Origin of the sequence: Shewanella sp. 10N.286.52.A9 (assembly GCF_041468985.1) — a bacterium.
Classification (GTDB): Bacteria; Pseudomonadota; Gammaproteobacteria; order Enterobacterales; family Shewanellaceae; genus Shewanella; species Shewanella japonica.
In genome coordinates this window covers 230,687-288,357 of sequence record NZ_JBFRJQ010000011.1, presented here as the reverse complement: position 1 = coordinate 288,357, position 57,671 = coordinate 230,687, and the positions used below count along the sequence as shown (strand labels likewise).

Genomic DNA, 57,671 nt, shown 5'->3' with positions numbered 1-57,671 from the left:
AGTGAATTCTTTACAGGGTTTGGTCAATTCATTTTGGATGAAAAACTATGGGGTTGCTTTAGGCTTTATCACTCCTGGATAGAACCGTTGGTGGTAAACCAGTGGGTTAAAGAAATGCAGCGTTTTAAGCTTAATCAAGACAGAAATATTTCTCTACAGTCATATCATGACTGTCTGGTGTGGATTGATTCATCTCGTGACACTCGAGACGTTCGCAAGCGTGTGGATGAGTTACAGGCTGAGGGAAAAGTTATCCATAGCGCCTGGAGTAATACGGTATTAAAGAGCCAGTACGATGTGGATCATTGCCTCCCCTTTGCTTACTGGCCAAATAATGACAAATGGAACTTATTACCTACAACATCAAACGAGAACCGAAGAAAAAGCGACCGAGTGCCTAAGGCGAAGCGATTGTTTGATTCTAAAGAACGTATCATAGAATGGTGGCAGATAGCATGGGGTAGTGATCCTTTGCATCAGCAAAGATTTTTCACTGAAGCGATATTCTCATTACCTAACGTGCCAGCTCAGTGCAATGATTTTGAAGAAGTATTTGAAGCTATGGGCTTGCAGATTAGGGGAGTCAGGAGCCGTTTGTTAGTTTCTGAATGGTAGGGATAAGTCGGATATCACTACCGAATTATCAAGAATACTAACAACAGGGTATCGTAGTTTTTCTGAAGTTCAGAAAAGTTGCATGGGATATTATTGCCTGTTCCGCCCACATCAATATAACGGTGTTTCGACACCAAGGAATAAGAGCTTTATTCAGGTGCAGTTGCCAATATAAGTTGGCAACTTAACTTGAGGAGTTTCATGGTGTCTTTACTGTTGGTGTATTCGATTGTTTCAGCCACAGAGTCGATAATTATCGTACCCATTAGTAATTCACTTCATTAATAAGCTGTATCACTTTATCACCTCGCCCCTTAAAAGAAGGGGAGCGGTGCTTGGTTGCATTGTGTGTTTTCATAAGCTGTAAAAACTGATTCATCTCAGGGCCATAGCTAATATGGAGAGGTGAGTTTTTACCATAGTAATACATTCTATCGAACTTGAGATTTTGGCTTATCCATTTAGCAACGACTTGCATATGAATTGATTTATCTTGAATAAAGAAGTCGCAGGCTGCGCCTAAACGATTGCAAATTATCTTATTGTTACAGTTTACTTCGTGTGAGCAATGCTGATCTAATGAGGGGGCAATATGCGGATTCTTATTCTTCGCAATAAGCCTTGCTAATTGTGGTGAGCAAAAGCCGTAAGTTAGCTGTAATTGACCAAACTGTTCGTATAATGGGTCGAGTAGCTTAATAGCAAGTTGGCTTAAAGCTCTCCATGAATCTGCCTGTTTAGGTAAATTATCAGTTTGTTTTTTTTCTATGGTTTCACCACACAAAATCAGCTGTTCAAAACTGAAATGCTTACTTGCTTGTGCTCTTAGATTAAATTCGGGCAATCTATTTTCCTTCATAAGATATTACTTCAACCATAGCGCTAAATAAAAATAATGAAAAGTAAGATATTGACATGAATCTATTTATTACCAATTGATTAATGTTATGTTATTTCTAGTTATCAGACGATTTACTCATATATCTGATTCAATTATCAAATTAAGGTGACGAAATGGACTTTGATTCCTTGAAAAAAAACAACGAGAAATTAGGCAAGGTTTCCCTGAAGGTTTGGCATTACGAGTTCATCGCTCATTGAGTTGGTTAGCAAAGTCTGAACAGTGTCATGATGACAAAGATAGTCAGTTTATTTTTTTATGGATAGCCTTTAATGCCGCTTATGCTCAAGATACTGAGGTGTTAAGGCATACAGAATCAGAAGCTTTTGCTAAGTTTATGTCAAAGCTTGTCGAGCTAGATAAAGGAAATCACCTTTACTCACTCGTTTGGTCTGAATTTTCTTCTTGTATTAGAGTGCTGTTAGACAATCAATACGTGTTTCAACCTTTTTGGGATTTTCAAAATGGAAAGCTTACAGAAGAAGAGTGGGTAATACGTTTTTCAAATGCGAAAGCCAGTGCAAACGTGGCACTTTCAACTAAAAGAACTGACCAGCTTAATACCATCATCCTACAGCGTTTATATACTCTTAGAAACCAATTAATCCATGGTGGGGCTACTTGGAATAGTTCTGCTAACCGTGATCAAATTCGTGATGGTGTCGCTTTTTTGTCAAAGCTAGTGCCTATTATTATCAACATCATGATGGATAGCTCTGATCAACTTTGGGGCGATGCAAATTACCCAGTTGTTAACCTTTAAGTTGATTTATTTGCCCTCCTGTATGTAGTTTGTTTATTCACAGAGTGTTTAATAAATGTATGTTTAATAGTCTATTTTTTAGATAGTTAGTATCTTTAAAGTGATTAAACCGTTTTTTAAATGCATTGAATAAAATTATCTATAAGTAAAGTTAATCTAGCTTGAAGAGGTTTGAGCAGCTTCACCGTTGTAACCTAAGTCTCATTTAAATTTCCATATATTACCTTTGATATTTTTTAACTCTTTATTGGCATATATAGTTATTATTTGGGGGCATGTACTCTGCACGATTAGCATTGCAATCCGCACTGTTTAGCTAGATGATGTAATGACTTTAAAGTCTTATCAATATCTAGAAAACTAAAGCTTATTTTATTGGGTAAACAGGGAGTTGGGCGATGCTGACTAACGTTAAGCAATTCATGAATCATTCGGTGCGTTCGCGACAGATCCTCACTGTGTTGGTAAAGTATGGTTTAGCTAATTGGGTTAAAGAAGGTAATCCTGAGTTTATTAAAAGTGTATTTGTGAATGAGAGCGGTCAGCAACTTGCGTCACTTTCTATTGCAGTTCGTTTACGCCTAGCATTCAGTGAGTTAGGCACTGCTTTTATTAAACTTGGTCAAATACTCAGTACCCGTGCTGATCTGGTTGGTCAAGAGATTGCTGATGAGCTAACTAAGCTTCAATCTGATACGCCTGCTGATAATAAACAACAGATCATTTCAACCATTGAAGCTGAGTTCGGTCGCTCATTCGATACTTTATTTCAATCCTTTAGTTTTGATGCATTAGCTTCTGCCTCGGTAGGTCAGGTGCATAAAGCAGTCACCGTGGATGGCCAAGACGTTGTCGTTAAAGTTCAGCACGCTGGTATTGAAGATAAAATTGTTGCAGACGTCGAAATTTTAAAAATGCTGGCGTCTTTGGTTGAGCAATACAATAAAGAACTCAGACTATATCAACCGACTAAGTTAATTATTGAGTTTACTAAATCACTAATGAATGAGCTCGACTACGTGAAAGAAGCTCGCAGTATGCAACGTGCTAGTGCTTACTTTAGTGATAATAGTAAAGTGCATATTCCACATGTTTATCGTGACATTTCAGGTAAACATGTTTTAGTCATGGAGTGCTTAAAGGGGTTTAGCGTTGCCGATGGTGACAAACTAAATGCTGCTGAGGTAGATACTAGAGCTTTAGCTGAAACCGGGATCAAGGTGTATCTTGATATGATTTTTGATTTAGGTTTTTTTCACGCCGATCCGCATCCTGGAAATATTTGGGTATTGGAGTCTGGACAGTTAGGTATATTGGATTGGGGGATGACAGCAAAATTAACCCAAGCCGTTCAATTACGCTTTCAGCACTTATTAGTTGCCCTTGCCGATAAAGATCCCGCAGAGTTAACTTACCATATAATCAAATTGTGTCAGGCACAGCCTAAGCTAGATAAAGTCTTACTTGAAAAAGATGTTAGCGATTTTGTACAAGACTTTTTGGAAGTGGATATTAATGAAGTCCCTCTAGTTGCCGTATTAAATGAATTTATTCGAATTATTCACCATCATAAGCTAGTTATTCCGACAGAAGTTTCGATGCTCCTGAGGGTTCTCATCATGCTTGAAGGAGCATCTAAGCAATTAGATAGCAGCATAAGCGTTGGTGACGCAATTCGTCCTTATGCGATTAAGATGAAACTTGCCCAGTTGTCGCCTCAATATATGTTCAAACAAACCATGGCGTCTTCTAATCGATGGCAACGTGTCATTAATACTTTGCCTGAACAAATCGAGTTATTAACTCAGCAAATTAATAATGGTCGGTTTGATATTAATTTGAATCATCGAAGTTTAGATACGATTATTAATCGCTTGGTTTATGGGGTATTAAGTGGCGCCATTTTTCTCGGTGGGTGTATGGTGTTAAGTAGTGGCGTACCGCCTTTGTATGAAGGCGTTTCTATTATAGGTTTGGGGATTACTGCCGCAGGCAGTTTACTGGTAGGGCGCTTATTACTTGCTATTAGCCGCTCGGGAAATTTATCAAAAAAGCGTTGAAAAGTACGTAGTAGAATTTAGTCAAATCATGACAATATCAACAATAAGGTCACTTAATATGCCAGCCAAAAATCAGTCGATTATTTACTTAATGGCAATTAATGTCTTTATTTTTATTGCGAGTACATGGTTAAAGTTTGAACCTTTGCAGTCCTTAGCGCTTTATTTTCCATTGAATGAAAAGTTTGCTCTATGGCAGTTAGTCACCCATATGTTCATGCACGGCAGTGTGGCGCATATTCTATTTAATATGTACGCACTGTGGTCATTTGGTACCCCACTTGAACAGACTTGGAAGACGCCAAGGTTTTTAGCTTTTTATTTTGTAACAGGGTTGGGGGCAGCATTGATTTATACTGCCGCTAATTACTATCAGTTTTCCGCTATCACCAATGACATTTTAACGTTAGGTTACAGCACAAATGATATTCAAACCATTTTGCAGCAAGGTATGGCTGATGGTCACTTAGTACAGGCCTTGGGTAAGGATAGGCTGGTTGAGTTTATGTCTATTTACCATGCGCCTGTTGTTGGGGCATCTGGTGCGATGTATGGCGTGTTAGTGGCCTTTGCGATGCGTTATCCGGATGCTAAGTTATCGCTGATTTTCTTACCTGTGCCGATTAGTGCTAAATGGTTTGTTCCACTCATTATTGCTGGTGACCTGTTCTTTGGATTAACTAAATATTCTGTTGGTAATATTGCTCATTTTGCCCATGTTGGCGGAGCCATTACCGCATTAGTGATAATGTTAGTGGTGCGGTATCGTCAAAAACAATGACATGCTTGATTAAGTCGAGTGTGTCAGTTCTTGGGCAATGTTATTTTTCGGGATAAAATGCTTTAGACATTTACGTTTAGGATTATTATGAAGTTAATCTCAATCAATAAGCAGGAATATCGGCAGCAGCTAAATAAATTACTGATCGGGTTGGTGAGTTGCTTAACCTTACTATCGTTAGGTTTTGGTGCAATTTTAATCGCTTTTTTTGGGCAAACGCCCGTCGCGGGAAGTGAGTCTACTGGTAATTTTCACTTAAATTTGATGGGGGTCATCTTAGCTGTCGTCTTTTGTAGCCTTATTATGAATATCATTAAAACTAAACCATTTATGCATGATATTTATTGGGTATGGCAAATGAAACAGCTACATAACCGAATCTATCGAAAGTTGACTAGAATTGTCGCTGCGGCTGATAAAAATGAACCTGATGCGATTACCATATTATTGTTTTACTACCACACTCAAAAGCAAGTGTACGAATTAGATAATAATACGTTGACCCTCGATGCTGTTAATCAAAATATTCAAAAAGTTGAATCACAAATTGCCCAATTAAATTTGTCGATTAGCCTCGATGACTTTGATATTGCTTTATTGGATAAGGTGTAAATTGTTGAGGACTTAAAGACTTGAACCATAGTTTTTACCAAGTCTTAAATTAAGTGTGCAATAAGTTATAGCTAACTTCTACGATCACTAGGCTATTTTCAAATGGTGAAAATAGCCTAGCTCAAAATGATAACTGACTTATTCAATTTACTCTACAACTAGCTCAACATTGATGTTACCGCGGGTAGCGTTAGAGTAAGGGCATACTTGATGTGCTTTTTCGACTAATGCTTCAGCTGCAGTTTTATCCATTTCAGGTAAACTAATGCGTAGTTTGACATCGATGGCAAATCCGACTCCAGCGGTATTAGCCCCAATGCCGACGGTAGCTTGAACTTTAAGATCTGGGCTAAGTCTTATCTTTTCTTGTCCTGCAACAAATTTCATTGCTCCAATAAAACATGCTGAATAGCCTGCTGCAAAAAGCTGTTCTGGGTTCGTGCCTTCACCGCCTGCGCCGCCTAGTTCTTTAGGTGTGCTAAGTTTTACCGATAGTTTATTGTCCGATGATGTTGATTGACCATCACGACCGCCAGTTGTTGTTGCTGATGCTGAATAAATGATATCCATGAAAACTCCTAATTGAAAAATAATGAACGTTAAATTAAGTGATTCAGTTGGATTAATCTTAGCTACTCACTCAATGAATTATACAATACTGTAAATGTAAGTTGTGCGCAATCTAATTGCGCAAAATTCTTTTTTGTTCATTTTGAATTGAATATATAGGGCCGGTTTTTACTTGCTTGAATTTATCTAAGACTTGAATTGGGATAACTGTTTTGAACTAAAGTTGCCGCTCATTCGTACCAAGTTTATGGGTTGCAATTGCCAAGTTGAACGATGTGAAACTCGTAAAGTGTGCACTGAAAAATTTGAGTGAAACTTTAAAGCGTATCCTTCATAAAACGTGTCGTTACACAGCTTGTTGAGCGATGTTGAATGCAGTAGAACCTATTATTTTTATTAGGATTTATGCCAAGAAAGTTGGCTATGAATTGTACGCTAAGATTTCACATGATAGAATTGTTACAAATTATAACAAATACAGTTTCAAGGAGTGATAATGGACAGCACCTTAACCAAAGAAGAGTTAGCTTGTTTTAGTGAGTTATTCGCTAAAACACCTTCTGCCGTTAAGAAAGTGCCAGAAGGCCCTAATGAAACCGTTTCTGTGACAACTGAAATACCTGCAACTTTAGCTAGTTTGCTAGGTAAGACTCAACTGACTTTATTGGCTGAAATTAGCCATTACCGATTATGGTTCCCTTTAAATATTGCCATGGATGAACTTGGACAGTTTGTCCCTAAGCTGGGGATACCTGAGGTGGTTGATACGCGAGGCGCTGACAGAAGCTGGCGAATGAACGAACTTGATAATGTCAGGATCATTGATTTTGATACTAATCTCGCCATCGATGTGTTGTCTCTTTCAAGCACCGGGCTGACGTTATATGCTCCAAATATAGATGATACTGAAGAGGCTCGTCAGGCTAAGTTAATTTTAACCAAAGACATTAGTTTTGACATTGAATATCAAGTTGTACGCTCTGAAAATGGCGTTATAGCAGCGACAATTGTTGTCAGTGATGAATCTAGAGAAACATTAAGGCAATTTCTATTCTCTATGCATAAAGCTCAGCACTCTAACTTATATGAGCGAGTGGTTGATTCGGATAAGACAGATATCGAAGGAGCTGAGAAGTCATTACTATCACTGAAAAGTGAAACCTAATTAGCCTAAGCTTTCTGAGCGGTTATCGCATGTCATGCTTGTATACTCGCTCACTCAGGCCAAAACCAATTTATTCTAGAGTTTACTTTACGCTAAACCCTGCCTTTAACGTTTCTTTCAACGCTCTCACATATTCGTTCTCTACATTGGCCTGAACCAATAGACTAAGCTCATCGCCCACAGGGGTGAAGCGATAGTAACTAAAGAGTGAATTATTATTTTTTGGACTAATTTTGAATTGCTGCTCGGTCATCGACAGTAAAATATCGGAATTTTTATCAAGCAGGCCGGTTTCGAATTCACTGTTATGCAGTATGCCAGCATCCATGAGAGTTAAAATACTTGAGTAAGGTAAACCGTATTTAGATAAGCCAATATTCACCTGTGATGTTTTCCTAAAATACTGCTGTAAACCACCACTGATGCGATAACCACTTAATAGCTTATATCGAGTTTCTGCATTCATTTTTACAGACATGCCTAATGCTTTTTCAAGTATTTGTGCTTCTCGTTGGGTCAAGTTCTTGAGAGTGGCAAGGGTTCTTAGGCTAAATTTTCCAGGTTTTACAATTTCGCTGGCTAAAATTCTGGCCCATAAATCTTGCATTCGTCGAGATTGAATTTGTTCTGCCATCTGGAAAAACTGGTAACTCCAGTCAGGATCTAAGTCCTCGCCTGTAACATCAGATGGAGTATAGTTGAGGGCTAAAGCAAAGATGGTTTCAAGGTTGAGCTGATGCTGAACTTGCTGTTTTTGTAATCTAAATTGGGCACGTTCTGTAATCGATGCCTGAGAAGGGCGATAATCATCTTCGCTGGCTAATCCGAGAATTTTTCCGAGCAATAATGCTTTTTTTCGTGCAGACACACTCGCTTTTTGGTCTTTGTTAGTTTGTTGGGGGTGACTTTCTGTCATAACGTTTTCTCATACTTCAACGGTGAATAAGCGGGTGATAATTATCTCTCACTCGTTGTAAGAGTAGTTGATTTACCCCAATTCGTTTCATTTCCAGCCTGGGGATGGGCTGGAATATTTAACGATAATATCAAGGAACACAGTGCGAATAATACGCCTATCATAAATACCCACTGTGGCGAGCTTAACCATAGTATGCCTAATAATGCAGGGATAATCACAGCTGCAATGTGATTGATGGTAAAGCTAACCGACATACTAGCCGCAATGTCTTTTGGATCGGCAATTTTTTGAAAATAGGTTTTCATTGCTATTGCCATTGCAAATAACAGGTGATCAATTACATACAGTGCTGCAGCCAATTGAGCTTGCTCAACGACAGCATAACTTGCGAAGACAATAATTAATCCAACATACTCAATAACTAACGCATTCCGTTCACCTATTTTGCCAATTAAGCGACCAATAGCAGGGGCGAAAACTAGGTTCACCACATAGTTAATTAAAAAGAGTGCCGTAATTTGCGAAACCGAATAGCCAAACTTTTCTACCATCATAAATCCAGCAAAAACCATAAAGATTTGACGACGGGCTCCAGACAAGAAGGTAAGGGCATAGTAAAGCCAGTAACGTTTGCGGAAAATGAGTTTTTTATGTTGTGGTTCGGCGATATCAAAACGAGGGTAATAGATACTCATTACCAGCACGGCAGTTAGCCCTAGTCCGCCAATAATGGCGTACATCCATACATAATCTAATTTCAGCCATGTCATCACAATCCAGATACTGCCATAACCTATTAAAGCGGCAGCAGAGCGCCATGCCAACGCCTTACCTAAAAAGCCGGCAGTATCTTTTTTATCCACCCATTGCAATGTAAGAGATTGGTTGATGGTTTCAAAGTAATGAAATCCCACCGACATTAACACCGTCGTTAAATATAAGCCTAAAACGCTCGGGAAAAAGCCGGTAATAGCAATGCCGATGGATAACACGGCTAATGAAACCAAGGCAAATGATTGCTCACGGATCAGCAACAAAACGAATATCGCTGTAAAAGCTAAAAAACCAGGCACCTCTCGCAAACTTTGTAGTATGCCGATTTCTGCGCCAGTGAATGCCGCCTTTTCAATGACAAAATTATTTAGCAGCGCCTGCCATACTGCAAAAACCATCGACATAACGAAAGTCATCCACAATAAAAGTTGTTGAGGATGCTTACTGGAGGCGACTGACATAGGGAGGTTTCCTGAACTTGATATCGTGCTTGTATGGTTACACAGATTACATTTTTACGCTAAGTGTAAATGCGTTGTAAATAAAGTTGCAAAGATAAATGTAAATTATAATGAAAATAATTCTCGTTTAATATATTGTGTCGCCACATTAACGAAGGTTGTGCAATATTGTGGGGAATGAGATGAGCAAAAAGTTAACGCTGTTGGCAGTATCAATAGCCAGTGTGATTGGTTTAGGCACTTCTGCAAGTACATATGCTGCGATATCAGCAGAAGATTTAGCTAAAGCGATTGCCAAGCAAGAAGCTGAAATCGCTCAGCTCAAGCAACAATTGCAAACCATAGCAAAGGAACAAGCCCAGCAAGCAGAATCTCAAAAGCAAATTGAAGTCACTCAGCATCAACAGCAAAAAGCAGTCTCTGATGTTGTTACGAACGTTGCCGCAGCAGAGGACCGTTTCAGTCAGTTTTCATTCAAATCTTATGGGTCAGCGAATTTCACGAGTGATGAGTATTTTGACAATGTACAAGATACCACGCCAGAAAGAAGAAACCGTTTCGACTTAGAGCGCATCGTTACTGAATTTGGTTATCAGTTTACTGAGCAATGGAGCATGGAAGTTGAAATTGAATATGAGCATGGCGGAACTGGCGCTGCGCTGGAATATGATGGTTTTGATGAATTTGGTGAATTTGAATCTGAAATAGAAGCAGGCGGCGAAGTTGTCGTTGAAAAAGCGGAAATTCGATATCGCCCTAGTGAAGCCTTTGGCGTTAAGTTCGGTAATATTCACTTGCCAATCGGCCTAACGAGCACCTTACACAAGCCAAACCAATACCTCACTGTACTCCGTCACAAAAGTGAAGCTGCCATGATCCCGGCCGTGTGGAACGAGAATGGTATTGGTGTTTACGGTGAAGTCTCTGATTTTCATTATCAAGCCCAGATTGTTAGCGGCTTAAACTCTGAATACTTTCGAACCTATGATTGGGTTGCATCAGGACATCAAACCCGGTTTGAACATGTCAACGCTGACGACTTAGCATTTGCTGGGCGTATCGATTACGGCAACTTTAAAACTGGTAGTGCTATTGGCGTGTCTTACTATTACGGCAATACCTCAGGCAATCGAAATAAAAGCAATAAGCTCAATGTTGACGGAACGCTGAGCATAGTGACAGCTGCTGCTGCATTTGTTGAGGGGCCTTGGGTGCTACGTGGTCAATACATGTACGGTACTTTAAGTGACTCTGATGCAATTACATTAGCGAATAAAACCACTCCAGGTTTACAGCCTGGTAACTTCGCGCAATTGGGCTCTAAATCGCAATCTTTCTTTATTGAAGCAGGCTTTAAGCTTGATGACTACTTAGCTATTCCTATGACTGTATTTGCCAATATAGATTATTCAAATCCACTAATGGAAGTGGAAAGTGGTACTGCGACTAAGCGTTATGAAAATACCTGGAGCAGTATCGGAGTTAACTACTTCCCAATTCCTGAAATTGTCATTAAAGCAGAAGGCGGCCTTCAGCAAGTGGCCGTAGCCAGTATTCCTGATACTAACTTTTTTGCACTTGGTGTGGGTTACCAGTTCTCGCTATAACCAGTGCATTAACATGTTTTTTTAAATGAAAGTGCTGAAATGAATCAGCCAAAATTATTGATTGAAATGGAGTTTTACATGAATTTTAAGTATACAGCGATTGCACTAACCTTAATGGGTACATTAACCGCTTGTGGTGGTTCTGGTTCTGATGATTCATCTACCCCAGATCCGGTAGTACCTGAAACTGGGTTTAGCTTTGCTGCAACTGAGATGGTCACAAACTTAACGAATGACGTCATTGTAGCGGGTTATGCTGATTTAGCGGCACAGGGTGATGCATTGTTATTGGCGACCCAAGCACTAGTAAATTCCACATCACAAGCAGATTTAACCGCTGCCCAAGAGGCGTGGAAAGCGGCACGTAAGCCGTGGGAACAAGGTGAATCTCACATCTTTGGTCCTGTTGATTCATTGAGTATCGATCCGCATTTGGATAGCTGGCCACTAAATACTACTGATTTACAGACTCAGCTAGATAACAATACAGGCTTTGACGCTGAAACAATTAAAAGCTGGAATGATGATGTACAGGGTTTCCATACCATGGAATACCTATTGTTTGGCGATGGTGTCGCTGATAACAATAAGTCTATCAGTGATTTAACGACGGCTGAACGTGAATATGTCATTGCACTTGCTGAAGTGTTTAGAGATTATGCAAAACAACTTGATGATGCTTGGCAGATTTCTCATAACCCGCAAGATGCGAACGCATTACCATATGCTGATTTATTAACTTCACCAGGCAGTGATAACAACACAGTTTACTCTTCTGAACTTGCTGTCATTGAAGAGTTGATCAACGGCATGATTGGTATTGTTGATGAAGTCGGTAACGGTAAAATTGCGGATCCTTTCGGTGATTCACTTGCAAACGCTGACACTTCAAAAGTTGAGTCTCAATACTCTTGGAATTCATTAACTGACTTTGCTGACAACATTCAAGGTGTGCGCAATGTATATCATGGCGAGTTTACAGGCTCTGCCGACAAGCAAGGGATTATTGATTTTGTTGCCGCAGCTGACAGCACGCTTTCAGCACGTATTTCTAGCGAAATTGATGATGCTATCTTGAAAATTCAAGCTATTGCAGGCAACGACGATATGCCTTTCCGTCAAGCTATTCTTGATGAAGCAGGTCGTACTCGTGTTGAAACAGCAGTAACAGCACTTACTACTTTACAAACCTCATTAGAGTCAGATGTTATCCCACTTTTATCTGAGTGGAACCCTCAGTAAGCCACATAACGGATAAGCAATCGCTTTGCTCTAAATTTGATAAGGGCAGAGCGATTTAAGCTTTTGACTAATAAGCCAGCCGTTAGAGCAAGGCAAGTCCCAAATTGTGTTGTTTAAGCCTTTTGCAGTGTTATTGATTTAAGAGTGTGCAAGATGAACAAGTTTCAAAAATTCCCCAATCAACATAACAACATTGTGCTGACATCCATGGTTAGCATCTTACTATTATCAGCATGTGGTGGCAGTGGTGATGAGCAGCCAACACCGACGCCAGAGCCACCTGTTGTCACCTATCCTGACTTTACCGATATTACCGCAAGTGGTGGCGATACAACGACCTATGATGCCGGTAATTCTGGGCATGGTTTTTCGACACCTGCACCTAATTTATCAGAGGGCGATTTAGCACTGCACCTTGAAGGTGATGCTAACTTTGAAATTTCATTTACCACAGCACCAAATATAGAGCATCCAGAATTAGATGGTCTAGGCCCTGTTTTCAATAATGCCGACTGTAACTCGTGTCATCAACGTGATGGACGTAACTCAACGCCTTTCCTGTCAGCAGATCAAACCCGGGTCAAGCTAGGGTCTGATGCGGGAATATTCTTGCGGATCAGTAAAGCTGCAGATGTTGAATGTACCCAAGGCAATGCTGCAAATAATTATTGTGCTCCAATCCCTGTGCCTGATTTTGGTGGCCAATTGTTCCATCGCGGCGTGCTAAAGGCGCGAGCAGATTGGCAAGAAAATGCCTTTGGTGGCCAAGCTGACGTTTACTTGTCATACGAGCGTACAACAGTGACTTATGACGATGGTACCAGTGTTGAACTTAAAAAGCCGATTTTTGAAGTCGAAAATCCATATGACGCACCTAGTGAGACAAAACAAAGCACCAACATTACCTCAAATTTACTTCAAGATGATGTGTTAATGGGTTGGCGTAATGGCATGCCAGTATTTGGTTTAGGCTTATTGGAAGCGATACCTGAAGCTGCCATTCTAGCACTAGCGGATGCCGATGATAGCAACGGCGATGGTATTTCAGGTCGTCCGAATTGGGTTTTTGATGCGATTAAAGATCGCAACGGAGATGACAACCCTGTCTCTCTAGGTCGTTTTGGTTGGAAAGCCAATACGCCAAGTGTAAGAGTGCAATCTTTAGGAGCATTACGTGGTGATATTGGCATTACTAACCCGTTATTTCCTGATGAAAGTGTGGCAGGTACTAGCCTTCACGACTCCTATTTAACCCGAACAGGTTTTGTTGATACCGGTGAAGATGAAAATGGTGAGCCTGAAGTTGACCAAGCGTTTAGTGATGCAGTGGTTTTTTATGCTGAAACCTTAGCTGTACCAGCCAGACGTAATGTTGATGACTCTGATGTACGTGAAGGTGCCCGTTTATTTGCATCAATTAACTGTAGTGGTTGCCATACTCCAAGTTTTACCACTAAAACTAGCGGTGATATTGGTGGCAGTGACATCATTGATTCATTAAAGGGCCAAGTGATTTATCCTTTCACAGATATGTTATTGCACGATATGGGTGATGACTTAGCTGATGGGCGCCCTGACTTTTTGGCTAATGGTAATGAATGGCGTACTCGCCCGTTATGGGGCTTAGGGTTAACTCAAACCGTTAATCCGCAAGCTGGATTTTTGCACGATGGCCGTGCAGCGACAGTTGAAGAAGCCATTTTATGGCATGGTGGTGAAGCACAAAACAGTCAAGAGGCATTCATGGCATTGAGCAAAACTGAGCGTGATCAGTTAGTGTCATTCTTAATGTCACTTTAGTCGGCAAGTTATTATTAAGATAAGCGTGATGTCGTATTTGTAAATTGCTGATTTTCAAAATGTATAAGTGGGCATATCGTCAGATATGGCCACTTTTTTGTGAGCGAGACAAAAAATCATCATTTAATTAGCTGCTATTGCTAATATGTCGTGATCTGATTCATGTAAATTTATTCGAGATTCAATTAAGCTAGTCTTTAAATGCAGTTAGTCTATTAAAAGACATTTTTGATTCTGTAACTAACGTATCGAACAGCAGGGGAAACGTGTTAATTCTATCCCCATCTTTAAACTCGTTCTTTGTTTATCTTAGAGGTTAACGTGAGCAATATTTTAATCGTTTATTCAACAGTCCACGGCCAGACCCGTAAGATATGTGATTATATGCAAGAAAAGCTTGAGGCTGCAGGTGAAACTGTGACTTTATCAGCACTGCAAGATAAACCTGATTTATCGGCTTTTGATAAAGTCTTTATTGGCGCAAGTATTCGCCATGGTAAGCACCGCCCTGAGCTCTATCAGTATGTTGCTGCAAATAAAGCATTACTTGATACCAAGCCCAATGGTTTCTTTTCAGTTAGCTTAGTGGCGAGAAAGCCAGGTAAAAATACGCCTGAAACCAATATGTATATGCAGGCATTTCTAAAACAAAGTGAATGGCAGCCTAAAGAACTAGAAGTGTTTGGTGGTAACCTTGACTATCAATACTATGGGCCGATGGATCGTAATATTATTCGCTTTATTATGTGGATCACCAAAGGGCCAACCGACCCGCACACAAAGGTGGAATACACAGATTGGGCTAAAGTCGACAATTATGTCGAAAGAATCCTGTCTGCTTAACATCATTTAAAGCCAACATATCGAATGTTGGCTTTATTTTTAGTCGCTAAAGCAATTTTATAGCAATAGATAATCCGTGCTTTTGGCTAAAGACATACTGAGGATAGTTATGAATCAAGTGAGTAGATGGTGCCGCACCATTGCAGATAAACTGCATGTTATCGTCGTGGCCTTGAGTATCTTTTTAGTGGTAACGAGCCCATGGATATTGATTGGCAGTCGTTTACGTGCGAAAGCCAGTATTTGGGATAGCTTACATGTATACCTTGGCTTGGTTGCTGCCATATTCGGATTATTGTTTTTATTGAAGAACCTGTTAAATGGGCATTGGCGACAGTTTTTTCCGTGGCTAACATTGGATTTTGGTCAACTCGTTCAAGAAATAAAGCAAATACCGCAGGAAAGGTTACCCAGTTCAGGCGGCAAAGGGATTTTTAGTATCGTTGAAGGAATAGGCTTAGTGTTGATGGCGCTGGTCAGTATTACAGGCATCGCATGGTTTGTTTATCAAGGGTCGAGCGATGCGTTAATGTGGCGAAAATATCACATCATGTTTGCTCAAGGTTTTGTTGGCTTTTTAGTTATCCATATCATTTTTGCAGCATTTCATATTATTGATATGGTAAGAAATTCTTGAGGGCGGTTTGACGTTATCTCAGTGTTATGGAAATCAAAACTGGCGGTAAGTAACGATTGATAAACTCATTTTAGATAGTAAAAAGCCCAATCAAATGATTGGGCTTTTTGTTGTCCGATTAACAGCAATTGAGTGAGTTGCGTTATCGATTGGCGATGGTGATTACTTCTTTTCTAATGCTAAGTAATTCATCACATCAATTAGGTCACCAAGGGTGCGCATTTCATTCATGTTGATAGCGTATTTATCATTGACGATGAAAGTTGGAACGCTTTGTACTTGGAACATCACTTGCTGTTGACGCCATAGTGATAACTTTTTATTGGTGGCATCACTGTCTGCGATTTTGTCGTAAGTTGCACCATCAATACCATGAGCGGCAAAAACTTTTTTGATGTCATCACGGTTATTAATTTCTGGCTCATCATGTGTGTGGCCTGGTGCGCTATGATCGTGATGACCACCTTCACCTTGAATCGCTTGGAACATGGCAGTATTAAGCACAGCTGCATTACCCACTTCATGGATAACAGCTAATGAGCGCATGACTTCTGTACCAATGTCGCTGTTCATAAAGTCAACGTGCTTAGTTTCGAAGCTGATGCCTTTATTCAAGTTGCTTTTAATTTCTGGCAGGTACTTACTTTCCATGTTGTAACAGTTATGGCAATAAAAAGAGAAGAACTCAGAAATTTTAGGCTCGCTTGAAGCTGGTGCATCAGAAATTTTAGTGTAATGCTGTCCTTCAACAAACTTAGATGGAATCTCAGCAACTTTTTCAGCCACTGCTTCAGTCGTGACTTCAACCGCTTTTTCATTCGTTACTTCAGCAGGTTTGCCACAGCCGGTTAAGGCGATTGTGAATGCCGCAAGTGCCATAGTAAATGCTATAGGTTTAATCTTAATCATTTCAGCCTCAATAAAAGTGTCACGTTACCCGCTGGTAGTCGTGAAAAATCTTAAAATAGTCTTAATTAAGCCAAAACTTAATTGCCTTAATCTTAACAAGAATTATGACCTAAACGATGATTTATTTCAGAGTTAAATATGTGATGTGGTACGGCTTTCTATAAAAATAAATAGGCGTAAAACGCGGTGTTATCCCGCTTTTGAGCGTAAAGTTTGCCATGCTTCACAAACTTGCCGAAACTGCTCAGCATCTCCATCTGGGCGATCAGGGTGGAGTTTTAAGGCTAACTTTCGCCACTGTTTACGAATATCTTTGTCGGTTGCGGTTTCGTTTAACTCAAAAATCCGTAAAGCATGAGAGTCGTGCATGAGCTGTTGATTAGCCCCAATATACTCATGGTAACTTGACCAAAAAGACTCGAGCATTTCTTTTACGACATTGGCACAAGTGTCGTAATGTTGCCAATCAAGGTAATAGTTTTTTAACGCTTCATCATGTTGTTGCTGGTGGACAATGTCATGGGGCAATACACGACATATTTTTATATCCATTGCTTGAACCTGAAGCCACTGCTTAGGTAACAGCATGCTTTGTAATTCAAACAATGCATTCATCAATAAAAAGTTGCGTTTGAATAAATCCTTCTCAGGCAAAGGATCAAGATCATGCATCAAGCCTTTGGCTTGTAACGCACTGGCAAGATGGTGCACCTTCCAGCTTTGATGTTGGCCTTGAAGTAAAGTGAGTAGAGGCCAAATTAATGGGTTATCACTTTTAAGAGATAATGACTCATGTGATGAAAATGACTCTGGCTTAGCATTGTGTTCAGCAAGCATAGGGGCTATTTCACTATGAATGGGCAGTTAATTTACTATGCCACAGATGCACAGTGAGTCAATGGTGAAAAAATATTCAAAATGAGCTTATGCTTGAGCCATGAAAATAGCGCCAATTTGGGTGGATTGGTTTAAATAATTGCTGAAATATGTCTAGTTTCAGTAACAAATATGACGTTTCGTCACATTGCTCAAAGACAAGCAGCTATCCTTGGTATAAAATTCGCCGCAATAAAAACGATAGGGGCCCAATCCAATGACAGATAAACATTACATCAGTGCGCAGCAGTTACTTGAAGACTCTTTTAAGCTTGCGGCGCAAGTATACGATAGTGGTTTTAGACCGCAATTTATTGTTGGTATTTGGCGTGGTGGTGCACCTATTGGTATTGCAGTACAAGAGTTTTACGATTTCAAAAATGTTGAAACTGACCACATCGCAGTACGAACGTCTTCTTATTATGGTATTGGAACTGATAAGCAAAGCAAAAAAATAAAAGTGCATGGCTTACATTACATTATTGAAAATGCCAATGCAGAAGACGGTTTATTGATTGTTGATGATGTTTTTGATTCAGGCCGTAGTGTGGATGCGTTAATTGATAAACTGCAAAAGTTTATGCGCAAGAATATCCCAACAGATATTCGAGTAGCTTGCCCTTACTACAAACCCAAAAATACCGCTGTTGACTTAAAACCTGATTATTTCATCCATGAGTCTGAAGAATGGTTGGTTTTCCCTCATGAAGTGTCTGGGTTAAATCCACAAGAAATCGCTGAAGGGAAAAGTGATTTTAAGAATATTCAGCATTTGTTTAAGTAAAAGCAACGAAACTGGTTATTTTTTGCTAAACTAGCAAACTGAACAGTGCGTCAATGATAGTGACATACACGTGGTTTTAGTCCGTGTTTAGCTACTATCTTGATGCATTTTTTATTACCTAGAAAAAGATAAACATCGATTATGAGTTCTGTAGAGATATTTTCGCCGACACCACCTGTAACTAAGTCTACTGAAAAGAAACAGTTAGAGTTACTCGCGCCTGCTAAAAACGCAGACTATGGTATTGAAGCCATTCGTCATGGTGCAGATGCAGTTTACATTGGTGGGCCAGCATTTGGCGCTCGTCATAATGCCGGTAACAGTGTTGAAGATATTGCTCGATTAGCTGATTTTGCTCATCGCTATCATGCGCAAGTATTTGTCGCATTAAATACGATTTTAATGGATGACGAAATTGAGCAAGCTCAAAGTTTAATTTGGGAATTATATGAAGCGGGTGTCGATGCACTGATTATCCAAGATATGGGATTATTGCAGTTAGATTTACCACCGATTGCAATGCATGCCAGTACCCAAATGGATAATCGCACCCCTGAAAAAGCAGTATTTTTAGAGCAGGTGGGATTCTCGCAAGTGGTATTAGCCCGCGAGTTAAACTTGCCGCAAATTAAGCAAATTGCTGACAACACCAAGCTTAAATTGGAATATTTTGTCCATGGCGCATTATGTGTAAGTTACAGCGGTTTATGTAACATCAGTCATGCGTTTTCAAATCGCAGTGCTAACCGCGGTGAGTGTTCGCAAATGTGCCGCCTTCCTTGTGACTTGTCGACCCGTGATGGTGAAGTATTAGCTGAAAATGAGCATTTATTATCACTTAAAGATAATAACCAGACAGAAAACCTCGAAGCATTAATTGATGCTGGGGTGACTTCATTTAAAATTGAAGGTCGTCTTAAAGATATTAGTTACCTTAAGAATGTTACGGCTCATTATCGTCAACAGTTAGATGCGATCATTGATCGTCGTAGTGATCTAGAGTCGATGTCCCATGGCCGCAGTGAATTTACGTTTACTCCTGATCCTGAAAAGAGCTTTAACCGTGGTAAAACGGATTACTTTATTAATCAGCGCACCGCGTTGATTGAACATTTTAGCTCGCCTAAATACATAGGTGAAAAGGTCGGCACAATTGTTGGTGTTGGCCGTGACTTTATTAAAGTTGATAGTGCTAAAGCGGGTAAAACCATCGAATTTAATAATGGTGACGGTTTATGTTTTTTCATCGACGGTTACCAAAAACAGCGTCTTTCTGATAACAAGACCAAAGGGCTGCGCGTTAATCGTGCTGATGGTAATACCCTGTTTTTAACTGATGTTAGTAAAGATTTGAAAGTGGGTGTTGAGTTATTTAGAAACTTTGATCATCAATTTGATGCGTTGTTATCTAAAGATTCAGCCACCAGAAAAATACGAGTGAATATGGTACTCAATGATACCGATAGCGGCATTGCATTGACCATTAACGATAACCACGGTCATTACGCTACTACCGAGCTTGAGTGGGCAAAAGAGCTAGCAAAAGACTATGCAAAAGCCGATGCCAGCCTTCGAACTCAATTAGGAAAGCTAGGTAATAGTGATTATGTATTAGGGCAGTTACAAGTGAACTGTGCCAACAGATGGTTTTTACCAGCATCGGTAATTAATGGACTACGTCGTGACGCTATTGCGGCTTTAGATGAGAAGCGTATTAATGGGTATCAACGACCTCTTCGAGGCGAGCACGACAAAGAAGCGCGCTTCCCACAGAAGTATTTGAGCTTTCTATCAAATGTCGCTAACGATAAATCTCGAGAGTTTTATCAGCAGCACGGTGTGATTCAAATTGAAGACACCTATGAAAAGAACCAAGTGTTAACCGATGCGCCATTAATGGTCACTAAGCACTGTTTACGATATAGCTTTAATTTATGCCCTAAGGAAGTCGAGGGTATTAAGGCTGATCCTATGGTGTTAGATATCGGAAAAGATAGATTAAAGCTGGTTTTCGACTGTCAGAAATGTGAAATGATGATTGTTGGTTCAAACCAGTTAGTGAAACAATAAACTACGTATTGGCAGCAATGCCAAGTTGAGCATATTCGCGTGTAACGCGACATATTTAAGCTGTAATCAGCTAGGAAAACCGAGTAATGAGCAAAAGTAAGAAGTACGATTTTCGTGTGTTAGCCGTTGGTGATACCTTTAAAGCAGAAATCACCCGTCGTATGAGTGCAACCAAGACTGTTGTATCTAAAAGTCATGATGGCTTTGCAACTGAAGAAGAAGCGACTGCATGGGGCCAAAAAGAACTGACAGGCTTTATGGCCACACAGGCTGAGCGCAACAAACGCAAAACAGAAAAGAAAATTAAAGCAAAATCAATTGCAGACGCGATTGCTGCAGAAGCACTTATTGACGATGAAAATGAATTGAATCTAATTGATTCAGAGGATTAGCTTGAAGATTAGTAGTTAAAATAATACAGTAATACAACATTTTGGTGACATAGTTTGCTGTATTTTATTAAAAATTAACTAAACTTCACCTTTCAGCACCAATACCAAGGATGATTTCGGTATGAAAGCTTGCGCTACCCTAATAATAATTGGGGGGCTGTTATCATTCAGCCCTTCATTTAATGTAATGGCCAAAGAGCCACAACCATTTCTTAATACTATTACTGCAAACCTCGATTCAGAGGGCAGTTCAACTAAGAAAGAACTGTCAATTTTTTCAAATAAAGTCTCTTTTGTGTTACCCACTGGCTGGAAAATGGCTTTCAATGCTGAGCGTGGCACCATGTATAAAGCGGAGTTTGTTCCTGCTGGAGAGTCTCTTAGTGATTGGTCTGACTTATTTTGTATTCAAGGTTTTGAAGGGTTAGCTGACAATATCGAAAGCGCCCAGTTTTTAGATAATTTTGCTGATACCTACCAACAAAGTTGCCAAGGAGAAGTGGTTTATAACCAGTTGGGGATGACTCAAATCGGCGGTAAAGAAGCATATCATGGCATTATTGGTTGCACGGCGATGAAAAACTTATATGGCGGCGCAACGTCACGTAAGCAGCAGGGTGAAATTGGTTATTACGCCGTGATTAAAGACACTGACGATTTATATTTAATGCATAAGTCAATGCGAGGAAGTGTATTTAGTCAGTCTAACCCGCCACTCAATGCCTCAAACCACCGTGACTTTATTTCGAATATGCTTACGGTAAAGTTCTCCCGTTAACGCGCCTCACCACAAATGCTTGTCGCAAACCTGTAAGCCGTTTCTCTAATCATATTATTCAACTTATTTCGCTAGCAGTTGAATAATATGATAGATCATCATTCTTTATATCAAAAAGTAACATTAACACGTTATAATGTAATCAGTTGTTATATGTAACTGATGAACAGTCGTGTAAACAATTCAAATTTATCGTCAATTTTTTGTGGTGCCCAGCCTCTATTTCATTCAATGAATAGAATCGGGATAATCGGGAAACCAGTGAAAACCTGGTACTGCCCCCGCAACGGTAATGGTGAGAACTGAGTGCGTTAAATAGGCTTGTTGGAGAACTGACAAGTCTATAACGTTTAAAATTCAGCTTCGTGAGTCACAATGGTGACTTTATCCTGAGTCCGGAGACCGGCCCAAAAAATGATTTTGAGATTTCGGTGGGCAGATCTCGAAATGTAGCCTTACTAGCCATGAGTGAATCATTGAGTGTCAATTGAACTTGATTTCATTCAAATTGCTAGCACCTATGCTGCGGCAAATATGCCCCATTTTTCCTTTTAGGAGTTAAAGGTAAATGGGTACAAATCCAACTAAAATCGCCACTGCACTGAGCCTGATATTAAGTGTTTCTGCTGCAAGTTTTGTTTCAACTGCTAATGCTGAAACGACTAATACACCATCAACTACTGAGCCTGCTGCTATCAATGCAGAAACAGAAACCATTGTGGTCATAGGTCGAAGTGAAGCTAACCCACTGAATATTGCTGCTAACGTGCACGTCATTGGTCCCGCAGACATTGAGATGAGCGGCGCTGTAAGCTTAACTGACTTACTACGCAGCCAAGCGGGTATTCAAGTGTCTGATAATAATTCAGGTACGACCTTTGCTATGCGTGGTTTTACTGCATCGCAAGCTGCCAGTAACACTCTTATTTTGATTGATGGTCGCCGTTTAAATAATATCGATATTTCAGCGCCTAGTTTGAATGCGGTAGCGTTAAACCAAGTTGAGCGTGTCGAAGTGCTATATGGTAGTGCTGGTGTCGTATACGGTGATCAAGCCGTGGGTGGTGTCATTAATATTATCACTAAAGCTCCTAGCGGAACAGGTGGTGGTCTTGAGCTAAGCGCTGGTAGTTTTGATACCTATGAAGCTAAAGGTGATATTTCTGGCCAAATCAATGATGCATGGCGTTATTACTTAGCGGGTAGCTACAACCAAAGCGATAACTATCGTGATAATAACGAGAGTGAAACGGGCTCTATTTTAGGACGTTTACAGTATCAGTCTGATAAACAGCAGTTTTTTGTAGAAGCCAGCTACTATGACGATAATCGTCAAGCACCAGGTGCTTTAACCTTAGCGCAATTTGAAGATGATCCTAGTCAAGCAGCACCATTCACAGATGATGACTACACCCATGAAATGACCACAGCACTGCGAAGTGGTTATGAGTATCAATTAACTAATGAGTGGGCTTTAGCCGCTGATATAAATTATTCAGATACCTTAACAACTAACTTTTTATGGGGGAGTGCTGGGCGAATCGAGCGTAACTTATTTAGCTTTTCACCTAAAGCGACGGGTAATTACCAGTTAGAGCAAGGTGATTTAGACATTGTCGCTGGTATTGATTTAAGCGTTGGTGAAGCTGATTTTGATCTGGCTTACACTCAAAGAAACAATGAACAAAAAATGGCAAGCGTTTACGTTCAAGCCTCGGTGCCATTAACAAGTACATTATCTTACGTCGTGGGTGGCCGCTATAGTGAAGTGACTGATGATTTAACCGATCAAACTTTATATCCAAACGGTGTCGAGCTTGATAATGACGCCCATGCATTTGAGTTAGGTTTAAATTATCGTCCAAGTATCGAACATCGCTTTTATATTCGTGCTAATGATAACTTTCGTTTTGCTAAAGTTGATGAGCAGGCTTACACACCAGTAACCACAATAGGGTTGGACCCACAAACTGGTCGTTCATATGAAGCAGGATGGGATTGGACAGAAAGCTTATACACCTTCAAATTAAACGCTTATGTACTCGATTTAGAAGATGAAATTGTTTATGACGCTGGGCGCACAGATGGCCCACAAGGTGGCGGTGCAAACGTTAATGCGGATGCATCTCGCCGTTTTGGGGTTAACACCAGCTTCGATGTTCAATTATCAGAAGATTGGTTATTAGGTGCATCATATGATTACATTGATGCTGAGTTCACTGAAGGTGAAAATGAAGGTAAGGCTTTGTCTTGGGTTGCTGAACATAATGCACGTGCTTATGTCAGTTATGACATTGCAAGTGAGTGGCAAGTGTTTGCTGAAGGCATTTACACCGGTGAGCGTTATATCGAAGGTGATAATGCCAATGTTGACCCTAAATTAGACAGCTATGTGTTAGCTAACCTTGCACTGAACTACACTCGTGATAATTGGTCTGCAAGTTTGCGTGCGGATAATTTATTTGATGAAGAGTACGTCAGCGCTGGCTATTACTCTGCATGGGGTAATGGTTATTATTCAGGGAATGGCCGCTCTGTACGTTTGACTGCTGGATACCGTTTTTAGAAGTGATTGTTTTTTAAACGGTGGAAAAAATCCAAACAGGATAAAACACTAGAAAAATTAAAGCCGACAACTCGCTTGTCGGCTTTTTGTTTGATTAAGGATTAATTACTTGACCTTTATGCTGCTTATGTGGATAAATCTCGTTAGAGAAATATAAAAATGTGAAAGGGAAGCAGTACAATATGACCTATCTTGAGCAACAAGTGTTAACTCAAGTCAAAGCTATTATCGGTAACGAAGAACAAGTGATTGGTCGTCGCGGTATTTTGATCCCTTTGAAGAAAGCCCTCATTAATGAAGCTGATATCCGTGTGTTAATTGATATCGTTTCTAGCGATCCTGCGTTAGCTGCACACTTATTATGGCGCAGTAATACGGCTCAAGCTGGTGGTATTATTTCGACTAAAAATCGCAGCATTAAAGATGCACTTATCCGTTTAGGTCAAGTGAATATTTATCGTTACGCGTTTTCATTTTATTTAAAAGAACGTCTTGATGAGCTTAAAGAACCATACAGTAAATTGGTCAAAGGCTATTGGGCGTTAACTGAAAGTATCGCCGTCGATGCGGTGCAGCATCTACGTGATATTGAAGAAAGCGATCAACCGATTGATATTGATGCTGATGAAGTACAAACCTTAGCCTTATTCAGCGTTTTTGGTCAGGTGATAACCTTGAGTGCATTTGCGTTTTTAAATGCCGCATCAGAAAAAGCTATCTCACTACAAGTGATTAAAACCCTCATTGATACTCAACAACAAAGTCTGTCTATAGAAGCATTTGAAGCATTAGGGCTTGATGATGATTTACGTAATGAGTTTATGATTGCTCATAATATCAAGCAGACAGATAACGCGAACTCTGCAGGCATGGTGTTAAGGCATGTTTTAGCGAAACGTAATGTTTTGATAAATCCACTATCTGATATCGATTCGTGATGTAACTCATTCATCCACTGGTTTTTAAATATCAAATATTAAATAACAAAAATGCCACTGAATCAGTGGCATTTTTTATGGTGTCTCTAACACTTTCTTGCTTTAGTGTTGTTGAGCTAACCTTTGCAACTTTAACCCTTCAGCAGCAACTAAGGTCAACCACTTTTGAATCAAGTTGGTGTTAGCGGCATTACGACGGTAAGCCGCAAATAATGGCCGTTTAAGGCCTTCTGCTCCCAGTCTCACAGAGGATAGGTTTAGCCCATGGCTTTCGTTAATTGACCAACTTGGTAATGCGGCAATACCGTCATTGCATGCAACTCGTTGTAACAGCATTGCGGTTAAATCACATTGTTTTTGCTCACCCGCTTCAACACCAGCAGGCTCCAAAAAGTGCTTATAAATATCTAAGCGTTGCAGCGGTACAGGGTATGAAATTAGGGTTTGTTTAGCCAGTTGTTCAGGTTTAATAAACGTTTCTTTTGCTAATGGATTATCGTTAGCAACAACCAATTTAACCTCAAAATCAAATAAGTGTTGGTACGCTAATGCATGTCCTGGCACAGGATCTGAGGTGAGCACAATATCGAGTTCGCCCAGCTCTAAAGCATTTAAAGAATCAAATAAGTGACGGCTCGACAAATCGATACGACCATCAGGTGCTAATTGCTTAAATGCTTCAGTGACAGGCATTAACCAACGAAAACAACTGTGGCATTCAATCCCCAATTTTAATGACTGAGATTCTGCATCTAAACCTTTTTTCAAATCAGATTCGGTGACCATCACTTTAGGTAAAATTTCTTCGGCAAGGTTCAGTAATCTTGCCCCTTCTTGGGTAAACGATAATGGCTTACTTTTACGGATAAAGATGGCTGAATTAATACGGGTTTCCAATTCTTTAATTTGGTGTGATAGCGCTGATTGGGTAACGAACCGTTTTTTGGCAGCACCAGCAAGGCTACCACTCTCTTTTAGTGCCATCAAAGTACGAAGATGTCTCAGCTCTATCATATTATCCTCACATGAATTTTGCTCAACTTACGGGTGAAATCAATTCGATTGCTTAATGACAGACTATCACAATAAACTTCTAGACGTCCAGACGCCTGTGTAATTAATTTACAGAAATGTGTGTTTTTTGTTAATTAAATGGCGTTTTTGATATGAGAATTACAAGATTAATGTTTATAAGTCCCTACAATGTTTAATAATTTGCCGTTTTGAGTAAGAGATGAGCACTGAATAACATTTGATATGAATTTCATCACCCAGATGGTTGAGCTTGTTGACGGTTGAATTGTATAGGGGGAGCAATTTGGACAGTTCTATGAAGCTAATGTCGTAGGTGACAAATGCTGATTAAGCTGAGTGAAGTAGCATTGATAATGCTGAAATTAAGCAGACTTTAATAGATTACCTATACTGAATAAATCTTCTTATTTAAGTAACGGAGTGATAATGAGCCATACATACAAACTGATTGAATTAACGGGATCTTCTCCCATTAGCTCAGATGATGCGATTAAAAATGCGATAGCTGCAGCGAATAAATCTATCAAGCATATGCGTTGGTTTCAGGTCGTAGAGACAAGAGGGCATTTAGAAGAAGGGTTAATTGCTCATTGGCAAGTGACAATTAAGGTGGGCTTTACCTTAGATCAAAGTTAATGGTTTTTATCTGTAATCAGCGCAAATGTGGATGGTAATCTTATACTCATTTGTCGCTGATTTTGTTTACTCATCTTTAATGAGGCTATGCATTTCAGTGATGATATTGCGCCATTATTAATGGTGACTATGCATCTCTTGGTAAGCCTTTTTCGATACTTCTCACCACTCGCTGTGTTTTACGGTTAACCGCGTTTTCATGGTTTTGTTGCTGCTCTTGAAGTGCCCATTCAATGTGTTCAATGACCATTTCATCAACTTCTTCAGACTGCTTTTTAGCATTAAGTGCGCGAATAATATTCTCACTAAAAGGTGCGTTGCCTATGGCAATAGCGATATTACGTAACCAATTTTTGTGGCCTATACGACGTATTGGGCTACCTTCAGTAAGTGATAAAAACTGCTTTTCGCTCCAAGAAAATAGAGTTAATAAATCCGGTTGTATTAATTGCTGGCGAATGTGAAAGTCGCTTTGTTCTGTCAGCGGTGCTCTTGCGTTAATAGGGCACACTAGTTGGCAGTCATCGCAGCCATAAATGCGATTGCCGATGGCCTTACGGAACTCAAGCGGAATAGCGCCTTGAAGCTCGATGGTTAAATAAGAGATACAGCGACTACCATCAACAACATTATTGTCCAAAATGGCATTGGTTGGACATGATTTAATACAGGCAACACAGGTATTGCAGCTTTGCTCTATTGGAATATCAATGGGTAATGGCACATTAGTGAGCACTTCACCTAAAAAAAACCAACTGCCCGCTTCAGGATGTAACAACAATGAATGCTTACCGGTCCAGCCTAAACCTGCTTTTTCTGCGAGTGGGCGCTCAAGGATAGGTGCTGAGTCGACAAAAGGTCGAAAGTCGACTCCTGTAACACCAAGTGTTTGGCAATGAGCGACAATTTTATCGCCAAGTTTTTTCAGCTGTTTTCGAATGAGTTTGTGATAGTCACGACCGCCAGCGTAGCGAGAAATATAACCTAGATTTGGGTTAGCAAGATTGGTTGCAAATCCGGCCTGTGGAGGAAGGTAATCCATTCTAGCACTCAATACTCGAACGGTACCTGGGTGCAATTCATGGGGCCTTGCCCGCATCATTCCGTGGTTGGCCATATAGCTCATTTCACCATGGTAACCTTGGTCTAGCCAGTGTTGTAGTTTAGGTTCTTGTTCTGCTAAATCTGTGTCTGTTATGCCTAATTGAGCAAACCCTAACTCGATAGCCCATGCTTTAATTAACCGCGCAAGGCTGGTTGATTCTTGTGTGGTGAGGGCACGGCTTAACACTGGCGGTATGCTGGTGGCTTGGGGATCTGGAACAGGCTGAGTGTTCGTAGCCGAAGGTAGATTAGACATATGACATAAACACGCTTTGCAACTGTGATGATATCGATATTATACGTGTTTATGCATTAGTCATCATCATGAAAGTAAACGATCTGGTTTCGACCTTGGTGTTTTGCTCTGTAAAGCGCCAAATCAGCTTTTTTGATTAACTGAGATAAGGTGGTTTCTCCGTGGCTAGTGCTGACGCCACCACTGATTGTGACCTCAAGGTTGTCACTAAAATTGGAGAATTGGTATAAATTAACGCTTGCTGAAATTTCCTGAGCTAAGCTAACAGCAGCTTGAGAACGGGCTTTGGGGAGCAAAATGATAAATTCTTCTCCTCCAACACGCCCTGCAATATCATCCTCTTTGATGTGTTTACGAATAATATTAGCAACAGCTTTTAATACTCTATCACCACATACATGACCGTGGTTATCATTAACCTTTTTAAAGTGGTCGATATCAATCGAAATAATAGAAAGAGGGGTTTTATCTTGAATATGCTTATCAAACGCACTATTGGCTCTACGATAAAAGCTCAATCTATTGGGGAGTTGAGTCAATAAGTCTGTTAGCGCTAAATACTTTAATTGCTTAGACTTTTTATTGAGAAATACGCTGAATAACACTAATGTGAGTACTGATGCTACTCCTAACATCAATGCCAAAACCTGTAAGCGTTCATTATCCTGTCTGATAACAAGTTGCTCATCTTTAAGTTGATGAAAGGCGACTAACTCTGCGTTTTCTGCTTCTAATTTTTGGCTGTCAAATCGAACGCGCATCTCTGTACTAGCTTGGTTTTTAAGGGCTTTATCTAGCAATACATGAATGTCGTATAAGGCTAACTGTGCTTCGTACGCTTGTTGCCACCATTCAAGTGATTCATAAATTTCAACTTGTAGTTTGAGTAACATCTCGTGGCCACGTTTATTGTTATTTTTATCAAATCCCGCAATGGCTTTTTCTAAATGGGGTAATGCTGCTTGTGTTTGACCGAGTCCATGTTTAGCTTGGGCTTGGTGTAGTTGCAAGAAACTATAATGGGTATCAACAGCTGGACTGACGATGTTTTCGTATTGATTTAAATAGTTGAGTGCTTGCTGATATTGACCTAGGTGTATAAGTGCCGATGACATATCAACAGCAACCCGGGCAACGAATGTGGGGTCGGTATGCACTTTTTGATAATAATTGTAAATTGATAAATAGTTGTCTGCTGCCTTTTGATATTGTTGCAAATCTTCATAGGCGTAAGCCATATCGTTTTTTACGATCATGACTAAGGCCGTTTGTCCTGTTGAACTAAATTGACGTTCAACTTCCTGGTAGTATTTAAGTGCTGTGTCAGTTTCACCTAATCTGCGGTAGGTAATCGCTAAATCAAGTAACCCTAAATGTTCTAGTGTTGGTAAGTTAAGCCCTTGGTAGATTTCATAAGACTGCAGCAAGTTTTCTAACGCAATAGCAAAGTCACCGGTATAAGAAGCAATTTGACCTAGCATGGAGTAAGCGTCAGCTATTAAGCGTAAGTGTTCGATTTGTTTAGCGTCAGCTAGCGCTTGTTTTATTAATTCATTTGCGTTGTTTATTTCACCACGGTAACGCAGGAGCGTTGCTTCACATAGTGATAATTCAATGCGAATGGCGTGTGGCATTTCTGGGTAATTTTCATAGGCATTGATAATGAAACTTGCTGCCTGCTCATTTTGTTCTGGCTCAAAAAAGTTAAAAGCTAAGCATTGTTTAGGTAACAGTTTATGGGTTCTAACCATGTCACCTTTAGTGATCATTTGCGTAAGTTGCTCTATGGTTTGTGGATAGCGTTCATCATTGATATCGCCATGATCAACGATGGTAAACAGCGCATCAAATTCAGGGTTACTGAATTCATTGGCTTCCATTGTATTGGCCAAAGATGTGATTGATAACAATAAGCTTAATAAACCCAAGCAACCTTTTAGCAACGCGGGCAGCCTTAAATAATGCTTCATTGCTGTTCCTCCCTTTCATGAGAGGAGCAATCTTGAAAATGAACCGTATTATCACGCCCGTTATTTTTCGCTTTATAAAGTGCAATATCGGCTTGCTTTAACTGAGCTGAAATTGTGGTTGATGACGTCACACTACTGATACCAATACTGGCGGTAAAAGGTTTATTCATTGCCAAGGAGGTCGTGTCTATTAATTTTACTTTTTGGTTAATGTTGGCAGCAAAACGAATGGCTTGCGTTTTATCGGTACTTGGCATGATGATTAAAAACTCTTCACCACCAATACGAGATAAGGTGTAATCTTTATTCAGTATGCTTAAACATTGCTTAGCAATGAGTTGAAGAGCACGATCTCCCGCATCATGACCGTATTGATCATTGACTGATTTAAAGTGGTCAACATCCAAAAGTAGAATCGAAAATTGGTTTTTTTGTGCCAATAACTTACTTAACACTTGATAAGCGAATAATCGATTGGGCAGCTCAGTGAGCGGATCTGTTAATGATAAGTTTTTGTATTGAATTGATTTTTTTATTAGCTTTATTAAAAACGTCACAAGAATAATAAAAAATACCGCAGTTAACATTAACGCTATGTATTGTAATCGCTGCTTTGTTTTTAGGGCTTCAAGTTGTTGTTCTTTCAATGCTTGAAACTGCAATAATTGGTCTTGTTGATCTTCGAGTTGTTTAGAGTCGAATCGTATTCTCATTTCAGAGTTATAGGTTTCTTGTGTTGCTTTATCCAGTTCAAGATGGATAGTCAGAAATTGATGATGCCAATGATTAGCCGTTTTGTAATCCTGTTGTTGGGCAAAGTATTCACTAATGAGTTGGTAAATAAGGGAAAGCCCTTTTTTATTATTGTATTTTTTAAAGCTTCTTTCAGCTTCTATAAAATGACGCAATGCTTGCTCATTGAGTGATTGCAAGAAACGTAATTCAAATAGATAAGCATGCATATAGCCATAATGAGAGAACATTTCTTCATCAATAATGGTTTGTGCATCAGTCAGAATCCTATCAGCTTCTTCTAATCGTGATAGTTTGATTAACGGTGCAGCCATATCGACTTTAATACGCGTTTGATACAGCTGGTTGTTCGATTTATTGGCGACGTTTAATACATCTTGAAAATATGCTAAAGCGGTTTGATATTCACCATTATCAAGTTTTATGTAAGCCAATGAATGCTGAACAATCGCCAGTAAAATGTGACTTTGGTTTTCAATGAGACGCTGCTCGGCAATGCCATAATAATATAGTGCTTTATCGTTATCGCCTAAGCGTCTGTAAGCACTCGCCAATTCGATAATATTCAAATTAGCCGAGTTTGTATGGCCGATTTTTTGGTGAAGCTCATAGGACTTGCTAATGCTTTCTATAGCATTAAAAAACTGGTTTTCAAATAGCGCCTGTTGACCAATAGAGTTATGAACACTCGCTAATACATTTTCATCGTTAAGCTCTGTCGCTGAAGCTAGCATTGCTAGGTTGATTGCTTTAGCTTGCTCATGCTTACCGAGGTAACGTAGTGCTTTAGAGCGGCAAAGGTTCAATAATATCGGGGTGCTTTTCGCATAATAATGACCGTTTGATATTGAGTCTGTTGATTTGATTAAGGCGTGCAACTTATCAGTTTCATGTGCACGAACTTGTTTACATGTAAACGTCTCAAGAGCTTGAAGGCGAGGTAAGTCATTAGGAGCAATAAGGGCTTTAAGCTCCAGCAATTTTTCATCGGTGAATAACGTGCCTGTCAGTTCATCATTATTGAACTGATTGAAAATATCGTCTGCAGCTTGGTTTTGTATAGGGTTAGCGAAAACGTGTTGGGTAAAACAACCTAATAAAATCAAACATAGACAAAAAGTGAGTTTAATAATTGGACTCGTAATCTTGTTTATAAAAGGCCAATAATGTCGTTGACACAGCAATGTGTTATACCGTTTTAACGCAGTTTCTTCCTGCAGATTTTGCTTGATAAAGTGCATTATCGACACGCAAAAGCATGTTTTCAAAATTATCGCCATTTTGATAATGCGTGACGCCTGCACTGACCGTTTGTTTAAGCTCTGGCGCGATAGTATCCCAATCAGCGTCAGCAATTCTCACAATAAACCTACTTGCGATATCATAAGCTTGTTGTTCATTTGCTCCAGGTAATAAAATCAGGAACTCTTCCCCTCCGACTCTACCAACAGTATCGGATTTACGCATCAACTCTTTTGCTATTTTAGCAAGTTTTATCAACACTTTGTCGCCAATGTCATGTCCTAGCGTATCGTTGACTTTCTTGAAATGATCCGCATCAAAAGAAATAACCGAAAATTGGCTATGCTCGGTTTTTGCTTGGTTAATATATGTTTTAGCTAACGCGTAGGTATGGCGTCGGTTAGCCAGTTTCGTGAGCTCATCAGTCAATGCAAGATCTTTGAATTTTTGTTTGCGCTTGACTTGTTTTACCGCATATATAGTCACGATGATTAAAATGATCGCGACCAATATAATGATAATGTTTTGCAATCGTTTGTTTTGCTCAAGCGCTGCTAATTCTTTTTCCTTTATGAGCTGTATTGAGAGTAAGTTTTGATTTTCAGCTTCAATTTTATCGGTGTTAAACCGTGCTCTCATTTCACTATTTCGACTCGTTAGACTGAGTTGATCAAGCTTATGATGAACGTTGAGATAATCTGTTAGTGCTTGATGAGCAGATTGGTAATCTTTAATGGATAAATAGATTTGATTTCGTAGAGTGTATAGCTGGCTTAACCCACGATCGTTATTGCTAACATTAAACCCTGATTCAGCTTCTTCAGCATATTCCAGGGCTTTTTCGGGATGTTGTTTAATCAGTGCCGCTTGGGCACTGAATAATTTCATGAAACTAAAAAGGCCATCAAATTCAATTGTGACTGTATTTTCTGCTTGCTCTAAAATTTCAACAGCTTCATCTACTTGATTCAACTTGATTAATATTCCAGCCATATCTACAGCAGAAGCTGCAGCTGAAAGTGAATTCTTTTGTTGGTGCCAATATTGGTAACTTTTTTGATGTCGCTCTAAAGCCAATTGATTATCACCTAATGCCTCATAGGAGTAGGCTATTTGCGTATTGGTATCAAACGCTTCTACTAGCTGATTATTATCTAGGTATGCTTTTTCAAGTTTGAGTTGATATGTCAGTGCCATTTGCGGGTCGCCAAAACGGCGATAGCTATTGGCTATTTCACTTAAATTAACCCGTGCCCAGTAAGTTAGGTTGAGTTGTTCATACATGGATTGAGCAGGGATTAGGTCTTCAAGGGCACCAGTGTAATCACCTTCATAAGATAACATGGTGCCTCTCATGCTTCTGCCATCTGCTATTAAGCGCATATTTTCAATCAAATACGCTTCTTTAATTGCTGCGTCATAATCCAATTTCGCTTGTTCCGGTTTACCTGAATATTGGTAATGTGAACCGCGACATAATAATAAATCTGCATGCAGCTCTGAAGGATAGCTTTTTTGATGCGCCTCCATTAATACTTCGGCATGCTTGATGGCTTTTTGAAACTCCTCGGTCGTTTCAGAAGGATGGTACCAACATTGGAGTGGGATAAGCTTTTCACGTTGCTTTATATCGTCAGCTGGGATTAATTGATCAAGCTCTGCAAGATACTTGTTTAATAACTCAAGATCGCCTTCTTCTCCCAAAAAAAATATCTCAAATAACTGATCTATTCGTTGTTGAGGGGTGCTGCTGGCTGTTGCTACTTGAGTTAGCAAAGACACGCTAATAGCGAAAGCGAGTGCATATTTAAGCAGAGTGTTGATTAGGTTTTTCTCATATTGTTTATAAATATTATTCCATTATGGCATATAATTATAATTGTTCAATCAAGTGGCTAAAAGTAAATGCAGTGTATGTCGTTTGTGTTTAAAACTAATTAAATTAGTTGCTTAGTGTTACTTTAATAACATTTGTTTTGGTTATAATAGTTAAATTATTATAAACTAAAACAAATGTACTAGTCAGGTGTCTATTCACTTTGTTAACCTTCTCAAACATCATTTAAATAATTGTGAAAAAATACCAAAATAAAATAATGGTAGTAGATTTTTTTAGATGAATTTGGGGTGGCAAGATGAATTTTTACTCGGCAATACAATAAAAATCTTAACTTGAGAAATAATTAATGATTGAAAGAACTGCTGAATATCAAGCTACTGCAAAAGCGATTTCGTTTAATGTGGCAAATAAAGTTTTGCCTATGGATAAGTTGCCAGAAACTCTTTTAGAGGCTTATGAAGGCTTATTTAAAGAACTGATCCAAGACAATGCAGGCTTATTTGAAAAAAGTTGGCAGAGTTTGCCTGCAAGTGCGCAAAAATTGATGCCGCAAGCTGAGTTTCATGGGTTTTATATTGCCAATGCTTGGATGCAGTTGAGTCGTGTTGCTCAAGAAATTGCTGATGAAGCAGACTCAGACGAAGCGATCGATGAAAAAGAATATGATGGGGTGTTTGGCCGATTAGCCGAACAGTCACTCAAAGAAAGTATTAAGAAATTAAAGAAAGCAAGAACTGACCGTTCTTTATTAAATAGCTTTAAACAAGTGATGGCTATTTAAGACAAGTGATTACGCATTTTGGGAGTGTAAATGTCTTTATTATCAACTAAGCAGATCCAGTGGCCTTGTGAGTTAAGTGAAATCACTAAAGCTGAAATCATGGATCTGGCTATCGAAATTGATGGAATTGATCGTTATTCCACTTTGATCGACGGTGACCAACAACGCGGTATTTATTATTGTGTTCAAGGATTAGGAACATTTGCAACGACAAGTATTGATAACCGACCATTAGCGAGCTTTATTTTTGGTAAGCAAATGTGGGTGGGTGCTGTTGCTATTGAGATATACCCCAAAATCAATTTATACACCTGTGAGCTTGAGCCGCTCAAAAGTTTGTTTTTTCCAAAAAGTGAACTTAATGAGTTGGCTAAAAGAAACAATGAGGTTTATAAACTTTTGTACAGTATTATGCGTACAAATAGCCCCAAAATTGTTCAAGGTATGCATTTGTCTTTCTATGGAATTGAAGAGCGTATTGCGTTCTTTTTATTGGAATTAGTACGAAGTAAGAAGTCGACTAATCTTCCTAGAATCGAAATTAAAATTACCCAGCAACAACTTAGCGAAATCGCTAACGTTAGCCGACCAAGAGTCAATGAAGTATTGAATAAATTAGCTCAAGAAGGGTTAATTGAATTGGTTCGAGGTAAGCTGTATATCAATGACTATGCAGCCTTAGCTCAGTCTTTAGAAGACAGAGTGGTGATGTAAATTTACCATTGAAGATATAAAAAAGCCTAGCTAATTTAGCTAGGCTTTTTTGTGGCTGATTTGCAGCACTAGAAAGAAGTGCGTCGGTAGCGACGGTACTCAGGCTCCCAGAAATTACTATCAATTTTCTGCGTTAATAGCTCATCAGGGCAAGGTAATGCCAGTTCTTGTTCAATGGCTTTTTTAGCAACTGCAAAAGCAATGTATTTACTCACCTCTTGAATGTCTTCAAGGGCGGGGAGTAATGAACCTGTGCCGTTTTTACCTAGAGGAGAGCATTCAGAAAGCGCACGGCTTGATGCCATAAGCATTTCATCTGAAACCCGGGTTGCTCCGCTGGCTAATACACCCAAGCCAATGCCTGGGAAAATAAAGCTATTATTACATTGAGCAATCTCATAGGTTTCACCTTCGATGACAACAGGCTCAAACGGACTGCCTGTGGCAACGAGTGCTTGACCGGATGTCCAATGCAAAACGTCTTTCGGTGTTGCTTCAACACGACTTGTTGGATTAGATAATGGGAACACAATTGGGCGTTCGCAATGGCTATGCATTGCTCGAATGATTTCTTCAGTGAACAAACCTGGTGCGCCAGAAACCCCAATCAAGACAGTTGGTTTAGCGTTATTAACCACATCCAATAATGAAATATGATCGCTAAACCCATCCCATTGCTGAACATTCACCGTTTTTTGAGCCAGTTTTTTCTGGAAATCTAATAGAGTAGGCATGTTATCTAATAACAAGCCCCAACGGTCGACCATAAACACTTGTGAACGGGCTTGCTCGTCAGAAATACCTTCTGCCACCATTTGTGCCACGATGGCCTCGGCAATACCACAACCTGCGCTGCCAGCCCCTAAAAAGGCAACACGCTGTTGACATAATTGGGTTCCGGCTGCCTTACATGCTGCGAGAAGTGAGCCTACGGTAACTGCAGCGGTGCCTTGAATGTCATCATTAAAAGTACAGAATCTGTCTTTATAACGCTCAAGTAACGGCATTGCATTTTTCTGCGCAAAATCCTCAAATTGGATCAGTGCATCAGGCCAGCGACGATTCACCGCCTGCATAAATTCTTCAATAAAGTCGGCGTATTCTTCGCCACCAATACGAGGATGACGCGACCCCATGTACATAGGATCATCTAATAAATTAGGATTATCTGTGCCCACATCTAATGTGATTGCGAGACAATAAGCCGGACTAATACCGCCACAGCTGGTATACAGCGACAACTTACCGATAGGGATCCCCATACCGCCAATGCCTTGGTCACCCAAGCCTAAAATTCGCTCACCATCTGTTACCACAATGACTTTTACTTTATGGCGAGTCGAATTATTGAGAATGTCATCAATACGATCTTTGTTATCGTATGAGATAAATAATCCACGGTTACGACGATAGTTTTTTGAAAAACGCTCACAGGCGAGCCCCACAGTTGGGGTGTAGATGATAGGCATCATCTCACTGATATGGTTACGAACTAATCGGTAGAACAAGGTTTCGTTAGTGTCTTGGATGTTGCGCAAATAAATGTGCTTATCCAAATCATTACTAAAACTTTTATATTGCTCGTAAGCACGTGATGCTTGTTCTTCAATGGTTTCAATGACCCAAGGAATAAGCCCTTCGAGGTTAAAGTAAATGCGTTCTTCTTCACTAAAGGCTGTGCCTTTATTTAGCAAAGGAGACTCAAGAATGGCTGGACCTGCGAAAGGAAGATAGAGGGGGCGTTTATTATCGTCCATTGGAAACCTTATTGTCAGTGTCGAATGACTGTTATTTTTATCTATAAATAGCCAATTGTGACTGCCTAAAAATAGACTTTTTTAATTATCGATGAAGGTTAACACAACTAAGATTTTTTGTGGTCTGTTAAGTGAGCTATTTCACACTTTTTTTCAGCTAAATAGTGACGTCAGAGTCATCTTGGTGTTTGTTAAATGAAGCATAGGCATATTCAGCAGTATTAAGATTGCAAAATGTCGTAACATTTTTGGTTCTGACATTATGGTCGTTAAGTGCCATGCTGTGTATAGACATGATGGTAACTTTATGGGGTGAGAATGGCGCTTCCTCTTATTTGGCTCGGTACTGTCGCTATTGGTGCAATCATGCTGGCAGATGATCGTCAGCAGCGAAAAACAATTCAGCATGAACGTCGTATGGGGCGCGCGCCCAAAGTGCCTAATGGTAAGTCTGTGAGCCCGTTAACTCCTAGTATTTGGCATAAAGGCGACGCCAAAGTTGATGCCGCCCCTGGGGCTATTGTATGTTGTTTCGTCTTTGGTGTGATTGAGCATACAGGTATTTGGGTGGGGGATGACCATTTAGTTGAATTGCACGGAAGCGGTTTGATTCGAGTGATATCGGCTAAGCGATTTTTACAAGGACGAACCGGTAGTTGTATTTTTCAAGCGTGTAACCATTTACATCAGCCCCTTGTCGCGCCAAAAGCATTGGCTCGAGCAGAGCAAGCCATCTATCAATATCGGGACTATGATTTATTTACAAATAACTGTCATCGATTTGTTTGGTCATGTATTAGCGGTGAAGAAACAGAAGTGAGAAGTTTTGAGCAACTTAATACGCTATTAGCTCAAGCATTTAATCAAGTTGTTTATTGGGATGAAGTGGCATTAAGCAAGAGGTAAAAAAGCCACAAAAAAGCACAGCCAATGCTGTGCTTTCAAGGTAAATGTTTATCTAATTTGATTACACGCCACGGTGTTTAATTGATAAGCCATGTAAGAAATTACGCAGGATCTGATCGCCACATGTCTTATAGTTCTTGTGGTCAGGGTTACGGAATAACGCCCCTAATTCTGACTTGCCAATGACAAAGTCCGCTAAACCACAAATTTCAATAATATCATCTTCACGAAGCTCTAGTGCAATACGTAATTTTTTGAAAATTAAATTATTAGTGAGGTTTTTAACTGGTGCTGGGACTTCACTACCCGGGCGTAAACCACGCTTTTCGATAATTAGTCCGTCTAAGAACTGACACATAACCTTGTCATTACAGGCTTTGTAGCCTTCTTCCGCTTCTTTTTTTAATAAGCTAATTATTTCATCTGTGCTGACTTCAACATTGGCTTGAGCGAAAATCTTAATCATTTTGGCATTTGAATAATCAAATACAAAACGTAGACGGCGAATAATATCGTTGTTAATCATATAAGTCTCTGGGCGCGGCTGCGCAGTTTTTTAACGGCAAAGTTAGTTATTTCGCCGTTAAATAAAAATCGGACGCGGATTATACCTGAAAAAGGCCAAATAGTTCAGATTATCTGCAATGAGATTGACATCATTCATTATAGACAAAAATTTATTGTGGTCACGACGACTGGATGGCGAGTTTCCAATATATAAATAGGCACGAAAACCCAACGAGATAGACTAAGCCTAACCCAGCGAGTATTTTCATTTTTGTACCGTACCTGTGTTGCTCGGGAAGTGTCTCACTGGTCATCAATCTTAAATTTAACCAAGCAAAAATGACTGTGGTTAGAAATGCCAATGTCATGACAAATTCAAGTAAAGGCAATAGTGCCCCTTTGAAGAACCAAATCAATACTAGCCCCAATGAGGACACCAATAACATGACTCTGGTTAATCTTTTAGTACAATCCTGCTTGTTATTTAACAGCTGCCAACCAATATCTAAGGTGCGACTATAACCATCAATAACGGTCACTGTTGTACTGAAAATACATAAAAAAGCGACTAAACCAATTAAATATCGTGTTTCTTCGCCCATGACATCGCTATATAAATCCACTAACTGACTGGCAAATTTAGCACCTGAACTTGAAAATACTTCGCCGCTGCCATGCATGACTAACGCACCTAATGCGAGGAAAATAATCGCTAAAATTGCAGTGACAACAAAGCCTAAGTTGAAGTCAAATATAGCCTGTTTACTAGAAATAGTTTGGGTCTTTTTCTTTTCAAGTAACCAAAGGGAGTTCCACGCACTGACTTCAATTGGCGCAGGCATCCAACCCATCATTGCCACTAAAAAACCAACATAAGCCCATTGCCATGGGCTCACCGTTTGCTCTGTGACTATCGGGCCTTGATAGTGTTGCCACGCCAGTGCAACTGCCACTAAGGTCGTTAAAGTTAGTGCTAGCATAATGACTTTGGTCAATTTATCGAGGAGTTGATAATGGCCAAGGATTAATAATGCAAGGGAACTGATAAGAACTAAAAATGCCAGGATATCGATGGGTAAAGGAATAAATTGAGTCAACATGGCAGCGGTTAACATACACACCCCTGCAGTACTGGCAATAGCTGCAATGGTATTGAGGCAAGTGAACATCAATAAATAACCACGACCTTGTTTTAAATAGCCGTGTAGTAGGCTTTCGTTTGTCGCTGCGGTATAGCGGGCGCCAGCAGCAAAAAACGGGTATTTAAGCAGATTAACCAGTAAAACCACCCATGCCAATTGCCAGCCAAACTCTGCGCCAGCTCGAGTAGAAGAAACCAAGTGTGACGCGCCGATTGCTGCTGCCGCCATTAATATTCCAGGGCCTAAACTGGCTAATAATGTCGATGTAGAAAATTGGCTATCGGTTATGGTTTTATTTTTTTGCATGATTTTTCTTTTTAATTAATAGAAATAAAACGTTAATAAATATTAGCTTACGACTATGTCATATTTTCCTTAATTGGAAAAGTAACATTGTGTTTACAAATGGTTTTGAAACTCTTGCGCAACAAATGGAGAGGCGCGATTGGGTTTAGTATCTAGTGAAGTAATGCATCATAAAGCATAGTCTACTGGAAAGTTTAACTATAATTGCAAACAAACATGGGAGTGGTTTAGCTCAGTTTGGTTAAGGTCGAACAAGTCATTACAAACGTTATTTAGTGCAGCTGATTTCATGGGATACGAACAGGCGACTCATTCGGCCATTGGGGCTTTATGGTACGGTAAAGTGACGTATCAGTTTTAACGCATTTCAGTTTTAACTTAATGATCATATGCTAGCTTAAAACTAGAAAATAGTAAGACGAGCCACAGGCTCGTCTTTTACTTTAAGTGGACTATCTGGCACTGTTATTTTGTTTACTATTAATGAAAGCTGATTTTCAATCATTTGTTAAGCAGACCGACAACTCATCATAGGAAGATAAAACATGAACGTAGAAGTAAGCACTGGCATCATCTTATATGGCACGCCCCGAAGTAGAGCGCTGAGAGTATCATGGTTACTGGAAGAGTTAGGTGTTGAATGGGAGTTTAGATTCCTTAACTTTGCCAAAGGTGATAATCGGAGTGAAGCATTTTTAAGCCTTAATCCAAGTGGCAAAATGCCCGTTATTTCGGATGGTGATTTTGTTATGACTGAGTCCGCTGCGATTTTGCAATATCTTGCTGAAAAATATGGCAAGGGTAAATTTTTACCTGAATCCGGCAGTAAACAAGCTGGACTGCACCATCGGTGGGTGAGCTTTGTGATTTGTGAGTTAGAACAGCCGTTATGGAGTATGGGTAAACACCGTTTTGCATTGCCAGAAGAGCAGCGATTAGATGCGATGCTCCCCGTGGCAAAATTTGAATTTGATAAAGCCGCCAACATTGCCGAATTATGGGTGCCAGAGACTGGTTATGTTTGTGGGGATGAATTAACTATTGCGGATATTTTACTGACGCAAACTTTATTGTGGGCAACCGTATTTGAGCAAACGATTCCGCCAAAACTTGCCGCTTATCGCGATAGAGTGAAGCAGCGCCCCGCAATGACATCTGCATTAGAAAAGTCAGAAAAGATTGCTAAAGCTGCGCAAGAAGAGTAGCGATTAACATGAATAAATGACAACAAAAAAGGAAGCAATTGCTTCCTTTTTTACATGCCACAGACTGACTAAAGTTGCGTTGCAGCCCATTTAGCTCGACTTTCACGAGACTCGCTCATGCCGCTGTCAGCGCGGTAACTTTTATAAGCTTCAACCTCAAGCGGAACGAGGCTCACTTCTACTTCAAGTACAATTTGGCACTCTTTTTTGATGCGCCAAGCGGCAGTATTATAAAGCTCTGTGAAAGGCAGTGAGCTTAAAAACTCAGGATTATACTGAGTATAAATCGCTTGTGTTGGGTAGACCACAAACGCTAAACGGCGTTTAGGCTCAGTTTTAAATAAAGCTTCAATACCGTCAGTGGTATTAAGGACCTGCATTTCAATCGTATCTTCGATTTCCAGCAACTTCTTTTGCGCAACTTCAGGCGCATCGGCTTCACCCGCTTCCCATGCAGTGACAGCATCTGCTGTAGTTTTAGTTAGCTCAGCAATTTGTTCTACGTTCAAGCCCAATGATAAGCGTAAACACTTCATTTCAATTGCGTTTAGGGCGTTTGATTTAGCCATGGTATTTCCTATTTAATCTGTTTTGCAGTCTTAATTTGCAAGGGAAAAGTATTCACCAACAAGTCTCTATTTGCGTTTAAGCCAGATGTCTTGAATCCAATCCCATAACGATTCCCACATGATGTCTGCCATACGTCCGTTTTTGAAAAAACGAATATTGGCTTCTTGGTCGATACAGTAAAAGTTATCCCCTTGCTGGCAGATAGCAATGTATTCTCTTGGCATACCTACAGACCATGCGTAGCTCGTGACTTCTGGTAAGTAAGTGTGCGAGTAAGGGTCTGATGCTGTCACCATTTCAATGGCGCCATAAATCACATCACTGCCAAAAAGCAGGTATTCTTTTAAATCATTTGGTAGTGAAATTAATATCTGTTCTTCCACTTCAACCAGTTGCTCGAAAGTCGGTAATTCAAGTGGCACAGGAACCGTTTCACTTAACTCTTGAAGCATTTCGATGACGTCATTCATCAGTCTTTCCCGTTATCGGCAATAATGGCGGGAGTATAGCTTGATTAACGCTGTTAACCAATTATCTCACTGGCAAAAACGCAAAAAAATGCACCTTAAAGTAAGGTGCGAAAGGAAGGGGGCAAACGTTGAAACTGGAAAATAGTGGGCTTAAGCCGCTTGGGGTTGGTCTCCTATATGAGTTGGGTCAAATTGAGCAAGACTTTGGCGTTTATAGCTAAGCCATGCTTTGTGGTAAAGCTTGTGAGATGACTGACGTAAATGCACAATTTGCATCATTTCGAAGTCATTCAATGGACGGTGCTCGGCTTGAGCAATATCCTCAATTTGTTGAATTTGCTGATATACCTGATGTTCTGGACCACTTTTGATGTCTGCAATTTTAGCTAAGTGTAATTGCACTTCTACGATCATTTCAGACTCTGGCAGTTTAACCAGCAGGTTTACGTCGCGGTAACCAGACGCTTTTGGCTCAGCAAAGCGGTTTTTAACCTGAACAACTTCAGTGCTTTGGTTAAGGGCGTGATAACTGCGCATCAGGGTGCTGACATCATCTGCAACCAGTGTGGCTCTGGCAATATCGGTAATATAACTCGCATCACCCTCAAATTTACGTTGAATCTTTTGCTGCGCACGTTGATAGGTTTTTATCTCAGGGATTATCACTTGTGTATGGCAAGTTTGGCTGATGTCGTTTAATAAACGGCTAAGTTCATTTTGTGCTAGCGGAGCGCGTTCATACAGTTGGTCTAGGTTATCGGTATATTGTATGGGGGCTGCACCTGCTGTGCTGGCTAAATTAAATAGACTGTCTAAATCATTTACTAGAGCATGACTAACATCATAAATTGGTTTTTCTGCGCTAGTATCAACCGTTACAGCAATAGCATTACGGGTTGTTAGTAATAATAAAAAGATAAAAAAAGTTCGAAAAATTCTATTCATTTGCAATACCACAGACTCGATAACATTGAGTGCATTCAGTAAACGGAGTTAATCATCTAACCCTTTTGAGATATGGGAATACTTTAGCTGGTTGAAGCTGAATCAATGCTGAATATTTTGCTGAGTTTCGGATGGTTTACGCTTCTTTACAAAGTCAATGTAAATAGTGTGAAGGAGGATTTTCGTAGGGATCTAATTTCTATTTTCTAGAAAAAGAAAAGGACATCTATAAGATGTCCTTTAGATATTCTGCTATTCCTTTATGAATAACAATTGCTCTATAGCATTACCAAATTTTGACGCGTTTAGCAGGTTCGATATACATTTTATCGCCTTCTTTTACGTCATAAGTGCTGTAAAACTCAGGCATGTTTGACAGTGCACCTAATGCACGGAAATGACCTGGTGAATGGGGATCTGTCGCAACACGGTTACGTAATGCTTCTTCTTTCATTTTTACTCGCCAAATTTGAGTAAAGCCCATGAAGAAACGCTCATCACCTGTTAGGCCATCAATGACCGGTGCTTCTTTGCCATCTAGCGACATTTTGTAAGCTTTATAGGCAATAGTGACACCGGATAAATCCCCAATGTTTTCGCCTAAGGTGAGTTCACCGTTCACGTGTAAGTCATCAAATACTTGATAACCGTTGTATTGTGATACTAACGCTTTCCCTTTCGCAGTGAAGGCTTCTAAATCAGATTCTGTCCACCAATCACGCATGTTGCCTTCGCCATCAAACTTAGCACCTTGATCGTCAAAGCCATGACCCATTTCGTGACCAATTACCGCACCAATACCACCGTAGTTAACAGCATCATCAGCTTGCATATTGAAAAATGGCGGTTGTAAGATTGCCGCTGGGAATACAATTTCATTCATGGTTGGGTTGTAGTAAGCATTAACGGTTTGCGGCGTCATGTGCCACTCACCTTTATCAATTGGGCCGCCCAATTTTGCGATATCTTTATTGTGGCTTTCAACGCTTGCACGTTGTGCATTGCCAACTAAATCATCACCTTTGATGGTTAACTTACTGTAGTCTTTCCACTTATCAGGGTAGCCAATTTTAGGATTAAACTTGGCCAGTTTGTCTTTTGCTGCAACTTTTGTATCTGCACTCATCCAATCCAGTGAATCAATACTTGTGCCGTATGCGCCGCGAAGGTTTTCAACTAACTCACTCATGCGCTCTTTAGCTGCAGAGGTGAAGTGACGCTTAACATACACTTTACCAACGACTTCGCCTAAAGTGCCGCTCACGGTATTTACACCGCGCTTCCAACGAGGCTCTTGTTGCTCTTGACCATTTAAGGTTTTAGAGAAAAAGGCAAAGTTTTCGGCGTCAATTTCTTCAGATAAGTTACTTGCCGCATGGGTTAACACATTCCATGTCATGTAGGTTTTAAGTGTTGCTAAATCAGTTTCACCAATTACGTCACTTAGGCCACTAACATAGCTTGGTTGGTTGATAATGATATCTTTTTGCTCAGCAACGCCCATAGTGGCTAAGTATTGCTTCCAGTCAATGTTTGGTGCTATTCCAGCTAATTCAGACACCATCATTTTGTTGTATGTTTTGGTGCTGTCACGTGTTTCAACCACATCCCAATGCTTTTCTGCAATGGCTGTTTCAAGGGCTAAAATTGATTCAGCTGCCGCTTTACCATTTTCAAGACCTGCTAAATTGAACATTTTCTCAATATGGGCGACGAATTCATTACGGATATTAACGAAGCGCTCTTCGGTATTAAAGTAGTAGTCTTTTTCAGGCAGGCTTAAACCATATTGCCAAATATGTGTGGCGTAACGAGTTGAATCTTTTGCATCAACATTGATGTAAAACGCAAGCGGAGTGCCGTAACCATTGACTTGACTGTATGCAAAGTAGTTGGTTAAGTCAGCTTTAGAATCAATTGCTGCGATTTTATCGAACTCAGGTTGAATTGGTGTCACACCTAATTTATTGAGGGTTTCAACGTCCATAAAGGCACGGTAAAGATCAGCCACTTTTTGCTCATCTGTTCCCGCTTTAAGGGTTGGCATTGCTGCTACTTCTTCAATAATGGCTTTAACGTCTTCACGAGCATTCTCACGTAAATCGTAAAAGGCACCAATATTAGTACGATCACTTGGGATCTCAGCCGTTTTTAACCAGGTTCCGTTTACGTATTCATAAAAGTCATCTTGAGGACGAACTGACTTGTCGATATTTTGAAAATCAATCCCTGAAGTTAACGCCGCTTGAACAGCTTCTGCTGTCGCCGTTTTAGATGTATTTTCAACTTCATTTGTACATGCGCTGAGTCCAGCGATCAAAGAGGCGCAAAGCCCTCCAATAACAAGCTTTTTCATGTTGTTTCCTTTGCATTGTAATAATAAGCCCTTCATGGACTTTGAATGCTGACTTTTCATTTACCCTTTCTGTTTATTGGAGTTAAAACAAGAAAGTGCAAATAGAAAATCAGTCTTTATAGTTGTGAAGTCCATGTTAAGTGCTCAAAAGGGCAATTAACAAGTGGATTAGCCACTTTTGTTGATAAAATGTGAGCTTTTAGCAGGGAGATATGTAACTAAAAATTACCGCTCAACACAGGTTGTGGAAGATTTGATGTTCATTTATTCATTGAGCCCTCATAATAGTGACCCATTAGACTTGGTAATTGGTTGTAGTAATGCGTTTAGATAAATTTATCTGTGAAAGTACTGAGCTGACTCGCTCATTAGCAAAAAGAGTATTGAAGTCAGGTGAAGTGACCTGTGACGGCGTTGTGATTAAAGATGCCAGCTTTAAAGTGGGCACCGATACTGAGGTTTGCATTGAAGGACGCAAAATCGAGGTTATTGGCGAACGCTACATTATGATGAATAAGCCTGTCGATACGATTTGCTCAACTATTGATGAAGAGTACCAGTCTGTTTTGAGTTTAATGGATATCGAAAAAGTTGAGACGTTACACATTGCTGGGCGTTTGGATGTGGACACAACCGGCCTTGTATTAATTACCAGTGATGGCTTGTGGTCTCACAAGATTACCTCACCTAAAAAAGACTGTGGCAAACGCTACTATGTTGAAGTTGCTGAACCACTGGATGAAGCGTTAATTGAGACTTTTGCTGAAGGTGTCCAATTACGAAATGAAGATGGCCTAACTAAACCAGCGATACTTGACATTATTGATGCTACTCATGCCAGACTAACTATAAGTGAAGGTAAGTATCACCAAGTGAAACGTATGTTTGCAGCTGTGGGCAATAAGGTGATTAATCTGCATCGTGAAGCCATAGGTAAAATTGAAATGGAAGATGACCTGTTAGAAGGTGAGTGGCGTTACCTTACTGATGAAGAAGTGAAATCAGTTTAATCCACGTTGATTTGTTTGAACAGGTTCCGCTAATTTAATCGCGAACATAAAAAAGGGCCTTCTTTAAAGAAGGCCCAAACACTAGTTTTGGAACGCTATTTTAGTGTAGTTTACGGCGACGACTTGCGCCTAGTAAACCAAGTAAAATCAGACTAAAGATCCCCATGCTACCGCCTGAGTCAGATTTAGCTGGCGCTTCATCTGGCGCCACTTCTTCTGCTGGTGGAGTTGAATCAACACCATCAGAGTTTACAGTGAGCATAAAGCTAGTGCTGGCATGATCATGTTCGTTTGCTGCATCCATAACTGTTACAGTGATTTCAGTTTCACCATGCCAGTCAGTGTCTGGAGTGATAGTAAAGCTCATTCCATCTACTTCAATAGAAACATTCTCACCTGATGCCATCATTGCAACTGCCCGGCCTTCACTATGCATATATTCAACGGTTAACCCTTCCATAACGTTATTCTCATCCATTTCGTGGTTAGCGATATCAAAAACTGTGATATTGCTACCAACAGGTACAGGAATAATTCGTGTCACAGTATTGGCATTAGTCAGCTCAGAAGTTAAGGTGACTTCGTTATTACTTCCAACTGCAGCTGTATTGACCATTGCTGAGAAACGTGTAACAAGACGAGTACTTTCAGGACCTTGATAGTTAGCACATACCACCATGTCACTAGCTAACTTTTCAGGCTCATTAATAGCGTATTCATCAAAGTTGTAACCATTAACAGGGTAGTAGAAACCACGCACACCTTCGTAGCCTTTCATGCCTACAGTATGTTTACCTTTATCTTCATTCATTTCTTTGTACGCGAACATAATTTCATAAGTGTTTGGGGTAAAATCAATGTCTGCAGAGGCCAACATTGTAAACTCATAGTGGGTGTCATAATCTATTTCATTACCCCATGGTCCTGGAATAGAGCCATACATGCGTTTCCATTGGATAGCTAGGTACTGATTTTGATTAAGTGCTGCAGCATAAACGCCATATTCATATGGAGTAAAAGTTGCTAAGTCCATTCCTGATTCATTGATGGTAACTCCGTTTTTGAACCAGAAAGGAGCAATCAATAAGTCACGAGCACCGTCCCATACAAGAGACTCTCCAGGTAATGAGAATAGGGCATGGGCATCAAATCTCATTAAACCGTCACCTTGAATGGTGATGATGTTGTCGGTATCTTCCGCAGCTACACCATAAAGTGGGATGTGCGGGAAGTATTTGTCGTATCCAACAAAGTCTGGAATTTCAAAGCGCTGATCCCACTGATTACTAAAACCTGGTAGTTGGTCAACCCCAATAGCTTCCAAGTCTAGGAAGTGAGTTGCATCAGAAAAAGGTAGGCGACACATGTCATCTTCAAGACTCGTAGTGAATTCATAGCGACGTTCTGAATCTCGTGATGAAGCCTGCATTCCGCTAATGCTAACTTGGTTTGCATCAACATTACTTTCAAGGGTTTCAAAGAATTCATTACCACGCACCGAGTCAGCAATTAAGGTCATACCTTCTGGTAGCGTCACATTGAGGTTCACTTCACGTTCTAGGCCGTTAAGGTTAGCTTCGTGAACTATTTCAAAGTCGACAATATCACCAACTTGAGCGCCAGTATGACTGCTATTTAATACCACTTCATCTTCTGAACGGGTGAGACGCAATGGCAGCATACCAATATCATCCATGTTTGTAGAGTCCGTCCCTAATGCGATAACGCCATGATAAATATCGCCTTCAACAGCATCTGACATACTCCAATTTAATGATAAATTAACTGGGTCAAAACCATTGCTTTCAATACCATCAATAGTCACTTCAGAGCTTACTTCATCACTGACCATGACTAGGTTCGTCACAATGCGATTCGCTTTATTATATGGATCATACCAACCTTGGCCCCATTTCATGTTAGTCACGGTATACCAATATTGACCTGGTTCTGGGTTATTGATGGCGCAGTAATCTTGTAAGCGCCAATCTGAAATACAGATTGCCTCGTTGCTCCAGTGGATTTTTCCATCATTATTGACATCACGACCAAGATCTAGTCGAGACGCGTATCTGATTTCATTATCCTCATCGGTGATTTCTACCACGAGTCGCTTTGTCCCTTCAGGTACTGTAAACATACGGTAGCCTATTTGAGATTCTGCTGTAGGTAATGAATCTTCAATGTCCCATGGCCATAGTTCATTCATTTTTAAGTGGTATTCTTTTGACTCACCCATGCTCATACCATAGACGGTGGCGGCTACCGATGATGAAGCTGGTAACACCATATCCGGTGTCAACATTGTGCCTTGTTCACGAGCAAATTTTGCATGGATATTTACAGGTATATCAGCTTTCTTATAGGTAGTGATTACAGGAATACGTTGAACAGGCTTACTGCTATCACTTGGTGATAAAGTTAGTTTACCGTAAAAATTATAACCATCGCTGTTACCTGCGCCTAGTGGAGAGTCTGATTGAAAATCAAGATCAGGTAATTTAGCTGTCACCATAATACGCTGGGTTTCTCCTGCTTGCAGGGAGAAACTTGCTGGAGTGACAGTTAAATCTAGCATTGAAGCACCAATGTAACCCATTTCTTCTGCAGTCACATTCCAACTGCCATCTTCGGCTGCTGTAACTGTTCGGAACCAGCTGCAGCTTCCTTTACAGTCTCGGTTTACAATATATGGTGTGTTGAGCATTGACACATCACCACCGGCCATTGGGTTCGCGTTGGTGTAATTATCAATGGTTTCATCAAGCAGTAAGGTCGCGTTAACTGCTGCTGCCACATTAATGACTCCAGCGCCTCCTTGATCGTAACTAAAGTTAGCTTCTGATGCTGTGGTAGTGAGTGCTGATTGGATTTCCGCAGGAGTCCAATCTGGGTGAGCATTTTTAATTAATGCCATTGCACCAGCAACATGTGGTGATGCCATTGAAGTGCCACTAATTGCTGCCCAGTTCATGCCGTAACCATCAAGCGTAAATATACGATCGTTGGCATAAGCGGCAAATACATCTACACCTGGAGCTGCAACGGTTGGAGTCATCACATTTGGGTTAGTTGTGCTTGGGCCTCTTGATGAGAAGTCAGCTAGTAAGTCGCTTTCTCCCATTTCTGTATACAAAGAAGCATCACTTAAACTGGCACGATGACCAGTACCTGAAGCTAACCAGGTAACGAGTTTAGTACCGTCAGATGCACCGACGTGTGCAGTTGGTAATGAGTAGAAATCTTCTACTTTAATGGCTTCGTATACAGGGTACTCCCAATCTTGTTGGATATTATAAAGAATCAATCCACCTGCACCGCCAGCCAAAATGTTATCTGCTTTTGCTGCTCTAGGTTGGTCGCTACGTTGACATACAACAATTGGCATCTCTGTTAATGCACTGCCATCAGGGTAAGCAGTAAAGGTATTTACATCAAAAGGTGTATCACAGCTGGCATTATCGGCGTTGTAATCAGCCGCTAATACGACAGGTCCTGTATATGCACCAGTGATTGATGCAGCATTCATAGGTCCATAAGGGCTAGGGCTCTCTTCACCGCCTTCAAAACTATCAATGGTTTTAGGATTGGAGGTAATAACACGACCGTGTGTTGATGCGGCAACTGTGGTAACCCAAGGTGATACATGGTCCATCCAGTAATCTCCAGCATTGCCTGCTGAAGTCGCTACTGAAATACCCGCTTCACGGGCTGCTAAGAAAGCTAATTCGGTAGGTGCTTCCCATGGAAATTGCTCTGCACCACCGATAGAGTAGTTGATAACATCGACACCATCGGCAATCGCATCATCAATGGCTTTCAAAGTCGTCTCTTGAGGGCAACCAGCGTAAGGAGCATTGCCACCACCAGCCCAACATACTTGATATGAAATGATATTAGCGTGAGGTGCAACACCTGAAACCCGAGGAAAAACAAGATCAGTGTCTCGACCAGTTATTTCATCGCCATATCCAGCTTCTGAAACTTGGTAAGCGACATCAAATAATACGTTACCAGCAACCGTTGATGCGGTGTGTGATCCATGACCATTGTAGTCTTCACCGTTAGCTGGGCGCGCTCTATCCCAGCTCCCCCACCAACCTTCACCTTTAAATGCTGGGTCGCCATAAGTATCTGTAATCTCAGTGTAAGAGCGAATACCAATTAATTTGTCATTACACATGTTGGCAAATTCTTCGAGCTCACAATCACCAATATAGTTACCTGAACCCATTGGGTTTAAAATGGCGACACCATCGTCACCCATTGCGGTAAAAGACGGATGGTTAGAGTTTATACCAGTATCTAGAATACCGACTTTAATACCAGCACCTGTAAACTCAGTGCCCTCGGTGACATTACCATTCCAGATTTGGTCAGCACCGATATGTTGCGGACCGACATCAGTATGCAACTCTAAAATAACTGAACGGGTTACGGCTTTAACGCCGTTTAAGTTAGCAACTCTAGCTGCTTGAGCTTGAGTTAATTGCATGCTTATACCGTTGAATGCGTATTTGTATGACTGGCGAATATCGGCTGCAACGCCAATTTTACTGCTGATTTCAGATTGGATACTCGCTTGTTGGTTTTGCAGATAGTTTACATAACTGCGGCTTGCTGTTGATTGTGTATTCACTTTAGCTTTAGTTTGCTTACCAAACTGTTGTGCGGTGATGGCTGGTGCAGTAGCGGAGTAGCCAGCAATGCCTCCATTGTAGGTTGCAACAGGTTGGTCGGCTAATTGGATAATATATGTATGTTCACCTGGCGCTAAGTCCGTTTCTACATGAAAAGGCGTTTTTATATTGGCACTAATGGCTCTATGTTGGTTTGGCCCAGTTGTTAACCCTTCGCGGTTTAACAATTTACTCTGTATTTCTTGCATTTGTTGATATTCCTCATTTGAAATATCAACAGGCTTTACATCTATACCTTGAAGCAATAACGGTCCGTCTTGTTGAGGGGGGGTAGCAACGGCGCCAGCCCCAGCTGCATATATTGCAGCTATCGTCATTAGACTTATTTTTTTTAGTTTCATGGAACCTTCCCTATTATTGTTGTTTGAACAGGTCAAGCACAATCCTGCAGCTCCTTTTTAACGTTCAGCACAATTCACATCCAATGTCTTTGGGCTATGCATAAATGCTCAAAAGGAATGCATAAATGGAATAAGAGATACAAAATAACACCTGTTAATTGATTGTTAATGTTGTTATTTGGGGTTTAACATTATGTTTTTTAATGAGTTAGGAAGTTCCAATTTAAAAGGGTGCTCAGTTGTTACAAAGTTGTTGCGTTTATTGTTTTTGGCCTCAAAGTGTTCTTTGGGATACAAATGGTCACAGATTGAAGGGTGGTTTGTGATTGATTAGTTATTTGCTTTTGCTAAGGTCGTGTTACCCAAATAACAATAAAATTAATGTGTTTTGAACTTTGGAAATTAGAGCCGAATTTAATGATTTTTAGATGTTCAATATCGGGGAGGATAAGTAAATGGAGCTGAGGCATATTAAGCATTTTGTGTTGCTTGCTGAAGTAAAAAACTTTAATAAAGCGGCTGAAATACTCAATATTACTCAACCTTCTTTATCAAAAAGCATTAAGCGTTTAGAGCTTCTGATTGGTGGACAGTTACTTAACCGAGACTCCAAACCTGTATTTGTAACTGCATTAGGGCAAGTTTTACTCAAACATGGCCAGAAAATCTTAAAAGAATTCGAAGAAATGGAACAAGAGGTAACCTTGTTTCAAGGGGTTGATGATAAAGAATTACGAGTAGGTGCCAGTCCAATCCCCTCAAACAGCCTTGTTGGACCGATTGTCGGTGAATTTTTACGTCATTATGCAGATATGAGCGTTGAGTTAAAAGTCGCCCCTTGGGAAGATTTATATCAACAGTTGATATACGGTGACATTGATTTTTTTGTTGCTGAAACCAAAGTCACAGAGCTTGAGAAAAGTGAATTATTAACGATAACCGAATTACCGCCATTTAAAGTGATTTTTTGCTGTCGCCCCAATCACCCATTAACGCAACTACAACGGTTATTTTTACCTTCATTTAGAGATTATCCATTAGCTATCCCGCGTCATATGCCGCAATCTATTGCCGATGCGTTTGAGGACTTGTTTAAGCAACAACGAGAAGACTTTTCGGGTATGGTGCGTTTCGATCAATTTCATCCCATTAAAGAGTCCATCATTAATGGTGATTTAGTTGCGTTAACTCCTGAGATTTCGGTAAGAAGCCAGCTTGAAAAAGGCGTTCTGGTTGAATTGTCACCCTATGTCATGCCACTGATTTATGCACGATTTAGCGTGGTGTCGTTAAAAGAAAAATCTCACTCTAATGCCGCTGAGGGTTTTATTGATTTTCTGGTTAAGCGTGCAGAGGATGTTAAATTGGAGTCACCAATGCAAAATGAAAAGCAAGAAACTGTGTTGGCTTGATTTCATGCATTGTGTGACTGAGTTGCTTACAACAGATTATATAATGTGTTTGCATAACGAAAAAGGCCTTCAATTGAAGGCCTTCTGATTTTATCGATATCGCATTGACATATTATGTGAAGGTATTGAGCTTAATGACGTTTTTGACGACGTATGGTCGTAAACCCCAACATCAATAACAACCCCCATAAACCTAAGCTACCGCCTGAATCAGATTTGGGTGTTTCTGGCTCAATTGGTTTTTCTGCTGCTGGTGGCGTTGGCTCAATACCGTCAGAGTTTACCGTCAGCATGAAGGTTGTTGAGCTCATGTCGTTCGGAAAAACGTTGTCAGATACTGTAACTGTGACCATTGTTTCACCCCAAAAGTCAGCTGCAGGCGTAATGTCAAAGCTTGAACCTGAAGTATGACCGTTCACAACCGCGGTAATATTGTCACCCGTAACTGTAATGGTGTTGGCTGAAACGCCTCCATCATTGTCAGCATAGGTAACGGTAATACCTTCGAGTGTGGTGTTTTCATCCATCATTTTATCGCTAATATCAGATATAATGATATTTGAGGCGACATTAATCATTTGCTCCGCATTGGCATTAGCAATACCTTCGATATCACCAGTAACGGTGACGCTTTGATTAACGCCAAGGGCGTCTGTTGTGACTTCAGCTTGCATATTCACAACCACAATACTGTCACTTGGACCAGTAATGTCATAACACACCACTAGGTTGCTAGACACTTTGTCTTCAAGATCATTGAAGGCATAGCTCACACCTGTGTGGCCTTTTAATGGGCCATACGTGCCACGTGGGCCGTTATATCCACGAACACCAATTGAACCTTCACTCGATTCACCTGCAAAATCAATGTTGTCATAAGCCATGATAATTTCATATTCACCTGGCGCATGACCAGTATTGTTTTTCAAAAATACTTGGTAATCATAGTTATCATTTCTTGGTGTTATTACTGTATTCCAGTTTTCATCCCAACTCTTGTCATGAGTTGCCGCTTTATTCCATTCAATGATGGTGAAATCATCGGCAAAGGCTAATGTCACGCCTTTTTCTTGGTTGATATCCCAGCTTTGCTCATACATAGCCAATGTCCACTTCTGTGGAGCAAACATGGCCATAGGGTCTGTAGCATCTAAGCCGCCCCATAAAGGCGCAATGATGAAATCAGGTGGAGTTGAATATTCATTAGTTGGTAGTTCTAAGTACATATTCATAGGGACAAAATCCCAAGGGTTATAGTTACCCGTATCTAATTGCAACCAACCTTTAGAACTTAGAATAATAGAGTCAGTACTAAAATAATCCTGATTATCAAATGGGGTTAATGTACCAGCGTTTAGAGGCATTTCAACATCATGAACCCAGTTTCCACCCCATTCAGTCGCTTCAAAGAAGCTACCCCACGACACGTTAATGCCAAACTTTGCCAAGTCTAGATACCCACCATCTACGGGTGTTCCATCTGGATAGTCAATATCCAATGGTGTACGACACATGGCATCTTCAAGGTTAGTCGTAATGGTGTAATTGGTTTCACGTGCAGAAGTATCAAGCTGACTTCGTAATAAGCTAAAGCCGTTTTCAGTTTCACTCAGCCCTTCAATTGCAGCGATGCTTCCTGGTACTAACTTAAGACCTGCCGACAATGTTGCATCGAGCTCTAAAGAACGGTCATTACCAGATAAGTTAGGCTGAACCACAACACTCACATCAATAATATCGCCTACTCGAGCAGCATCTTGAGAGCTATTAATTGAAACACTATTCACATCGCGCTTAATGTTTAACGGAACGATTGCTAAAGAACCTGGTGCATTATCACCTGCTGAAATAGCAGCTGCTGAGTAGTAATGCTTTCCTTGTTCCATCTCCATATTCCAGTCGATAGTTAATGAAGAATTTAGCTCGCTAGTATCTTCAAAATTAAGGTTAATAGCTGATGAAGCTTCTTTAGGAATCACCACATGGGCCATTTCAATCGTATCGACATTATCGTATGGAAATAAAGGGTAGGCACTCATTACTAAGATAGTGTATTCACCCGCTTCAGGTTCTTCTAAAGCACAGAATTGACCTTTGGTTGTTTGCCCAAGCATTGAACCACAAATGGCTTCAGATTGGTGTAAACGCCCATCATTGTTGAAATCTCTAAAGATATAAACATCTGATTGAAGGTACTGGTTAAATGGGTGGTCAGTCTCAGAGGCGACGCGACCTAATAATTCAGCACGTAATACTGCGCTGTTTTCAGGTACGTCGACAACGAAGGTTTTGATGTTAGGTAATGTGGTATCCCAATAAAATTCTTCATCAATGGTTATCGCGCTAAACTGACGGCGAGGTAGATCAAAGGTTTCGGTTGTCGCTTCAACGGGAGTATATGCAACACCAGTTAAACTCGAACCAGGAGCGCCAAACGGGACATCAGCTATCACGTGCTGAGATTGGTCATCGTTTGCGGTAATATTGATGGTGTTCGGCAGTGTTTTTCCGTTGTACGTTGCCAAAAATGGCCAATGTGCAGCAGGAATGGTTTGATCTTGAGATGTGAATTGAATTTCACCCGCAGCCGTTTGAACTGTGCCATCGTACCAAGCCATGTCTGACTCTTTAAATAGGCTAGTGACGGTTAAGTCTATCGTTTCGCCAGCTTTAAGGGTAAAGGTTGATGGAGTCACGTTAACTTTTGCGGTTGGATCTAAGGTAAAATCCCAAAACAGAGGCGAGCGATCAGAATATAGGGCTTCAACGCTCCATGTTCCATCGCGGGTTGCTTTAACTGTACGGATCCAGCTACAGCTTAAACCACAATCTTTATTAATGAGTTGCGGTAAATTAAGCTCACGCACCTGACCACCATTTTGTGGATTAGCTCTGCGGAAGTTATCTGCAGTCTCATCCATGACTAGACCACTGTTAATCGCGTGTTCAATATTGACTAGGCCATGTCCTGCTCTATATGGGCCTGCGACTTCAACTTTTCTATCTAAAGGATGAACGGTTTTAATCGCTTGGCTATTGGCGGTCATTTGTAATGCAGATTGTACTTCTGATGCTGTCCAGCTCGGATTTGCTTGACGCACTAAGGCCATAACACCTGCAACATGTGGACTTGCCATTGAAGTACCGCTAATAGCGTTATAATTACGGGTATCTGCTTGCGGGTTTAATGGATTTTCATCATTCCATGGGGCAAAAATATCGACCCCTGGCGCCGCAATTCCAGGTGAGAATAGCTCTTCAATAGTGCTTGATGGGCCACGAGATGAGAAGCTTGCTAGTTGATCTGCATTTTCTGGAGTGATAACGCGCGTAGCTGTCGATGCGGTAATGGTGCCTTGTAAATCACTGCCTGATTGAAGCCAAGGTTGAAGGCCTTTCGTTTGCCAATTGCCATACCATTGATTTGCAGTGATGTGTACACCTGGTATTGCATAAGTATCATTAGCGACGTCATCGGCTTCATCCCAAGTGTTATAAAGTACAAACCCGCCCGCGCCACCTGCTGCTGCATTTGAAGCTTTTTCAACGCGTGCTATATCACCACGTTCACAAATAACAATGTCTGACGCTTGGAAAGTATCGGCAGGGAAAGGTGAATTACAACGTGCATCACCAAAATCAGCGGCGATAACAAAGTTACCGGTAAACGACTCTGAAATACCAGCGGCATCCAGTCTATCTGGAACTAGCGTTTCGTCGCCACCGACAAAATTATCTAGTGCTTTATCTTCAATCGCAATTGAGCGTGCATGAGTCGTTGCTGCAACGTTCAACACCCAAGGTGATGTGTGGTCTACGGTATAAAGTGAGTCTTCACCATTTGCCGCGCCAGAATTACCTGCAGATAGTGCAACAGCGACACCCGCTTCTCGGGCCGAAAGAAACGCCATTTCAAAAGCATCATCCCAAGGGAAACTTTCACTGCCACCAATAGACATGTTGATGACATCTACACCGTCTTTGATAGCTTGTTCAATAGCAAATAACATGGCATCGCCAGAACAGCCACCACTTACCATACACACTTGGTATGAGATGATATTTGCATGTGGTGCAACGCCTGAAATTGATGGCATTTGCACGCCAATGGGATTACCAGGACCACCGCCAAGTTGTGAACCAACGACATCTACATCATATAAAACATTACCCGCAACTGTGCCTGCTACATGGCTACCATGGCCTTGAAAATCTTCACCAAAATCTGGTGCTAATGGGTTTCCCCATTCATCTTTAAATTCAGCAGTTATGTCTTTGTGAGTATATACACCGATTAACTTATCATTACATCGTGCTGCAAACTCTTTAAGGCTACAATCCCCTAGGTAATTTCCTTTGCCTAATGGATTGGTGTGTTCAAAACCATCACCGCCTACGGCTGCAAAAGAAGGGTGATCAGTATTGATGCCAGTGTCAATAATACCCACTATCATGCCTTCGCCTTTGTAGGCTGCGCCATCTACTGTGGAAGTGCCATCCCAAACGCCAGTTGCGCCAATGTGCTCTGGGCCAACATCGGTATGTAATTGATAAACTTTTGAGCGTTGAATGTAGGCAATTTCTGACATAGTAGACAGCTGCATTGCTTCTTCTTGGGTCATTTCAACGGTAAAAGCGTTTGCAGCTAAG

At 40.4% G+C, this 57,671-nt stretch carries 44 protein-coding genes and 1 riboswitch (2 of these 45 running past the window's edge); of the genes, 24 read left to right on the top strand and 20 right to left on the bottom strand.

The features are described from left to right. Positions 1 to 615: the end of a methyltransferase domain-containing protein gene (locus AB4128_RS10910; protein ID WP_372037656.1), read on the top strand. The gene continues 1,095 nt to the left of window position 1, outside the view; only the last 615 of its 1,710 coding nucleotides appear in the window; its start codon lies beyond the left edge, outside the window; its stop codon occupies positions 613 to 615. Positions 616 to 880: 265 nt separating this feature from the next. Here the strand turns inward: AB4128_RS10910 and AB4128_RS10905 are convergent, their stop codons facing one another. Then, positions 881 to 1,459 (bottom strand): hypothetical protein, encoded by a 579-nt coding sequence (locus tag AB4128_RS10905; protein ID WP_372037655.1) that lies wholly within the window; start codon positions 1,457 to 1,459, stop codon positions 881 to 883. A 229-nt stretch (positions 1,460 to 1,688) separates the two neighbouring features. Here AB4128_RS10905 and AB4128_RS10900 point away from each other — a divergent pair, with 229 nt between their 5' ends. The 4 genes from AB4128_RS10900 (at position 1,689) to AB4128_RS10885 (ending at position 5,732) form a co-directional block, all read left to right on the top strand. Beyond that, on the top strand, positions 1,689 to 2,279 hold the full coding sequence (locus AB4128_RS10900) for a hypothetical protein (RefSeq protein ID WP_372037653.1): 591 nt from the start codon (positions 1,689 to 1,691) through the stop codon (positions 2,277 to 2,279). A 398-nt stretch (positions 2,280 to 2,677) separates the two neighbouring features. Then, a complete protein-coding gene (locus AB4128_RS10895; protein WP_372037652.1) occupies positions 2,678 to 4,339 on the top strand; it encodes an ABC1 kinase family protein in 1,662 nt (553 codons plus the stop codon). 58 nt (positions 4,340 to 4,397) lie between these two features. After that, positions 4,398 to 5,120 (top strand): rhomboid family intramembrane serine protease, encoded by a 723-nt coding sequence (locus AB4128_RS10890; protein WP_372037651.1) that lies wholly within the window; start codon positions 4,398 to 4,400, stop codon positions 5,118 to 5,120. Between the two features lie 87 nt (positions 5,121 to 5,207). Further along, positions 5,208 to 5,732 carry a DUF3087 domain-containing protein gene (locus AB4128_RS10885; RefSeq protein WP_372037649.1) on the top strand — a complete coding sequence of 175 codons (525 nt, stop codon included), beginning with the start codon at positions 5,208 to 5,210 and terminating at the stop codon, positions 5,730 to 5,732. 147 nt (positions 5,733 to 5,879) lie between these two features. Here AB4128_RS10885 and AB4128_RS10880 read toward each other — a convergent pair whose 3' ends face one another. Continuing rightward, on the bottom strand, positions 5,880 to 6,302 hold the full coding sequence (locus AB4128_RS10880; protein ID WP_055026480.1) for an organic hydroperoxide resistance protein: 423 nt from the start codon (positions 6,300 to 6,302) through the stop codon (positions 5,880 to 5,882). Between the two features lie 496 nt (positions 6,303 to 6,798). On the opposite strand from AB4128_RS10880, the gene AB4128_RS10875 reads away from it, so the two are divergent. Beyond that, a complete protein-coding gene (locus AB4128_RS10875) occupies positions 6,799 to 7,467 on the top strand; it encodes a hypothetical protein (RefSeq protein ID WP_055026479.1) in 669 nt (222 codons plus the stop codon). A gap of 82 nt (positions 7,468 to 7,549) precedes the next feature. On the opposite strand, the gene AB4128_RS10870 is transcribed toward AB4128_RS10875, so the two are convergent. Further along, positions 7,550 to 8,383: a TIGR03899 family protein gene (locus AB4128_RS10870; protein WP_372037648.1), complete on the bottom strand. Its 834-nt coding sequence runs from the start codon at positions 8,381 to 8,383 to the stop codon at positions 7,550 to 7,552. A 41-nt stretch (positions 8,384 to 8,424) separates the two neighbouring features. Then, positions 8,425 to 9,621 (bottom strand): MFS transporter, encoded by a 1,197-nt coding sequence (locus tag AB4128_RS10865; protein ID WP_372037647.1) that lies wholly within the window; start codon positions 9,619 to 9,621, stop codon positions 8,425 to 8,427. 182 nt (positions 9,622 to 9,803) lie between these two features. Here AB4128_RS10865 and AB4128_RS10860 point away from each other — a divergent pair, with 182 nt between their 5' ends. The 5 genes from AB4128_RS10860 (at position 9,804) to AB4128_RS10840 (ending at position 15,750) form a co-directional block, all read left to right on the top strand. Then, positions 9,804 to 11,228, top strand: coding sequence for a hypothetical protein (locus AB4128_RS10860; RefSeq protein WP_372037646.1), 1,425 nt, complete (start codon positions 9,804 to 9,806; stop codon positions 11,226 to 11,228). 78 nt (positions 11,229 to 11,306) lie between these two features. Further along, positions 11,307 to 12,470 (top strand): imelysin family protein, encoded by a 1,164-nt coding sequence (locus tag AB4128_RS10855; RefSeq protein WP_372037645.1) that lies wholly within the window; start codon positions 11,307 to 11,309, stop codon positions 12,468 to 12,470. A 207-nt stretch (positions 12,471 to 12,677) separates the two neighbouring features. Beyond that, positions 12,678 to 14,270, top strand: coding sequence for a di-heme oxidoredictase family protein (locus AB4128_RS10850; RefSeq protein WP_372037661.1), 1,593 nt, complete (start codon positions 12,678 to 12,680; stop codon positions 14,268 to 14,270). Positions 14,271 to 14,591: 321 nt separating this feature from the next. Then, a complete protein-coding gene (gene hemG / locus AB4128_RS10845) occupies positions 14,592 to 15,113 on the top strand; it encodes a menaquinone-dependent protoporphyrinogen IX dehydrogenase (RefSeq protein WP_055026475.1) in 522 nt (173 codons plus the stop codon). Positions 15,114 to 15,222: 109 nt separating this feature from the next. Then, positions 15,223 to 15,750 (top strand): cytochrome b/b6 domain-containing protein, encoded by a 528-nt coding sequence (locus tag AB4128_RS10840; RefSeq protein WP_372037644.1) that lies wholly within the window; start codon positions 15,223 to 15,225, stop codon positions 15,748 to 15,750. A 162-nt stretch (positions 15,751 to 15,912) separates the two neighbouring features. Here the strand turns inward: AB4128_RS10840 and AB4128_RS10835 are convergent, their stop codons facing one another. Together AB4128_RS10835 and AB4128_RS10830 are read right to left on the bottom strand one after the other, a co-directional pair. After that, positions 15,913 to 16,659, bottom strand: a complete 747-nt coding sequence (locus AB4128_RS10835; RefSeq protein ID WP_372037643.1) for a thiol:disulfide interchange protein DsbA/DsbL — start codon at positions 16,657 to 16,659, stop codon at positions 15,913 to 15,915. A 189-nt stretch (positions 16,660 to 16,848) separates the two neighbouring features. After that, a complete protein-coding gene (locus AB4128_RS10830; RefSeq protein WP_372037642.1) occupies positions 16,849 to 17,496 on the bottom strand; it encodes a DNA-J related domain-containing protein in 648 nt (215 codons plus the stop codon). A 256-nt stretch (positions 17,497 to 17,752) separates the two neighbouring features. On the opposite strand from AB4128_RS10830, the gene AB4128_RS10825 reads away from it, so the two are divergent. The 6 genes from AB4128_RS10825 to AB4128_RS10800 all read left to right on the top strand — a co-directional run bounded on the left by AB4128_RS10825 (position 17,753) and on the right by AB4128_RS10800 (position 25,063). Further along, positions 17,753 to 18,319 carry a phosphoribosyltransferase gene (locus AB4128_RS10825; RefSeq protein WP_055026273.1) on the top strand — a complete coding sequence of 189 codons (567 nt, stop codon included), beginning with the start codon at positions 17,753 to 17,755 and terminating at the stop codon, positions 18,317 to 18,319. Between the two features lie 141 nt (positions 18,320 to 18,460). Continuing rightward, the gene (locus AB4128_RS10820) at positions 18,461 to 20,389 is read left to right on the top strand and encodes a U32 family peptidase (RefSeq protein ID WP_372037641.1); all 1,929 of its coding nucleotides are present in this window, start codon (positions 18,461 to 18,463) and stop codon (positions 20,387 to 20,389) included. A gap of 86 nt (positions 20,390 to 20,475) precedes the next feature. Further along, the gene (locus AB4128_RS10815; protein WP_119968390.1) at positions 20,476 to 20,781 is read left to right on the top strand and encodes a DUF3622 domain-containing protein; all 306 of its coding nucleotides are present in this window, start codon (positions 20,476 to 20,478) and stop codon (positions 20,779 to 20,781) included. 121 nt (positions 20,782 to 20,902) lie between these two features. Continuing rightward, positions 20,903 to 21,559 carry a hypothetical protein gene (locus tag AB4128_RS10810; RefSeq protein WP_372037640.1) on the top strand — a complete coding sequence of 219 codons (657 nt, stop codon included), beginning with the start codon at positions 20,903 to 20,905 and terminating at the stop codon, positions 21,557 to 21,559. A 189-nt stretch (positions 21,560 to 21,748) separates the two neighbouring features. Beyond that, a riboswitch (cobalamin riboswitch) is annotated at positions 21,749 to 21,985 on the top strand. Positions 21,986 to 22,127: 142 nt separating this feature from the next. Next, entirely contained in the window at positions 22,128 to 24,125 is a 1,998-nt protein-coding gene (locus AB4128_RS10805) for a TonB-dependent receptor (RefSeq protein WP_282166299.1), read from the top strand. A 182-nt stretch (positions 24,126 to 24,307) separates the two neighbouring features. Beyond that, on the top strand, positions 24,308 to 25,063 hold the full coding sequence (locus tag AB4128_RS10800) for an HDOD domain-containing protein (protein ID WP_055026268.1): 756 nt from the start codon (positions 24,308 to 24,310) through the stop codon (positions 25,061 to 25,063). Between the two features lie 102 nt (positions 25,064 to 25,165). Here AB4128_RS10800 and AB4128_RS10795 read toward each other — a convergent pair whose 3' ends face one another. Beyond that, positions 25,166 to 26,077 carry a LysR family transcriptional regulator gene (locus tag AB4128_RS10795; protein WP_065108741.1) on the bottom strand — a complete coding sequence of 304 codons (912 nt, stop codon included), beginning with the start codon at positions 26,075 to 26,077 and terminating at the stop codon, positions 25,166 to 25,168. Between the two features lie 447 nt (positions 26,078 to 26,524). On the opposite strand from AB4128_RS10795, the gene AB4128_RS10790 reads away from it, so the two are divergent. Continuing rightward, complete coding sequence (locus AB4128_RS10790; protein ID WP_055026266.1) at positions 26,525 to 26,734, top strand: dodecin; 210 nt, start codon at positions 26,525 to 26,527, stop codon at positions 26,732 to 26,734. Between the two features lie 127 nt (positions 26,735 to 26,861). Here AB4128_RS10790 and queG read toward each other — a convergent pair whose 3' ends face one another. From queG to AB4128_RS10770, 4 genes are all read right to left on the bottom strand, one after another. After that, positions 26,862 to 28,094, bottom strand: a complete 1,233-nt coding sequence (gene queG, locus AB4128_RS10785; RefSeq protein WP_372037639.1) for a tRNA epoxyqueuosine(34) reductase QueG — start codon at positions 28,092 to 28,094, stop codon at positions 26,862 to 26,864. Between the two features lie 56 nt (positions 28,095 to 28,150). Further along, positions 28,151 to 30,064: a diguanylate cyclase gene (locus tag AB4128_RS10780; protein WP_372037638.1), complete on the bottom strand. Its 1,914-nt coding sequence runs from the start codon at positions 30,062 to 30,064 to the stop codon at positions 28,151 to 28,153. After that, positions 30,061 to 31,923: a diguanylate cyclase domain-containing protein gene (locus tag AB4128_RS10775; protein WP_372037637.1), complete on the bottom strand. Its 1,863-nt coding sequence runs from the start codon at positions 31,921 to 31,923 to the stop codon at positions 30,061 to 30,063. The genes AB4128_RS10780 and AB4128_RS10775 overlap by 4 nt, the downstream gene beginning before the upstream one ends. Positions 31,924 to 32,005: 82 nt before the next feature. Next, positions 32,006 to 33,835, bottom strand: coding sequence for a diguanylate cyclase (locus AB4128_RS10770; protein ID WP_372037636.1), 1,830 nt, complete (start codon positions 33,833 to 33,835; stop codon positions 32,006 to 32,008). 410 nt (positions 33,836 to 34,245) lie between these two features. On the opposite strand from AB4128_RS10770, the gene AB4128_RS10765 reads away from it, so the two are divergent. Together AB4128_RS10765 and AB4128_RS10760 are read left to right on the top strand one after the other, a co-directional pair. Next, positions 34,246 to 34,680 carry a DUF3069 domain-containing protein gene (locus AB4128_RS10765; RefSeq protein WP_055026262.1) on the top strand — a complete coding sequence of 145 codons (435 nt, stop codon included), beginning with the start codon at positions 34,246 to 34,248 and terminating at the stop codon, positions 34,678 to 34,680. A gap of 30 nt (positions 34,681 to 34,710) precedes the next feature. Continuing rightward, on the top strand, positions 34,711 to 35,394 hold the full coding sequence (locus AB4128_RS10760; protein ID WP_055026261.1) for a Crp/Fnr family transcriptional regulator: 684 nt from the start codon (positions 34,711 to 34,713) through the stop codon (positions 35,392 to 35,394). Positions 35,395 to 35,462: 68 nt separating this feature from the next. Here AB4128_RS10760 and AB4128_RS10755 read toward each other — a convergent pair whose 3' ends face one another. Continuing rightward, positions 35,463 to 37,151, bottom strand: coding sequence for an NAD-dependent malic enzyme (locus AB4128_RS10755; protein WP_055026260.1), 1,689 nt, complete (start codon positions 37,149 to 37,151; stop codon positions 35,463 to 35,465). 318 nt (positions 37,152 to 37,469) lie between these two features. Between AB4128_RS10755 and AB4128_RS10750 the strand changes: the two genes are divergently transcribed. After that, a complete protein-coding gene (locus tag AB4128_RS10750; protein WP_372037634.1) occupies positions 37,470 to 38,057 on the top strand; it encodes a hypothetical protein in 588 nt (195 codons plus the stop codon). A gap of 61 nt (positions 38,058 to 38,118) precedes the next feature. Here AB4128_RS10750 and AB4128_RS10745 read toward each other — a convergent pair whose 3' ends face one another. Next, positions 38,119 to 38,583 (bottom strand): DUF1456 family protein, encoded by a 465-nt coding sequence (locus AB4128_RS10745; protein WP_055026258.1) that lies wholly within the window; start codon positions 38,581 to 38,583, stop codon positions 38,119 to 38,121. A gap of 160 nt (positions 38,584 to 38,743) precedes the next feature. Continuing rightward, entirely contained in the window at positions 38,744 to 40,012 is a 1,269-nt protein-coding gene (locus AB4128_RS10740) for an NRAMP family divalent metal transporter (protein WP_080916507.1), read from the bottom strand. Between the two features lie 545 nt (positions 40,013 to 40,557). On the opposite strand from AB4128_RS10740, the gene AB4128_RS10735 reads away from it, so the two are divergent. Continuing rightward, on the top strand, positions 40,558 to 41,217 hold the full coding sequence (locus tag AB4128_RS10735) for a glutathione S-transferase family protein (RefSeq protein ID WP_372037633.1): 660 nt from the start codon (positions 40,558 to 40,560) through the stop codon (positions 41,215 to 41,217). 68 nt (positions 41,218 to 41,285) lie between these two features. On the opposite strand, the gene AB4128_RS10730 is transcribed toward AB4128_RS10735, so the two are convergent. From AB4128_RS10730 to AB4128_RS10715, 4 genes are all read right to left on the bottom strand, one after another. Next, the gene (locus tag AB4128_RS10730; protein WP_055026255.1) at positions 41,286 to 41,786 is read right to left on the bottom strand and encodes a DUF4447 family protein; all 501 of its coding nucleotides are present in this window, start codon (positions 41,784 to 41,786) and stop codon (positions 41,286 to 41,288) included. Between the two features lie 66 nt (positions 41,787 to 41,852). Further along, positions 41,853 to 42,257 (bottom strand): SMI1/KNR4 family protein, encoded by a 405-nt coding sequence (locus AB4128_RS10725; protein ID WP_055026254.1) that lies wholly within the window; start codon positions 42,255 to 42,257, stop codon positions 41,853 to 41,855. A gap of 150 nt (positions 42,258 to 42,407) precedes the next feature. Beyond that, a complete protein-coding gene (locus AB4128_RS10720; protein WP_080916502.1) occupies positions 42,408 to 43,202 on the bottom strand; it encodes a RelA/SpoT domain-containing protein in 795 nt (264 codons plus the stop codon). 286 nt (positions 43,203 to 43,488) lie between these two features. Beyond that, on the bottom strand, positions 43,489 to 45,558 hold the full coding sequence (locus tag AB4128_RS10715; protein ID WP_372037631.1) for a M13 family metallopeptidase: 2,070 nt from the start codon (positions 45,556 to 45,558) through the stop codon (positions 43,489 to 43,491). A gap of 320 nt (positions 45,559 to 45,878) precedes the next feature. Here AB4128_RS10715 and rsuA point away from each other — a divergent pair, with 320 nt between their 5' ends. Further along, a complete protein-coding gene (gene rsuA / locus AB4128_RS10710; RefSeq protein ID WP_372037629.1) occupies positions 45,879 to 46,568 on the top strand; it encodes a 16S rRNA pseudouridine(516) synthase RsuA in 690 nt (229 codons plus the stop codon). Between the two features lie 100 nt (positions 46,569 to 46,668). Here rsuA and AB4128_RS10705 read toward each other — a convergent pair whose 3' ends face one another. Next, on the bottom strand, positions 46,669 to 51,609 hold the full coding sequence (locus AB4128_RS10705; protein WP_372037627.1) for a S8 family serine peptidase: 4,941 nt from the start codon (positions 51,607 to 51,609) through the stop codon (positions 46,669 to 46,671). Positions 51,610 to 52,064: 455 nt separating this feature from the next. On the opposite strand from AB4128_RS10705, the gene AB4128_RS10700 reads away from it, so the two are divergent. Beyond that, positions 52,065 to 53,021, top strand: coding sequence for a LysR family transcriptional regulator (locus tag AB4128_RS10700; RefSeq protein ID WP_372037626.1), 957 nt, complete (start codon positions 52,065 to 52,067; stop codon positions 53,019 to 53,021). A 131-nt stretch (positions 53,022 to 53,152) separates the two neighbouring features. Here AB4128_RS10700 and AB4128_RS10695 read toward each other — a convergent pair whose 3' ends face one another. Next, positions 53,153 to 57,671, bottom strand: partial view of a S8 family serine peptidase gene (locus AB4128_RS10695; protein WP_372037625.1) — the 3' portion only. Its footprint extends 503 nt past the window's final position; only the last 4,519 of its 5,022 coding nucleotides appear in the window; its start codon lies beyond the right edge, outside the window; the stop codon is at positions 53,153 to 53,155.

Coding starts and splice junctions, on each gene's coding strand:
- AB4128_RS10735 (WP_372037633.1), top strand. CDS start 40,558: ATGAACGTAGAAGTAAGCACTGGCATCATCTTATATGGCACGCCCCGA.
- AB4128_RS10795 (WP_065108741.1), bottom strand. CDS start 26,077: ATGATAGAGCTGAGACATCTTCGTACTTTGATGGCACTAAAAGAGAGT.
- AB4128_RS10810 (WP_372037640.1), top strand. CDS start 20,903: ATGAAAGCTTGCGCTACCCTAATAATAATTGGGGGGCTGTTATCATTC.
- AB4128_RS10745 (WP_055026258.1), bottom strand. CDS start 38,583: ATGATTAACAACGATATTATTCGCCGTCTACGTTTTGTATTTGATTAT.
- AB4128_RS10815 (WP_119968390.1), top strand. CDS start 20,476: ATGAGCAAAAGTAAGAAGTACGATTTTCGTGTGTTAGCCGTTGGTGAT.
- rsuA (WP_372037629.1), top strand. CDS start 45,879: ATGCGTTTAGATAAATTTATCTGTGAAAGTACTGAGCTGACTCGCTCA.
- AB4128_RS10860 (WP_372037646.1), top strand. CDS start 9,804: ATGAGCAAAAAGTTAACGCTGTTGGCAGTATCAATAGCCAGTGTGATT.
- AB4128_RS10890 (WP_372037651.1), top strand. CDS start 4,398: ATGCCAGCCAAAAATCAGTCGATTATTTACTTAATGGCAATTAATGTC.
- AB4128_RS10765 (WP_055026262.1), top strand. CDS start 34,246: ATGATTGAAAGAACTGCTGAATATCAAGCTACTGCAAAAGCGATTTCG.
- AB4128_RS10780 (WP_372037638.1), bottom strand. CDS start 30,064: ATGAAGCATTATTTAAGGCTGCCCGCGTTGCTAAAAGGTTGCTTGGGT.
- queG (WP_372037639.1), bottom strand. CDS start 28,094: ATGTCTAATCTACCTTCGGCTACGAACACTCAGCCTGTTCCAGATCCC.
- AB4128_RS10760 (WP_055026261.1), top strand. CDS start 34,711: ATGTCTTTATTATCAACTAAGCAGATCCAGTGGCCTTGTGAGTTAAGT.
- AB4128_RS10790 (WP_055026266.1), top strand. CDS start 26,525: ATGAGCCATACATACAAACTGATTGAATTAACGGGATCTTCTCCCATT.
- AB4128_RS10880 (WP_055026480.1), bottom strand. CDS start 6,302: ATGGATATCATTTATTCAGCATCAGCAACAACAACTGGCGGTCGTGAT.
- AB4128_RS10800 (WP_055026268.1), top strand. CDS start 24,308: ATGACCTATCTTGAGCAACAAGTGTTAACTCAAGTCAAAGCTATTATC.
- AB4128_RS10885 (WP_372037649.1), top strand. CDS start 5,208: ATGAAGTTAATCTCAATCAATAAGCAGGAATATCGGCAGCAGCTAAAT.
- AB4128_RS10820 (WP_372037641.1), top strand. CDS start 18,461: ATGAGTTCTGTAGAGATATTTTCGCCGACACCACCTGTAACTAAGTCT.
- AB4128_RS10865 (WP_372037647.1), bottom strand. CDS start 9,621: ATGTCAGTCGCCTCCAGTAAGCATCCTCAACAACTTTTATTGTGGATG.
- AB4128_RS10750 (WP_372037634.1), top strand. CDS start 37,470: ATGGCGCTTCCTCTTATTTGGCTCGGTACTGTCGCTATTGGTGCAATC.
- AB4128_RS10875 (WP_055026479.1), top strand. CDS start 6,799: ATGGACAGCACCTTAACCAAAGAAGAGTTAGCTTGTTTTAGTGAGTTA.
- AB4128_RS10715 (WP_372037631.1), bottom strand. CDS start 45,558: ATGAAAAAGCTTGTTATTGGAGGGCTTTGCGCCTCTTTGATCGCTGGA.
- AB4128_RS10725 (WP_055026254.1), bottom strand. CDS start 42,257: ATGAATGACGTCATCGAAATGCTTCAAGAGTTAAGTGAAACGGTTCCT.
- AB4128_RS10840 (WP_372037644.1), top strand. CDS start 15,223: ATGAATCAAGTGAGTAGATGGTGCCGCACCATTGCAGATAAACTGCAT.
- AB4128_RS10730 (WP_055026255.1), bottom strand. CDS start 41,786: ATGGCTAAATCAAACGCCCTAAACGCAATTGAAATGAAGTGTTTACGC.
- AB4128_RS10870 (WP_372037648.1), bottom strand. CDS start 8,383: ATGACAGAAAGTCACCCCCAACAAACTAACAAAGACCAAAAAGCGAGT.
- AB4128_RS10855 (WP_372037645.1), top strand. CDS start 11,307: ATGAATTTTAAGTATACAGCGATTGCACTAACCTTAATGGGTACATTA.
- AB4128_RS10830 (WP_372037642.1), bottom strand. CDS start 17,496: ATGCTTGCTGAACACAATGCTAAGCCAGAGTCATTTTCATCACATGAG.
- AB4128_RS10850 (WP_372037661.1), top strand. CDS start 12,678: ATGGTTAGCATCTTACTATTATCAGCATGTGGTGGCAGTGGTGATGAG.
- AB4128_RS10720 (WP_080916502.1), bottom strand. CDS start 43,202: ATGAATAGAATTTTTCGAACTTTTTTTATCTTTTTATTATTACTAACA.
- AB4128_RS10700 (WP_372037626.1), top strand. CDS start 52,065: ATGGAGCTGAGGCATATTAAGCATTTTGTGTTGCTTGCTGAAGTAAAA.
- AB4128_RS10705 (WP_372037627.1), bottom strand. CDS start 51,609: ATGAAACTAAAAAAAATAAGTCTAATGACGATAGCTGCAATATATGCA.
- AB4128_RS10755 (WP_055026260.1), bottom strand. CDS start 37,151: ATGGACGATAATAAACGCCCCCTCTATCTTCCTTTCGCAGGTCCAGCC.
- AB4128_RS10835 (WP_372037643.1), bottom strand. CDS start 16,659: ATGATTAAGATTAAACCTATAGCATTTACTATGGCACTTGCGGCATTC.
- AB4128_RS10825 (WP_055026273.1), top strand. CDS start 17,753: ATGACAGATAAACATTACATCAGTGCGCAGCAGTTACTTGAAGACTCT.
- AB4128_RS10805 (WP_282166299.1), top strand. CDS start 22,128: ATGGGTACAAATCCAACTAAAATCGCCACTGCACTGAGCCTGATATTA.
- AB4128_RS10895 (WP_372037652.1), top strand. CDS start 2,678: ATGCTGACTAACGTTAAGCAATTCATGAATCATTCGGTGCGTTCGCGA.
- AB4128_RS10740 (WP_080916507.1), bottom strand. CDS start 40,012: ATGCAAAAAAATAAAACCATAACCGATAGCCAATTTTCTACATCGACA.